Source organism: Brevundimonas sp. (assembly GCF_050729455.1).
Classification (GTDB): Bacteria; Pseudomonadota; Alphaproteobacteria; order Caulobacterales; family Caulobacteraceae; genus Brevundimonas.
In genome coordinates this window covers 1-50,922 of record NZ_JBOHLI010000017.1, presented here as the reverse complement: position 1 = coordinate 50,922, position 50,922 = coordinate 1, and the positions used below count along the sequence as shown (strand labels likewise).

At 66.4% G+C, this 50,922-nt stretch carries 49 protein-coding genes, 1 tRNA gene and 1 pseudogene; 16 read left to right on the top strand and 35 right to left on the bottom strand.

Annotated elements, in window-relative coordinates; all coding sequences use genetic code 11:
- From ACREEF_RS06470 to ACREEF_RS06450, 5 genes are all read right to left on the bottom strand, one after another.
- Positions 1-403: type IV secretion system protein (locus ACREEF_RS06470; RefSeq protein WP_431564777.1), on the bottom strand; the 403-nt coding region annotated here is incomplete at its 3' end.
- Between the two features lie 11 nt (positions 404-414).
- A complete protein-coding gene (locus tag ACREEF_RS06465; RefSeq protein ID WP_431564776.1) occupies positions 415-1,152 on the bottom strand; it encodes a conjugal transfer protein TrbJ in 738 nt (245 codons plus the stop codon).
- Positions 1,103-3,526, bottom strand: a complete 2,424-nt coding sequence (gene trbE / locus ACREEF_RS06460) for a conjugal transfer protein TrbE (protein ID WP_431564775.1) — start codon at positions 3,524-3,526, stop codon at positions 1,103-1,105. Before trbE ends, ACREEF_RS06465 begins: the two co-directional genes overlap by 50 nt.
- A gap of 7 nt (positions 3,527-3,533) precedes the next feature.
- Entirely contained in the window at positions 3,534-3,812 is a 279-nt protein-coding gene (locus ACREEF_RS06455; RefSeq protein WP_431564774.1) for a VirB3 family type IV secretion system protein, read from the bottom strand.
- The gene (locus tag ACREEF_RS06450; protein ID WP_431564773.1) at positions 3,812-4,132 is read right to left on the bottom strand and encodes a TrbC/VirB2 family protein; all 321 of its coding nucleotides are present in this window, start codon (positions 4,130-4,132) and stop codon (positions 3,812-3,814) included. The genes ACREEF_RS06455 and ACREEF_RS06450 overlap by 1 nt, the downstream gene beginning before the upstream one ends.
- 703 nt (positions 4,133-4,835) lie before the next feature.
- On the opposite strand from ACREEF_RS06450, the gene ACREEF_RS06445 reads away from it, so the two are divergent.
- Positions 4,836-6,377: a Fic family protein gene (locus ACREEF_RS06445; protein WP_431564772.1), complete on the top strand. Its 1,542-nt coding sequence runs from the start codon at positions 4,836-4,838 to the stop codon at positions 6,375-6,377.
- A gap of 235 nt (positions 6,378-6,612) precedes the next feature.
- On the opposite strand, the gene trbB is transcribed toward ACREEF_RS06445, so the two are convergent.
- Genes trbB through ACREEF_RS06430 form a run of 3 tightly spaced genes read right to left on the bottom strand, consistent with a single transcriptional unit; the run spans position 6,613 to position 8,968 of the window.
- Positions 6,613-7,569 (bottom strand): P-type conjugative transfer ATPase TrbB, encoded by a 957-nt coding sequence (gene trbB, locus ACREEF_RS06440; protein ID WP_431564771.1) that lies wholly within the window; start codon positions 7,567-7,569, stop codon positions 6,613-6,615.
- On the bottom strand, positions 7,570-7,986 hold the full coding sequence (locus ACREEF_RS06435; protein WP_431564770.1) for a hypothetical protein: 417 nt from the start codon (positions 7,984-7,986) through the stop codon (positions 7,570-7,572).
- A 22-nt stretch (positions 7,987-8,008) separates the two neighbouring features.
- Positions 8,009-8,968 carry a type IV secretory system conjugative DNA transfer family protein gene (locus tag ACREEF_RS06430; RefSeq protein ID WP_431564769.1) on the bottom strand — a complete coding sequence of 320 codons (960 nt, stop codon included), beginning with the start codon at positions 8,966-8,968 and terminating at the stop codon, positions 8,009-8,011.
- Positions 8,969-9,351: 383 nt separating this feature from the next.
- Between ACREEF_RS06430 and ACREEF_RS06425 the strand changes: the two genes are divergently transcribed.
- Positions 9,352-9,939 carry a protoglobin domain-containing protein gene (locus tag ACREEF_RS06425; protein ID WP_431564768.1) on the top strand — a complete coding sequence of 196 codons (588 nt, stop codon included), beginning with the start codon at positions 9,352-9,354 and terminating at the stop codon, positions 9,937-9,939.
- Positions 9,940-10,228: 289 nt separating this feature from the next.
- Here the strand turns inward: ACREEF_RS06425 and ACREEF_RS06420 are convergent, their stop codons facing one another.
- From ACREEF_RS06420 to ACREEF_RS06390, 7 genes are all read right to left on the bottom strand, one after another.
- A complete protein-coding gene (locus ACREEF_RS06420; protein ID WP_431564767.1) occupies positions 10,229-11,209 on the bottom strand; it encodes a threonine dehydratase in 981 nt (326 codons plus the stop codon).
- A complete protein-coding gene (gene ilvE / locus ACREEF_RS06415; RefSeq protein WP_431564766.1) occupies positions 11,202-12,131 on the bottom strand; it encodes a branched-chain-amino-acid transaminase in 930 nt (309 codons plus the stop codon). Before ilvE ends, ACREEF_RS06420 begins: the two co-directional genes overlap by 8 nt.
- Entirely contained in the window at positions 12,125-12,361 is a 237-nt protein-coding gene (locus tag ACREEF_RS06410) for an ACT domain-containing protein (RefSeq protein WP_431564765.1), read from the bottom strand. Before ACREEF_RS06410 ends, ilvE begins: the two co-directional genes overlap by 7 nt.
- A complete protein-coding gene (gene ilvG / locus ACREEF_RS06405; protein WP_431564764.1) occupies positions 12,342-14,033 on the bottom strand; it encodes an acetolactate synthase 2 catalytic subunit in 1,692 nt (563 codons plus the stop codon). The genes ACREEF_RS06410 and ilvG overlap by 20 nt, the downstream gene beginning before the upstream one ends.
- Positions 14,030-15,061: a ketol-acid reductoisomerase gene (ilvC, locus tag ACREEF_RS06400; RefSeq protein WP_431564763.1), complete on the bottom strand. Its 1,032-nt coding sequence runs from the start codon at positions 15,059-15,061 to the stop codon at positions 14,030-14,032. Before ilvC ends, ilvG begins: the two co-directional genes overlap by 4 nt.
- Before the next feature lie 67 nt (positions 15,062-15,128).
- Positions 15,129-16,877 carry a dihydroxy-acid dehydratase gene (locus ACREEF_RS06395; protein ID WP_431564762.1) on the bottom strand — a complete coding sequence of 583 codons (1,749 nt, stop codon included), beginning with the start codon at positions 16,875-16,877 and terminating at the stop codon, positions 15,129-15,131.
- Positions 16,878-16,991: 114 nt separating this feature from the next.
- Positions 16,992-17,132 carry a hypothetical protein gene (locus ACREEF_RS06390; protein WP_431564761.1) on the bottom strand — a complete coding sequence of 47 codons (141 nt, stop codon included), beginning with the start codon at positions 17,130-17,132 and terminating at the stop codon, positions 16,992-16,994.
- Positions 17,133-17,624: 492 nt separating this feature from the next.
- Here ACREEF_RS06390 and ACREEF_RS06385 point away from each other — a divergent pair, with 492 nt between their 5' ends.
- Positions 17,625-17,837, top strand: a complete 213-nt coding sequence (locus tag ACREEF_RS06385) for a hypothetical protein (protein ID WP_431564778.1) — start codon at positions 17,625-17,627, stop codon at positions 17,835-17,837.
- A gap of 118 nt (positions 17,838-17,955) precedes the next feature.
- Here ACREEF_RS06385 and ACREEF_RS06380 read toward each other — a convergent pair.
- Positions 17,956-18,219: pseudogene (locus tag ACREEF_RS06380) on the bottom strand (Arm DNA-binding domain-containing protein); the annotation flags it as partial.
- A gap of 634 nt (positions 18,220-18,853) precedes the next feature.
- Between ACREEF_RS06380 and petA the strand changes: the two are divergent.
- The gene (petA, locus tag ACREEF_RS06375) at positions 18,854-19,390 is read left to right on the top strand and encodes a ubiquinol-cytochrome c reductase iron-sulfur subunit (protein WP_431564760.1); all 537 of its coding nucleotides are present in this window, start codon (positions 18,854-18,856) and stop codon (positions 19,388-19,390) included.
- 109 nt (positions 19,391-19,499) lie between these two features.
- Here petA and ACREEF_RS06370 read toward each other — a convergent pair whose 3' ends face one another.
- The gene (locus tag ACREEF_RS06370) at positions 19,500-20,123 is read right to left on the bottom strand and encodes a hypothetical protein (protein ID WP_431564759.1); all 624 of its coding nucleotides are present in this window, start codon (positions 20,121-20,123) and stop codon (positions 19,500-19,502) included.
- Positions 20,124-20,190: 67 nt separating this feature from the next.
- Positions 20,191-22,545, bottom strand: coding sequence for a heavy metal translocating P-type ATPase (locus ACREEF_RS06365; RefSeq protein WP_431564758.1), 2,355 nt, complete (start codon positions 22,543-22,545; stop codon positions 20,191-20,193).
- 379 nt (positions 22,546-22,924) lie between these two features.
- On the opposite strand from ACREEF_RS06365, the gene cueR reads away from it, so the two are divergent.
- Positions 22,925-23,326, top strand: a complete 402-nt coding sequence (gene cueR, locus ACREEF_RS06360) for a Cu(I)-responsive transcriptional regulator (RefSeq protein WP_431564757.1) — start codon at positions 22,925-22,927, stop codon at positions 23,324-23,326.
- A 360-nt stretch (positions 23,327-23,686) separates the two neighbouring features.
- Here the strand turns inward: cueR and ACREEF_RS06355 are convergent, their stop codons facing one another.
- A complete protein-coding gene (locus ACREEF_RS06355) occupies positions 23,687-23,968 on the bottom strand; it encodes a DUF7662 domain-containing protein (protein ID WP_431564756.1) in 282 nt (93 codons plus the stop codon).
- Positions 23,969-24,451: 483 nt separating this feature from the next.
- Between ACREEF_RS06355 and ACREEF_RS06350 the strand changes: the two genes are divergently transcribed.
- The 5 genes from ACREEF_RS06350 to ACREEF_RS06330 all read left to right on the top strand — a co-directional run bounded on the left by ACREEF_RS06350 (position 24,452) and on the right by ACREEF_RS06330 (position 27,270).
- Positions 24,452-24,619 carry a hypothetical protein gene (locus tag ACREEF_RS06350; RefSeq protein WP_431564755.1) on the top strand — a complete coding sequence of 56 codons (168 nt, stop codon included), beginning with the start codon at positions 24,452-24,454 and terminating at the stop codon, positions 24,617-24,619.
- Between the two features lie 220 nt (positions 24,620-24,839).
- Positions 24,840-26,066 (top strand): IucA/IucC family C-terminal-domain containing protein, encoded by a 1,227-nt coding sequence (locus ACREEF_RS06345; RefSeq protein ID WP_431564754.1) that lies wholly within the window; start codon positions 24,840-24,842, stop codon positions 26,064-26,066.
- Positions 26,067-26,441: 375 nt separating this feature from the next.
- Positions 26,442-26,831, top strand: coding sequence for a DUF2975 domain-containing protein (locus tag ACREEF_RS06340; RefSeq protein ID WP_431564753.1), 390 nt, complete (start codon positions 26,442-26,444; stop codon positions 26,829-26,831).
- A complete protein-coding gene (locus ACREEF_RS06335; protein WP_431564752.1) occupies positions 26,831-27,064 on the top strand; it encodes a helix-turn-helix domain-containing protein in 234 nt (77 codons plus the stop codon). The genes ACREEF_RS06340 and ACREEF_RS06335 overlap by 1 nt, the downstream gene beginning before the upstream one ends.
- 62 nt (positions 27,065-27,126) lie before the next feature.
- On the top strand, positions 27,127-27,270 hold the full coding sequence (locus ACREEF_RS06330) for a hypothetical protein (protein WP_431564751.1): 144 nt from the start codon (positions 27,127-27,129) through the stop codon (positions 27,268-27,270).
- 89 nt (positions 27,271-27,359) lie between these two features.
- On the opposite strand, the gene ACREEF_RS06325 is transcribed toward ACREEF_RS06330, so the two are convergent.
- Positions 27,360-29,168: a response regulator gene (locus tag ACREEF_RS06325; RefSeq protein WP_431564750.1), complete on the bottom strand. Its 1,809-nt coding sequence runs from the start codon at positions 29,166-29,168 to the stop codon at positions 27,360-27,362.
- A 51-nt stretch (positions 29,169-29,219) separates the two neighbouring features.
- The gene (locus ACREEF_RS06320) at positions 29,220-29,771 is read right to left on the bottom strand and encodes a heme NO-binding domain-containing protein (protein WP_431564749.1); all 552 of its coding nucleotides are present in this window, start codon (positions 29,769-29,771) and stop codon (positions 29,220-29,222) included.
- Positions 29,772-30,260: 489 nt separating this feature from the next.
- Between ACREEF_RS06320 and ACREEF_RS06315 the strand changes: the two genes are divergently transcribed.
- The gene (locus tag ACREEF_RS06315; protein ID WP_431564748.1) at positions 30,261-32,318 is read left to right on the top strand and encodes a TonB-dependent receptor; all 2,058 of its coding nucleotides are present in this window, start codon (positions 30,261-30,263) and stop codon (positions 32,316-32,318) included.
- A gap of 356 nt (positions 32,319-32,674) precedes the next feature.
- On the opposite strand, the gene ACREEF_RS06310 is transcribed toward ACREEF_RS06315, so the two are convergent.
- The 5 genes from ACREEF_RS06310 to clpX form a co-directional block, all read right to left on the bottom strand.
- Positions 32,675-34,234 (bottom strand): tyrosine-type recombinase/integrase, encoded by a 1,560-nt coding sequence (locus ACREEF_RS06310; RefSeq protein WP_431564747.1) that lies wholly within the window; start codon positions 34,232-34,234, stop codon positions 32,675-32,677.
- A 308-nt stretch (positions 34,235-34,542) separates the two neighbouring features.
- Positions 34,543-34,619, bottom strand: a tRNA-Val gene (locus ACREEF_RS06305).
- Positions 34,620-34,659: 40 nt separating this feature from the next.
- Positions 34,660-34,938: an HU family DNA-binding protein gene (locus ACREEF_RS06300; RefSeq protein ID WP_431564746.1), complete on the bottom strand. Its 279-nt coding sequence runs from the start codon at positions 34,936-34,938 to the stop codon at positions 34,660-34,662.
- Positions 34,939-35,073: 135 nt separating this feature from the next.
- Entirely contained in the window at positions 35,074-37,473 is a 2,400-nt protein-coding gene (lon, locus tag ACREEF_RS06295) for an endopeptidase La (protein WP_431564745.1), read from the bottom strand.
- A gap of 364 nt (positions 37,474-37,837) precedes the next feature.
- Positions 37,838-39,106, bottom strand: a complete 1,269-nt coding sequence (gene clpX, locus ACREEF_RS06290) for an ATP-dependent Clp protease ATP-binding subunit ClpX (protein ID WP_431564744.1) — start codon at positions 39,104-39,106, stop codon at positions 37,838-37,840.
- Positions 39,107-39,299: 193 nt separating this feature from the next.
- Between clpX and ACREEF_RS06285 the strand changes: the two genes are divergently transcribed.
- Positions 39,300-39,947, top strand: coding sequence for an HAD-IB family hydrolase (locus tag ACREEF_RS06285; RefSeq protein ID WP_431564743.1), 648 nt, complete (start codon positions 39,300-39,302; stop codon positions 39,945-39,947).
- Between the two features lie 16 nt (positions 39,948-39,963).
- Here ACREEF_RS06285 and ACREEF_RS06280 read toward each other — a convergent pair whose 3' ends face one another.
- From ACREEF_RS06280 to tig, 4 genes are all read right to left on the bottom strand, one after another.
- Positions 39,964-40,284: a hypothetical protein gene (locus tag ACREEF_RS06280; protein WP_431564742.1), complete on the bottom strand. Its 321-nt coding sequence runs from the start codon at positions 40,282-40,284 to the stop codon at positions 39,964-39,966.
- Between the two features lie 91 nt (positions 40,285-40,375).
- Positions 40,376-41,017: an ATP-dependent Clp protease proteolytic subunit gene (locus tag ACREEF_RS06275; RefSeq protein WP_003165321.1), complete on the bottom strand. Its 642-nt coding sequence runs from the start codon at positions 41,015-41,017 to the stop codon at positions 40,376-40,378.
- Between the two features lie 153 nt (positions 41,018-41,170).
- Positions 41,171-42,106, bottom strand: a complete 936-nt coding sequence (locus ACREEF_RS06270) for a hypothetical protein (RefSeq protein WP_431564741.1) — start codon at positions 42,104-42,106, stop codon at positions 41,171-41,173.
- A 123-nt stretch (positions 42,107-42,229) separates the two neighbouring features.
- On the bottom strand, positions 42,230-43,573 hold the full coding sequence (gene tig / locus ACREEF_RS06265) for a trigger factor (protein ID WP_431564740.1): 1,344 nt from the start codon (positions 43,571-43,573) through the stop codon (positions 42,230-42,232).
- 169 nt (positions 43,574-43,742) lie between these two features.
- On the opposite strand from tig, the gene ACREEF_RS06260 reads away from it, so the two are divergent.
- Entirely contained in the window at positions 43,743-44,444 is a 702-nt protein-coding gene (locus ACREEF_RS06260; RefSeq protein WP_431564739.1) for an MBL fold metallo-hydrolase, read from the top strand.
- A 1-nt stretch (position 44,445) separates the two neighbouring features.
- Here the strand turns inward: ACREEF_RS06260 and ACREEF_RS06255 are convergent, their stop codons facing one another.
- The gene (locus tag ACREEF_RS06255; protein WP_431564738.1) at positions 44,446-44,724 is read right to left on the bottom strand and encodes a hypothetical protein; all 279 of its coding nucleotides are present in this window, start codon (positions 44,722-44,724) and stop codon (positions 44,446-44,448) included.
- A gap of 226 nt (positions 44,725-44,950) precedes the next feature.
- Between ACREEF_RS06255 and ACREEF_RS06250 the strand changes: the two genes are divergently transcribed.
- Positions 44,951-45,181 carry a general stress protein gene (locus tag ACREEF_RS06250; RefSeq protein ID WP_431564737.1) on the top strand — a complete coding sequence of 77 codons (231 nt, stop codon included), beginning with the start codon at positions 44,951-44,953 and terminating at the stop codon, positions 45,179-45,181.
- A 67-nt stretch (positions 45,182-45,248) separates the two neighbouring features.
- Here the strand turns inward: ACREEF_RS06250 and egtB are convergent, their stop codons facing one another.
- Positions 45,249-47,396 carry an ergothioneine biosynthesis protein EgtB gene (egtB, locus tag ACREEF_RS06245; protein WP_431564736.1) on the bottom strand — a complete coding sequence of 716 codons (2,148 nt, stop codon included), beginning with the start codon at positions 47,394-47,396 and terminating at the stop codon, positions 45,249-45,251.
- A 171-nt stretch (positions 47,397-47,567) separates the two neighbouring features.
- On the opposite strand from egtB, the gene ACREEF_RS06240 reads away from it, so the two are divergent.
- Both ACREEF_RS06240 and ACREEF_RS06235 read left to right on the top strand, forming a co-directional pair.
- Complete coding sequence (locus ACREEF_RS06240; RefSeq protein WP_431564735.1) at positions 47,568-48,173, top strand: sigma-70 family RNA polymerase sigma factor; 606 nt, start codon at positions 47,568-47,570, stop codon at positions 48,171-48,173.
- 58 nt (positions 48,174-48,231) lie between these two features.
- Positions 48,232-48,465 (top strand): hypothetical protein, encoded by a 234-nt coding sequence (locus ACREEF_RS06235; RefSeq protein ID WP_431564734.1) that lies wholly within the window; start codon positions 48,232-48,234, stop codon positions 48,463-48,465.
- A 66-nt stretch (positions 48,466-48,531) separates the two neighbouring features.
- On the opposite strand, the gene ACREEF_RS06230 is transcribed toward ACREEF_RS06235, so the two are convergent.
- The 3 genes from ACREEF_RS06230 to ACREEF_RS06220 all read right to left on the bottom strand — a co-directional run bounded on the left by ACREEF_RS06230 (position 48,532) and on the right by ACREEF_RS06220 (position 50,902).
- A complete protein-coding gene (locus ACREEF_RS06230) occupies positions 48,532-49,737 on the bottom strand; it encodes an acyl-CoA dehydrogenase family protein (protein WP_431564733.1) in 1,206 nt (401 codons plus the stop codon).
- Positions 49,738-49,813: 76 nt separating this feature from the next.
- Positions 49,814-50,119: an SCP2 sterol-binding domain-containing protein gene (locus ACREEF_RS06225; RefSeq protein ID WP_431564732.1), complete on the bottom strand. Its 306-nt coding sequence runs from the start codon at positions 50,117-50,119 to the stop codon at positions 49,814-49,816.
- 105 nt (positions 50,120-50,224) lie between these two features.
- Entirely contained in the window at positions 50,225-50,902 is a 678-nt protein-coding gene (locus tag ACREEF_RS06220) for a TorF family putative porin (RefSeq protein ID WP_431564731.1), read from the bottom strand.
- Positions 50,903-50,922: the final 20 nt, after the last annotated feature.

Sequence of the window (50,922 nt, the reverse complement as noted above, 5' to 3'; positions counted from 1 at the left end):
GGTTCTCCACCGGCGCCGGGGTGTCTCCCAGGGCCTTCACGATCCGCCAGCCCTCCGCGAGGACGGCGCCAGGATTGAGGAAGTCGGCGCGGCTTAGTTCGCCGCCGCCCGCCGTCAGCCCCAGTTCCAGGAAACCGGCGTAGACGGTCTCCGAAAGGGCCTGCCAGTCGTTGATCAGCCAGGCGAAGGTCCCGATCAGCAGGACCTTGCCGAAGCCGGAGGCCAGGACTTCCCGGTTGGATGACAGGGCCCACTGAATTCCGGTCAGTGCGACGACCAGGGCGATCATCAGCCCGAAGACGCCATTGACCGGGCCCTGCAGGGCGCTGAAACCCGCCGAGACGGTATTGGAGAAGACCGCCATCAGTTCATTGGGGGTCTCCACGCCGACCGAGATCGCCATCGTCCTGCTCCTCAGTTCCGCGCGTTCGGCAGAGGATCGAAGGCCGGCGGGTTGGGGACCGCCGTCGGCCGCGCCCACATCCGGCGGCGCGCCTCGGTGCCCGCAGCCCGTTCGGCCGACTCCCGCGCCGCGCCCTCGGACAGGAGCCGGGCCTGAGCCAGCATGAGCACGCGCAGAGCAGCAAGATCTTCGGCCAGGACGGCCAGCATCTGGTTGGACGACTGGACCGCGGCCGTCTGGCCTTCGGCGGACTGACTGGCCGCGAGCGCCCCGGAGAGGCGCTGGCCGCGCCCCTGTCCCAGTCGCTCCAGCTCCGCGGCGGTCCGGGCCAGGTCCTCGGCCGTGCGTCGCGCATTGGCGGTCCGGCCTCGTCCCTGTTCAAGCAGACGCAGGGGGTCCGTTCCTGACAGCTCCTCGGGATAAAGGTCCTCGAACTGCCGCTCCAGTTCGCCGACCGAGGTCGCCAGCCCCCGCGCCGCCCGGGCGAGTTCGGCCATGTCCTGAAGCGCCTGGCTGTTCTGCGCCAGATGGCTGTAGGGCGAGGCCGCCAGGCTTCGCGCCTCGTTGGCGAGGCTCTCCAGCTGGCGCGCCGCCTGCAGCGCGTTCTCCATATGATTGCGCGGATCGAACACGACCTGCTGGGCTTGAGCCTCTCCGGCGATCGTCAGAGCCGCGACCACCACGACGACGGCCGCGGACCTATTCGGCCGCGAACGACGCGGCGAAGGCGTCGAAAACGGAATCCACATGTCGCACTCCCTTGGCTTTGAGGAATTCACGGGCGAATCCGGCGTCGCCGGATCGCGTCAGCACGGCGTCGATGAGGGCCTGGTCCTCGGGCGAACCCGCCCCGCACAGGGCCAGGGCCACGCCCGACAGACGAAGGTCGAACAGGCGCCGCCCCTGAGGCTGGCGCCAATAGTAGGCTCGCTTGGGCGCTGCGAAGGCGATCAGCTCCAGTTGTCGCCGGTTCAGGCCGAAGCCGCGGTAGAGATCCGCCGACAATGGCTCCAGGGCGCGAGGATTGGGCAGGAAGATCTGGGTCGGACAGGACTCGATCAGGGCAGCCGCAATCGGCGAGGCCGCCACGTCGTCCAGGCTCTGGGTCGCGAAGACGACGGCGACCCGCTTCTTGCGCAGGGTCTTCAGCCATTCGCGGATCTTGGCCGCGAACGCCGTTTCACCGAGGAAGAGCCAGGCCTCGTCCAGCACCAGCAGGGTCGGTCGACCGTCGAAGCTCCGCTCGAGATGATGGAACAGGGCTGAAAGCACCGGCGCCACCGCCGAGGGCGTCGCCATCAGGGTCTCCAGTTCGAAGGTCTCGAACCGGCTCGGCTCCAGGCTCTCGCCGGCGCCGTCGAGAAGCGCGCCGTGCGGTCCCTTGAGGGTCAGGGCCTCCAGGCCCGCCGCCACGGCCTTGTTCTGGACCAGGGCGCAGAAGACGGTCAGCGTCCTCTGCTCCACGGGCGCCTCGCCGAGCGCCGCCAGGGCCGCCCAGATCTCCTCGCGAACAGCCGGCGTCGGCTCCAGTCCGGCCTGGCGCACGGTTTCGGCGATCCACTCCGCGGCCCAGGCGCGCTCGTCGTCTGCGTCGATGCCTGCCAGGGGCTGGAGCGAGAAAGCCGCGCCCGACTCCATCGCCCGCCAGCGGCCGCCGGCCGCAAGCGTCGCCGCCCGCGCCGAGCGCCCCTTGTCGAAGAAGACCACCCGCGCCCCCGGATAGCGGAACCACTGCAACGCCAGAAAGGCCAGGAGCGCGCTCTTGCCCGCCCCCGTGGGCCCCACCACCATGGCGTGGCCGACGTCGCCGACGTGGAGCACCAGGCGAAAGGGCGTGGAGCCCGTCGTCCGGGCCACAGCCAGAGGCGGCCCGCCCAGACAGGCGTCTCCGGCCGGTCCGGCCCAGACCGCCGAGACCGGCAGGAGGTCGGCCAGATTGAGGGTCGAGACCAGGGGCCGGCGCACGTCGGCATAGGGCTCGCCCGGCAGGGAGCCGAGCCAGGCCTCCACGGCGTTGAGGTCCTCGATCCGCGCCGTCAGCCCCTGGGCGTTGAGCGCCGCCTCAATCGCCCGGGCCTTGGCCCCGGCCCCCTCCTCGGTCGAATCCAGAACCGTGACCGTCAGGGTCAGATAGCCGAAGGCGCAGGCCTCGGCCCCGAGCATCTCCAGCGCGCCGTCGCATTCCTCCGCCTTGGAAGCCGCGTCGGTGTCGATCAGGGGCTGCTCTTCGCGGGTGATCGCCTCCCTCAGCAGGACCCCTACCCCTTTTCGCTTGGAGAACCAGCGCTTGCGCAGCTTGACGATCTCGCGCTCGGCCTCGGCCTTGTCGAGACCGATCCAGCGGGCGGTCCAACGATAGGAGAAGGGCAAGACCCCAAGACCATCCAGCAGGCCGGGCCGGGTCGCCGACGGCAGGCCGCGCACGGACACCGTCCTCAGCCATTGGTCGCCCAGCCGGGGCGCGGTCCCGCCCGTCAGGCCGACGTCGGCCAGAAAGGCGTCGAGAAAGACCGGCGTCTCCGGCGGCCGCACCTCATGAGGCCTGGGAGAGACGCAGGCGTGCAGCCAGGTCAGGAGGGCTCCATCCTCCAACGGCGCGATCTCCGGCAAGGCGTCGGCCAACAGGTCGAACGTCGCATCGGCCTCTCGACGAAAGGTCGCCAGGGTCTGGCGCCAGTCCTGTCCGGCCTTGGCCAGGCCGTCGAACAGCCACCGTTCCAGCCGCCGCGTCTCGTCGGCCGGCGGCAGCCAGGTCAGGGCCAGCCTATAATCCGTCTCATAGGCCGCTTCGGCGGCCTCGAAACGATCGCGCCGCTCGGCGTCGACCAGCCAGGCCGCCTCCGCCTCGAAGTCGCTTTCCGGATAGGCCGCCGCCGGACGCCGCAGCGCTTCCACATGCAGGCACCAGCCCGTCCCGAGACGCTTCAGGGCGTTGTTCAGCCGCGCCCGGAACGCCATCAGCTCCTCTTCCGTCGAGGATTCCAGGTCCGGCCCCCTGAAGGAGAAGGCGGTGGTGAATGAGCCGTCCTTGTTCAGAACCACGCCCGGCGAAACCAGGGCGGCCCAGGGCAGATGATCCGCCAGGCTGGCGGGACGGCGACGATGTTCATCGAGGAAGCGCATGACGGCCTCACGCGTCCAGATGGCCTGGCAGGGCCAGATGGCGACGCAGGACGTCGAAGAAGCGCCTGTCCGCCCGCGCCGCCCACAGACCGACGGCGTGGGCGACGGCCCACCACAGGAGGCCGAGCCACCAGATGCGCAGGGCCAGACCCAGGACCATGGCCGTCGTGCCCATGAGCACGGCGTAGTCGCGCGGCATGCCCGCCATCAGAACAGGCTCGACCAGAGCCTGGGCGATCGGCAGGTCCCAGCCTTCAGGCTGCAGCTTGTCAGGCGAACGGGCCATCAACCGACCTCCGCCCCGCCGGCGAAGCCGAAGAAGTCCAGAAAGAAGGTCGAGGCCGCAAAAGCGATCGTCAGGCCAAACAGGATGCCCAGCGCCCGGCGCATCGAAGACCCGCTTTCGCTCATGGCGACGCCGGCCCCGAACAGGACCACGGCGATCACGGCCGCGGCCTGGACGACCGGCCCCGTGATCGACTGGACCACCTGCTGGATCGGCCCTTCCCACGGCATGCCGGAACCCCCGGCAAGGGCCGGCCCGGCCGCCATCAGGCAGCATGTCGTCACTGCGCCGAACAGGCGGCGCCCCGATGTCCTACTCATGATCCGCATCCCTTGATCAGCGCATTTCAGCGCGCCGCGACTCATTGCAAGCAGATCAATTCCGCAGCCGTCAACAAAAATTATTCATTTATTTCAGCGACTTATCGTGAACTTCTGATCGACTTTCTCGCAACTTGGGGCGGCGTCGGCGCGAGTTTCAAGCCGCCGCCCCGGGGGCGGTCTTCCAGGTCCGGGGAACCCCGAAGAAAGCAACGCTCAATCAATATCTTGTCGGGCGCTCGCGCGAAGCAGCCGGTTGCGCCTGGCGCCTCTCGACGGCGGCAAGCCGCAGCGACAGACCATGACGGCGCGTGTTCGCCAGAATTCAGCCTCAATCCATGGGCGGCCCGCGGGGTCTCGAACTCACGTCAGGCGGCCCGATGCGCCCTCATATTCACGGTCAGACTCTTTCGCGTTCCGACTTCGGCCCCCATTTCGGCCGCGAAAACGCCAACCCGGCGGAAGGACAACCGATCCCGATGGACTGTCCGGACGGCCTGACCGGCCCCTGGCGTGCTACAACCCGCTCCGCGGTCGCGACGGACATCCTTCACGGCGCCTCGGCGATCGATTCCCTTTGATGGAAGGGCAGGTCCGATATTCACACCTCAAGCCACGGTGGAATCATTTTTCATACTATCGCGACATATTTCATGTAGCATGTCCGGACAGAACGACATTTCACGTCGCGGAGACCGTTTTCATGACGGAGACGCTGCCACACGCCTATCCAGGCCCCAGGACCCTGTTTCGCGAATCCCGCCTTCCGGAACAGGCCGTCCCGGCCGGTTACAGCGCCCTGATTGAAACATGGAATCTGGACGCGCCTCCGCCCCGCATTCTCTGCGCCATAGGCGAGCGCCACCGCACCTATATCGCCGACGGCTGGCGGATCATGACGCCTCGCCACGCGCCTGCGCCGACGCTCCTGGGGCATCTGACCTTCGCCCTCAAATACGAGGGGCTGGACCTCGCTGTCCTCAAGCGCCTGTTCCTGGCCGTCGGGGGCGAACCCTTCGAATCCATCCTGCGCGCCCAACCGACCAGCAGTTACGCCCGGCGGATCTGGTTCCTCTACGAATGGCTGACCGGAGAACGGCTCGAGCTGCCTGACGCCGAAGCGGGACGCTATGCCTCCGTCCTGGACCCCGCCCTGCAATGGGAAGCGGCCGGCCCCACCATCCCTCGCTACCGGCTGCGCAATAATCTCCCAGGGACGCCCGCCTTCTGCCCGCTGGTCTTCCGGACCCCGGCGCTCGAACGCGCGATCGGCCTGGACCTCCCGCGACGCGCTCGCGAGGTCGTGGCCCAGGTCCCAAAGGACGTCCTGGCCCGGACCGCCGCCTTTCTGCTCCTCAAGGACTCCCGGTCCAGCTACGCCATCGAGGGCGAACGTCCGCCGCAGGATCGTATCCAGCGCTGGGGCCGCGCCATCGGCGAAGCGGGGCGCCGCCCCATCGACCGGGACGAACTGCTGCGCCTCCAGCGGATCGTGATCGGCGACGAACGTTTTGTCCGGCTGGGCTTCCGCAACGAGGACGGCTTCGTCGGCGACCATGATCGCGACACCCGCATGCCCCTGCCCGACCATGTCGACGCCCGCCATCAGGACCTTCCCAGCCTGATCGATGGCATGATCGCCTTCGCCGGCGGCCCGGCGGCAAGCCTCGACCCGGTCCTGTCCGCAGCGGTCCTGGCGTTCGGTTTCGTCTATATCCATCCGTTTGAAGACGGAAACGGACGCCTGCACCGCTACCTCATCCACCATGTGCTGGCGGAGCGCGGCTTCAACCCGGCCGGAATCACCTTTCCCATCTCGGCCGCCATCCAGGATCGCATCGACGACTATCGCAGAACGCTCGAGAGCTATTCGACGCGACTGCTGCCGTGCGTGCGCTGGCGGCCGACGGAAGGGTTCAACGTCGAGGTCCTGAACGACACCGCAGACTTCTACCGATACTTCGACGCCACGCCGCACGCCGAGTTTCTCTACGATTGCGTTGAGCAGACCATCGAACGGGACCTGCCCCAGGAAGCGGACTATCTGCGCCGCTACGACCAGTTCCGGGATCAGCTCCAGGCCCTGATCGACATGCCCGAGTCGACGGTCGACCTCCTCTTTCGGTTCCTGCAACAGAATGAGGGGCGATTGTCGGCCCGGGCCCGGGCCCGTGAGTTTGCGGCCTTCACCGATGACGAGGCTGAACGGGCGGCCGCGATCTACGCCGAAGCCTTCGGGCCGTAACCGAAATTGCGGTGCGGCCCCCCAGAAACAGCGAAAGCCCGGCGTTGCCTCTTTCGAGGTGCGCGTCGGGCTTTCATTGGGGGCTCGGCTTCGCCCATTTCTGGCCGATGGTCCTAGCCTCAATCGTCCGGTTTTCACCCGATGATCAGATTATCAACCCGACGGCCTTCTCGAAGTTCCTTCCCGATCGGATGAAATCGATCAATCCGCGACTGAGGCGCCTCCACCTTCGATCTCAGCCCAGGGACCGGATCTGATATCCGCCGTCCACAAACCCGTTCACCGCGATCACGGCCTCCACCCGACGGCCTGACGGCGTCCGGCGAATGTGGACGATGCAGTCAATCGCCTCGCCGATCATGCGCTGGGGAACCTGGCTCGCCACCTCGCCTATCAGATCTTCGACGCGGCTCAGCGCTTCGATCGCCGAGTTGGCGTGAACCGTGGACAGACCGCCCGGATGTCCCGTGTTCCAGCTCTTCAGGGTTTCAAGCGCGGCGGCGCCGTCGCGCATTTCGCCGATGACGATCCGGTCCGGCCTCATGCGCAGGGCGTCGCGGACAAGGTCGGCCACGCCGATGGCGACCGGCTGTCGGCGGGTCACGACCGATACGACGTCCCAGGCCGAACACTGCAGTTCGGGCGTATCCTCGATGAGAAAGACCCGGTCTTGCGCGAAGGCCGGTTCGGCCAGGACGGCGTTGGCCAGGGTCGTCTTCCCCGATCCGGTCCCTCCAGAAATCAATATGTTGCGCCGTTCACATACGGCTGAACGCAAGGAACCTGCCTGGCCCGCCGTCATCACGCCGTCGCGCACATAGTCGTTCAACCCCCAAACCACGACGGGGCGCTTGCGTATGGAAAAGGCGGGCCCGGATGCGACGGGCGGCATCACCGCCTGGAACCGCTCTCCCGTCCCGGGCAGGACGCCGGACAGCCTCGGGTTTTCCCGTGTCACCGCCTCGCCGACATAGTCGGCGATCAGCCTGATCGCTCGCTCCCGCGCTTCCGACGACAAGATCTCGCCAGTGTCCCAGCGCCCCTCGCCGATCCTGTCCAGAACCAGTCGTCCGTCAGGATTGGCCAGGATCTCAACCACCGCGGGCTCCCCTAGGCCTGCAAGGACCGTCGCGCCCAGGGCGTGGCGCAACGCCTCCAGCTTGCGTTCGGCGATGATCGGATGGGGCGACACTTAGTTGGCCGCAGCGAACGATGGCGGCTCGCCGGCCACGGCGGCATGCCTGTCGTCCCGTCTGCCTGAGACGATCCGTGCGGCCGTCGCGTCCAGCAGGCGTTCGATGCGCCTGTCCACGGCGGCCTGCACCGTTGGGTCCTCGTCCGCCACGATGTCCGGCAGGCGCAGGAAGAAGGCCTTGGCCACCTCGATCAGGAGTTCCTGGACGATCTGCATGTCCCGGCCAGTGGATCGCATGTGATCGCGCAACGACCGCTCCAGGTTCAGCAAACGGTCCTCGGGATCGGCCTTCGGGCTCTTGATAAGTCCCCGAACAATGGCCTGACCTGCGGCCTGGCTCAGGGCGATCCGCCCCGCCCTGGCCTCCCGATTGAGGCTCGACACCACCTTGGGGTCGTTGATGTAGACCTGCACGCGCGTCGCCAGCGTTTCCCTTCTAGCCATCGCTCCCTCCTTGCAGTTGATCCAGCACCGCCTGCTGCGCCGCCATCTCCTGGGCCACCCGCCCATAGATGTCGGCCGCGCGCGCCGCGGCCTTCCTGTCATCCATGGCGCCGGCGACCTCCTTGAACAGAGGCAGGCTGGCCATGGCGTCTCGGCCCAGACTGCGACGCCCGAACCAGGGGTGGGGCGGGCGTTCTGGAGCATCGACACGCGCCGCCTGGTCCGGCGGCGCTTCGCCCGCACGACTGCGGAAGGGCTCGCGCCGGTCATAAAGAAGCTTCTCGGTCCGGAGCGGCCGCCGTCCTGACACGAAGACGAGCTGCCGGTCGTCCGGAAGGGCGCGGATTTCGCCCGGCTCCAGCAGGGGCCGCTCCACCTCCGCGCGGGAGACCGAACCGCGCCCCGCGCCCAATCCCGACGGCGCGCTGCGGCTCGTCCGGGTCTCCATGACGGAACCGGTCAGCTTGGACACCTTGTCCTGGGTCAGGGGGTCCAGCGCAGAAAAGGCCGTGTAGACATGACAGTTGTCGAGGATGGTGTTGTGGGGCCCGTCGGCTCGCAACTCCTCGCGAATGAGGATGTTGCGCCGGTCCAGATAGAGGGCGCGAAACTGCTCCCTCGGCGCATGCGCCAGGGCGACGCGCAGATAAGACGTCAGGGCCGTCCAGGATGACAGGACCGGCCGTCGGCAAGCCTCGGCGCGCGCCATGGCGACCCCCAGCTTCTGGACGCGGCTCAATACCGCGATCCCGGTTTCTGAGAGCCCTTCTCGGCGCAAGGCCGCCTCATCGGCGGCGGCGACCCCGGCCAGCCCACCGAAGGCGTCGACCAGGCGGGCGACCATCGCCCGGCCGGCGGGCGAGGACAGGCTTCGCCCCAACACCGCGACCAGCAGGTCGATATCGGCGTCGGTCGTCCGGTTCGGGGCCAAGGACGGGCGGAGGGCGGACACGGTTGTCGACACTTGGGGCTCCTGGGCTGCTCGCTCCGGATCGGAGCGCCCCTGCCCGCCCTTCCTTTCTCCCTTCGCCGGGACGCCCGGCTTAGGGGAGGCAGCCTGATCGCCGTCTCTGCGAGCCCCGACTGCCATGGCCGGCCAATTACGGTCTGGACGGAATGCTCAAGGAAGCCGGGCGAGGCGCCGATGCGCGTTACGCGGCAGCCGTCCTGGCGATCACGACCCTTCTGGCCGCCTGGCCGGATCAGGGCGTCTGACGCGCCCAGCGCGCCGAGCGCTTCGGCGACGCGAGATGGACCGGCCTGGACGGCGCGATCGGCGTCGTGGAACTCAAGCCAGCGGCGCAGGTTGAGAGCCTGAGCACAAAGGAGCGACCGATGTCCGCCATTCCGGGCTATCGCCTGAACGATCCGAGTCTTCCCGCTTCGCCCTTGACCGAGCGCGAGTTCGAAGACCTGAAAGCTGTCCTGCTCTTCGGCGGGGATGACGTGGCGGCCCTGCGGCAGGCCCATGACATCGTGTCCGACCAGGTCGAGGCCATTCTCGACGTCTGGTACGGCTTCGTCGGTTCAACCCCGCATTTGCTGGCCTACTTCTCCGATGCGCAGAGCGGCGAGCCCATCGGCGACTATCTCGCCGCGGTGCGCAAACGGTTCGGTCAGTGGATACTGGACACATGCCGCGCCGAGTACGACGCAGCCTGGCTCGCCTGGCAGGACGAGATCGGACGACGCCATCATCGCAGCGGCAAGAACAGGACCGATGGCGTGAACGCCGCCGCCCATATCCCGATGCGATACTTGCTCGCCCTTGTCATGCCGATCTCGGCGACCATGCGTCCGTTTCTGGCGAAGCAGGGCGCTGACGCCGCAGACGTTGACAGGATGCATGCCGCCTGGACCAAGGCCGTGCTGCTGCAAGCCATCCTCTGGTCGCGCCCCTATGCGAAGGAAGGCGATTTCTAGCCTCCAACGCCCGCGTCTAACCTCTGCATGGCGACGCTTCAGCGGGGCCTTGGACGACGATCTGAACTGCGGAGCCTTCCTTCGAGCCCTGGCGGAGGTCGGGCAAACTACCCGCTGCGCGAAGCGAGGGCACGTGGGCCGCGCTCGGTCACGAGCGCAGGCCCATAGGCGTCACATCTCATCGCCCACGACTTCGTTTCTGCATGATCTCGGTTGCGAGCCGCAGCAAGCACAGAACGACGCCGGACGATCGCGACGCTGGAAGCGGTTCTCGCCGAGGCGACTGAGCTCAGAACCGGCGGCGCGGGCGGCGCGGCGCGCGTGGCCGCACGTCGGCCAGCAGTTGCGCCAGCACGACCGCGTCAATATTGCCGCCGGAGATCACCGCGCACTTGCGTTTGCCGGCCACGCGTCGGCCAGCGGCTAACGCCAGCGCGCCCGCGCCTTCAGCGATCACGTGTTCTTCCAGCGCCAGACGCACCAGTGTCTCGCGCAGTTCGGCCTCGCGCACGATGACGACGTCGTCGAGCAAGCCGCCCAGAATGCGCCGGGTCAGGCGACCCGGCTCCTTGACCTTGACCCCGTCCGCCAGGGTGGCTTCGGCGTCGCGCAGGCTGTGGTCGCCGCGCAACGCCCGCGCCATCGCATCGACGCCCTCGACTTGCGCGCCGACGATGCGCACGCCCTGCGTCTTGAGCGCGAGCGCGACGCCGGAGGCGAGGCCGCCGCCGCCGATGGGCACCAGCACCACGTCCGGCGCCAGTTCGCCGAGCTCCAGTCCGACGGTGCCCTGGCCGGCGATCACGTCGGGATCGTCGAAGGCCGACAGCAGGCGGTAGTCGTGCTGGGCCGCAAGTTCGACGGCGAAGGCCTTGGCCTCGTCGTAGCTGTCGCCGTGCAGGCGCACCGCGGCGCCCCAGTGGGCGACGCCGGCGACCTTGGTCTGCGGCGCCGTTCGCGGCATCACCGTGATGACCGGCAAGCACAAGCGGTGACCGGCCCACGCCAACCCCTGCGCGTGATTGCCGGCGGAGGCGGCGATCACCGGCCGGGTATCGCCCCGTTCACGCGCGGCGAGCAGGGCGTTCATCGCGCCACGCACCTTGTACGAGCCGGTGCGCTGCAGGTTCTCAAGCTTCAGCCAACAGCCGAAGCGCTCGGCGTAGTGCAGCGGCGTCGCCGCCAGATACGGACGCAAGCGCGCCTGCGCCGCCAACACATCGGCGGCGCCGACCTCGGCGCATGCGACATCGGTTTCAGTGTCAAACATGGGTCAGCCATGCGCCGTGACGCCCCTCCTCGCCGCGAACCACGCGCTGGTACAAATCTGCGATTTCGCGTCCCGTGCTGGCGGCGCCGTAGATGCGCTGATTGATCGCGGCGATCGGCGTGACCTCCGCAGCGGTGCCGACGATGAACACCTCGTCGGCGTCGAGTAGTTCGTCCAACGTCACCGTGCGTGACCCGGCGCCGGTCAGTTCGATTACCGTGGCGCGGGTGATTCCGGGCAGTGCGTCGCGGTGGGCGACGGCGGTGATCCGGCCGTCGCGGACCATGAACACATTGGCGCCGGTGCACTCGACCACATCGCCGTCGGCGTCGGTGAACAGGGCCTCGTCGAAGCCGTTCCGCCGCGACTCGCGCTTGGCCAGGATCGAGTTGACGTACGCGCCGCACAGCTTGAGCGGCGGCAGCGAACTGGCCGGGTTGCGGCGCCAGCTCGACACGCCCAGGCGCACCGCGTCCTGTCCGAGGTGCACGTTGGTGGGGAAGGTCGCCACCATCAGGTGCTGGGTCTGCGAACCGACGTCCAGGCCGATGGAGCCGACGCCGCACCAGGCAAGCGGCCGGATATAGGCGTCGCGGAGGCCGTTGCGACGCAGGACCGCCAAGGTCGCCTCCGTGGCGCGCGCGACGTCGAACTCGATGCCGAGCAGTTCGGCGCCCTGGCGCATGCGTTCCAGGTGCTCCGGCAGACGGAACACCGCGGCGCCGTCAGCCGTCGCGTAGCTGCGGATGCCTTCGAATACGCCGCTTCCATAATGCATCGCGTGCGTGGTCAGCGCGACGCGCGGTGAATCGGCGTCGACGAACGCGCCGTCGAACCACAACTGCGGCTTACCGGGGACCGCCGTCGTCGTCGGGGTCGTTTCCTCGGAAGGGAGAGCGCCAGCGGCGTCTTTGGTCAGCATGGCGACACCTCCACGGCCAGGCAGTCGTACAGTTTCGTCAGTTGCGTTTGCAGGACCGCGGCGGGGCGATCGCCTTCCACCGCCATGCGCAGACGCCAGCGGTCGCCATAGGCGTGCGTATCTCCGTCGATGCTGAGCGGGCGAAACCCCCGGCGTTCGGCGGCGCCGAGCACGCGGGTCAGGGCGCCTTCGGCGCGGCGCAGGGTGAGGTCAAGTCGGTAGCGTGTCATGGGTGTCCTCGTTGTCGTGGTGGTTGGGGTCGAGCAACATTTGCGCGTTGTTGCGGTTGGGTGGGACCAGCGGCCAAACGTTCGCCGCGGTATCGATCGCGACGTGCAAAAGCGCCGGACCGGGAGTGGCCAGCAGTTCCTGCAGCGCGTCCTCGGCCGCGCCCGCCCGGTCGAGGTAGAAACTCTTCACGCCAAACGCCGCGGCGAGGGCGACGAAGTCGGGGTTGTCAGACAGGTCCGTCTCCGAGTAGCGCTCGTCGAAGAAGAGTTCCTGCCACTGCCGCACCATGCCGAGCCGCTGGTTGTCGAGCAGCACGATCTTCACCGGCAGTTGGTAGCGGCCCAGCGTGGCCAGCTCCTGCACGTTCATCAGGAACGAGCCGTCGCCGCTGACGCAGATCACCTGCGCGCTCGGGAAGGCCAGTTGGGCGCCCAGCGCGGCCGGCAGGCCGAAGCCCATCGCGCCGAGCGCGCCACTGGTGAGGTGCTTGCGCGGGTCGTTGAAGCGCCAGTGCTGCGCCACCCACATCTGGTGCTGGCCGACGTCGCAGGCGACGACGGCCTCTGGCGCCAGTTCCGACAGGCGCCGAAGCAGCGCCGGGGCGTATACGTCGTCGCCCGGCGCGTCGTAGCACGCAGCCAGACGCTGCTTGCGGTCCAGGCAGGTCGCCCGCCACGCCAGGCATTCAGGCCTCGCGGCGGCCAGCGCGTCGAGACTCGGCCGGAGGTCGCCGCGCAGGCCGACATCGGCCGTGCGCAGCTTGCCGATTTCGGCGGCGTCCAGATCGAGATGAACGACCTTGGCGTCGGGCGCGAACTCGCCGAGCTTGCCTGTGACGCGGTCGTCGAAACGCGCGCCGACCGCCACCAGCAGATCGGCTTCCTGCACCGCCAGATTGGCGGCGCGGGCGCCGTGCATGCCGAGCATGCCCAGATTGAGCGGATGCTCGGCCGGAAGCGCGCCGAGGCCACGCAGGGTCAAGACCGTCGGCGCCTGGATCGCTTCGACGAAGTTGCGGAACTCCGCCACCGCATCGCCGAGCGCGACGCCGCCGCCGCCGTAGACGACCGGCTTGCGCGACTGCGACAGCAGCTCCAGGGCGGCGGCGAGTTCCCGCGAACCCGCGACGACGGGCGCATCGACCGGCGCAGGCGCGTGCGGCGGCAGGTGAGCGGCGTCGGCGGCTTGCACATCCTTCGGCAGGTCGATCAGCACCGGTCCCGGCCGGCCAGAGCGCGCGAGGCGGAACGCCTCCCCCACCGCCTCAGGCAGCTGGTCGATGCTGCGGACCAGGAAGCTGTGCTTCACCACAGGCAGGGTCATGCCGAAGACATCGACCTCCTGGAACGCATCAGTGCCCATCAGCGGCGTGGGCACCTGTCCGGTGATGACCACCATCGGCACCGAATCCAGCATGGCGTCGGCGATGCCCGTGACCAGGTTGGTCGCGCCCGGACCGGAGGTCGCCACGCACACGCCCACCTTGCCGCAAGCGCGGGCGTAGCCGTTGGCGGCGAACGCCGCGCCCTGCTCATGGCGGACCAGCACGTGCCTCAGACCGGAGCCGTACAGCGCGTCGTAGAAGGGCATGATCGCGCCGCCGGGATAGCCGAAGAGCATGTCGACACCCTCGGCGGCCAGGGCGCGCACGAGCCAGTGTACTCCGTTCATGTCGGGGCCTGTTCGAGTTGCTCGGCGGTAGCGGCCGAAGAAGATTCGCCCTGGGCGTCGGTCTGCGGCGCGGCCGCCAGCCACGGCATCGCCGCGCGCAGCTTCCTGCCAGTGGCCTCGATCGGGTGTTCGAGGTCGGCCTGTTTGAGCGCTCGATAATTGGCGTTGCCGGCCTCGTACTCGGCGATCCACTGACGTGCGAACGTGCCGTCCTGGATTTCGGCCAGCACCCTCCTCATCTGCGCACGCGCGTGGTCGTCAACCACGTAGGCGCCACGGGTGAGCGAGCCGTACTGAGCGGTCTCGCTGATGAACTCGTGCATGCGTGTGATGCCGCCCTCGTAGAACAGGTCGACGATCAGCTTCAGTTCATGCAGGCACTCGTAGTAGGCGACCTCCGGCTGGTAGCCGGCCTCGACCAGCGTCTCCCAGCCGACCTGAACCAGCTTGGTCGCCCCGCCGCAAAGCACCGCCTGCTCGCCGAACAGATCGGTTTCGGTCTCTTCCCTGAAAGTGGTGCGGATCGCGTTCTGGCGCGCGCCGCCGATGCCGGCGCAATAGGTCAGCGCGAGCTGCTCGGCATGGCCGCTCCTGTCCTGATGCACGGCGTACACCGACGGCACGCCGCGGCCGATCTCGTATTCGCAGCGCACCAACGCGCCTGGGCCCTTCGGCGCGACCAGCACCACGTCGAGGTCGGCGCGCGGGTTGATCTGGCCGTAGTGCACGTTGAAGCCGTGAGCGAACAACAGGCACGCGCCTTGAGTCAGGTTGGGTTCGATCACCTCGCGGTAGAGCTGAGGCTGCACCATGTCGGGCGTCAGCACAGCGACCAGTTCGGCGTCGGCGACGGCTTCGGCCGGTGTGTTGACGGCGAAACCATCGGCCCGGGCCTTGAGTTCGGTCGGGCCGCCGGGACGTAGGCCGACGGTGACGTCGAAGCCGGAGTCGCGCAGGTTGAGGGCCTGGGCGCGGCCTTGGCTGCCGTAACCGACGATGGCGACGCGGGGGTGTGAAGTAAGGGTCATGGGAGTGTCCTGAAGTTGGTTGGGCAAGAGGATGGGAACTGCGGAATCAGCGGGCTGGCCCGCCGCTTCAGCGGGGAGCGAACGCACCTGCTGTGTCTGGAGCCGCCGCGACGGTCCCGCCTTCGAGCGGACCAGGCGCCGTGACCGCGCCGCGCGAAGCCGAACTCACGGTACGCGCGTACTTGGCCAGAACGCCCGTGGTGACGCGCGGCGCCACGCGGGCGGGTTCACGCGCAGCCAGATCGGCGGCGACATCGATGCGGCGTGCGGCGACGTCGATACGCACGCGGTCGCCGTCGCGCAGACGCGCGATAGGGCCGCCATGCACGGCTTCCGGCGACACGTGGCCGACCATGAAGCCATGCGTGGCGCCGCTGAAACGCCCGTCGGTGATCAGCGCGACCTCGTCGCCGAGGCCCTGGCCGACCAGAGCGGCGGTGACGGCGAGCATCTCGCGCATGCCGGGGCCGCCGGCCGGGCCTTCGAAGCGGATCACGACCACGTCGCCGGCGGCGACCTGGCGAGTCTGCACGGCGGCGAAGGCGGCTTCTTCGGAATCGAACACGCGCGCCGGGCCTTCGAAGAGCGTGCGCCCGTGCCCGGCGAGCTTGACGATGCAGCCTTCGGGGGCGAGATCGCCGTACAGGATCGAGTACCCGCCAGTCGGCTTGATCGGATCGGCGACCGGACGGACCAGGTCCTGGGCCGACGTCGGTCCTGTGGAGCCAACTGCCGCGAAAGACGCGCGGGCCGCATCGAGCTCGGCGAAGAACGAATTGCCGGTGACCGTCGCTACGTCCTCGATCAACCCGGCGATCCGCAGTTCGTGCGCCACCAGGGCGACACCGCCGGACGCGAACAGCTCCGCCGCAGTGTAGCGGCCGCCAGGCTTGAGGTCGGCGATGACCGGCGTGCTCGCGGCGGCCTCGAACTCCTCAAGGCCGAAGTCGACGCCGGCTTCGTGGGCGATGGCCAGCAAGTGCAGCGCTGCATTGGTCGAGCCGGCGGTGGCGGACACCGCACGCGCGGCGTTGCGCAGCGCCGCGGGCGAGAGGATCGCACGGGGCGTCGGCCCACCGTCGCGCAGCAGCCGCATCACCAGTTCACCGCAGGCGTGCGCCGCCGCCGGCTTGTCGGGGTGCACCGCCGGTATGTCGTTTAGCTGCAGCGGCGACAGGCCGAGGAAGGTCAGCACCATCGCCATTGTGTTGGCAGTGAACTGGCCGCCGCAGGCGCCGGCGCCGGGACAGGCGCGCGTCTCCACATGGTGCAGTTCGGCGTCGTCGATGCGACCGGCGGCATGCGCGCCGACCGCCTCGAACACGTCCTGAACAGTGACCGCTTTCGTCTCCCCGTCCCTGGTGCGGCACTGGCCTGGCAGGATCGTGCCGCCGTAGAGGATCACAGTAGGTAGATCGAGGCGCGCGGCCGCCATCGCCGCGGCGGGGATGGTCTTGTCGCACCCCACCAGTAGCACCATAGCGTCGAGGCAGTGACCGCTGACGGCGAGTTCGATCGAGTCGGCGATGGTCTCGCGCGAGGCCAGCGAGGCTCGCATGCCGTCACTGCCCATGGCAATGCCGTCGGTGACGGCGATGGTGTTGAACTCGATCGGCGTGCCGCCGCCGGCCTGCACCCCGGCGCGCACATGCTGGGCGAGGTCGCGCAGGGTCAGGTTGCAGGGCGACACGTCGCTCCACGTGTGCACTACGGCGACCAGCGGCTTGGCGATTGCGGCGTCGTCCAGCCCCGTGGCGCGCAGCATGGCGCGAGCGGGGGCGCGGGCGGGACCGGCTTTGATGGCGTTGCTTCTCACGGATTGGATTTCCCTTGGATGGAAGGTCCAGGCCGCAAAAACGAAAAACCCCGCGTCCTTTCGGGCGCGGGGTTCAGGTTCTTGCTTCCTGGGTATGGTGTGGTTGTCTGTTACCTACACGTACCCGAACCCCGCGCTGTGAAGCACGGTAATAATCTGGACGAGCACGACGGCGGCGAACGCGAGACCGCGCACGACCGTCACGCGCGAAAGCGCGTTGACGAGGATCTGCAGATGACTGTCGCGTGGCGTCATGGGCGGCGCAAAAACACGACCGCGATGGTCGTGTCAACCGCTTCTTGCGCGATCGCGCGAGAAGACGCCCAGGCTCGATGTCCACGCTGGGAGGGCGCGATCAACAGCAGTGCATCGCACCCGAATTCAGCCAACCGGCCGAGATTGTCACCGAGTATGATCGCGACAGCGGCTCCTCCTTCAGCGAAAAGTCGACCGTGGCCTACAGCAACCGCGAACGATCCGGTTCGTCGTCCTCCTCCATCTCGGGCCAGTCCTCGCAGGGACGCTGCCCTGGCACCACGGGCCGCGCGGCCGTTTCGGTTCTGCCCGAAGACCTGGTCAACTATGACATCGGGACCTCCAGCGTCGTGCCGCTGATGGCCGGCTTCCATCCCGATCCGACCCCGCTGTTCACCGATTTGCAATCCAGTGGCAAGCCGAGCCAATTCTTCGAGTATGCGCAGAGCCAATCTGCGCCCTTCTTCATGTCGGCCCCCCTGGAGATCAATCATGGCGGCCGCCACCGACATCCTCGAAGCCACGTCCGACCAGACACGCGTGAAGGTCGTCGCCACGGCTCTTGCCCAGTTCCAAGCCGCCAACCCGGATTGCAACGCTGAAGCCATGCAATCCGAACTGCTGATATTCCTTCGCGAGGCGATGGAGGCCGCCGGCGTCCTTGATGAACACGAAGAACTCGCGATCGACGCCCGCTTGGGGTGACGGCGACCTCCATGGAGACCCACGGCGGCAGCCGCCCAGTAAGCCTCGGCCAATTCGTCCAGGGTCTCGCCCGTCCGCATTCGATCCCGAACCAGAGCCCTCTCCCCACAGGATCAGCCCCTTCCAGGACGGACATTCGGGAATTCGCGGCGATCCTCGCCTTGGCCAAGGTCAGGCCGGGATAGGCGCCGAGCACAAGACGTCGACGGACGCCGCCAGCCGTCACATACCGATACTCGAACTGTTTAGAGCCGCTGGGGAAAACACGAACGGCCAATCCGCGGCTCCCGCTGACCGTCCGCTCATAGGCGGTCGCCCCCGGCTCCAGGCCCGAGATCCGCCGATCCGTCGTGAGGTTTCCCGCCGCCACGTCGCGCTCCATGCGCTCATCATTCGCAAATCAACGGCTACGCCATGATAGCATTTGACACGCGCTTCCAGTAGCGCCCGGCCGCCAGACCTGCTGGCGGCGGCCCAGCCGATCCAGCCCTTGCCGGACGCCCCAGTCGAAATGAAACCAGGTGGAACGTCCTGAAACGGCAGTGCAGCCGTTCTGTGCGCCCCGGCGACACAGGCACGATTTCGCTATCGCAATCTCGGCCCAAAGCCAATTCTACCCGACTTGCGCGCCACAATGAGCCGCTGCAACACTGCTTTCGGACGATGAGCCCCCCGAGTCCTCGGGCGACACATCTCAGGCGCCCGACGTAGCCACGCCATAAAAAGACTGAAGAACACACCTCCGCCAGATCCAGCTTGCAGTCGACGCACATGGCGCCCATTGCCGCTACAGACCTCAAACCCCGGTCGGCCGGCAATCATGTCCGCACGCTCCCGAGCATTTGATTCCTTCCTCCCATTTTGCCCGATCACCTGCAGCTAGGAAGAAACGGCGGTGAGCCGCCGCCCCCCTCTGATCCAGGCCCCGAATAGCTGCGCCCAAGACACTCAGCCCCCGGATGGAACGCTCGTTGCTGCTCGACGGTTAAAATAGAACGAAACGAGTCCAGAGAGAGATGCTCACAGAAGACATCGAGACGTCGACGCCCGCAGTCGATCGCCGCGACTTCATTCACATCGCTGCGGGCGCATTCGCAGTCGGCGCAGCGGGCATGGCGCTCTGGCCGTTGATCGATTCCATGAACCCGGCGGCCGACACCTTGGCCCTCTCCTCGGTCGAGGTCGACTACGGCAAGGTCCAGCTCGGCCAACAGATCGTGGTCAAATGGCGCGGAAAGCCGGTCTTCATCCGCCACCGCACCCCCAAGGAAATCGTCGAGGCGGTCGCCGACGACAACGCCGCCCTGCGCGACCCCGCGGCGGACGCCAGTCGTCACAAGCCCGGCAAGCCGGAATGGCTGATCCTGGTCGGCGTCTGCACCCATCTGGGGTGTATTCCGACGTTCGGGACGGGGGACTATGGCGGCTGGTTCTGCCCTTGCCACGGCTCCCACTATGACACCGCCGGACGCATCCGGAAGGGTCCGGCGCCCCAGAACCTCCACCTGTTGGAATATACCTTCCTGAACGAAACGCGGGTCAAGCTCGGCTAGAAACGACGCTCCCCGCCACAGAGTTCGAACGGCAGGCTCAGGCGAAGGGCGGCCGGCGGCGCAAGCGTCCCCGGCGCGCCTTCGATGGCGGCGCCATGACCTGTCCAGGCTAGGGCGCGCGACGCAGCAGCCCTTCATGCGAACGCCAGAGGGCGTAGCCGAGGACTGACCCGAAGAAGAAGACGTGGCCGACGAACTGCATCATCGGATTGGCTTCGGTGAACCAGGGGAAGGCCACTGGTGCGATCAGATAGAAGTTGATCAGCCAGAGGGCCAGGCCATAGACGCTCGCCAGACCGATGATCGCCAGGCCAGACCGCAGGCCGCCCGCCAGCGTCGCGAAGACCGCGCCATAGATCATCGACAACATCATGTGCACGGCGACGCCCGCCAGGGCCGCCATCGCCAGCGGATAGCCCGGATCGAGGGCTTCCGATCCCATGGCGATCGCGCCGATCATCCGCAACGGCATGGCGAACGCCGGCCCGCCCATCATGACGGCGCTGGCCGCCATTTCGAACGCGGCGAAGGCGAGACCCGCGATGACGCCCGCCATCGCGCCATGACGGATGGCCCATGGCAATTCGGACCGCGTGACCGGGATGTGAGAACGGGCAAGGGCAATCATGATCGCCTCCGCTAATCTGTGCGCTACAGACTCAACGCCAGCGGGGGAGCGATGGTTCTGAATTTTCTTCGGACGGGTGCGAAACGGCCGATGGCGGCGCGCCACGCCACGCTCCCTCAACTCTCAGCACGGCATCAGAAGCGCCGCCATCAAGGCATTTCATATCCTGTGCCTAGAGCTTGACCGCCCTGAGGCGCAGCGCGTTGCCGATCACGCTGACCGACGATAGCGCCATGGCCAGCGCCGCCAGCGCCGGCGACAGCATCAGGCCGAAGACCGGGTAAAGGACGCCCGCCGCCACGGGGATGCCCAGCGAATTGTAGCCGAACGCGAACACCAGGTTCTGGCGGATATTGCCCATCACCGCCTTCGACAGATGTCGAGCCCGCACGATGCCCTGAAGGTCGCCCCCCAGGAGGGTGACCCCGGCGCTCTCGATCGCCACGTCCGAACCGGCCCCCATGGCGACGCCGACATCGGCGGCGGCCAGGGCCGGGGCGTCATTGACCCCATCGCCGGCCATCGCAACGACGCGCCCTTCAGCCCGAAGCTGCTCCACGACGGAGGCCTTGTCCTGCGGCAGCACCTCGGCCCGGACGTCGTCGATTCCCAACCGCCGCGCGACAGCTTCGGCGGTCGTGCGGTTGTCGCCTGTCATCATCACCAGTCGGAGGCCGGCGGCCTTCAGGTCACGGATCGCTTCGACAGTCGTGGCCTTCACCGGGTCGGCGATGCCGAGAACCCCGGCGGCGGCGCCGTCGACCGCGACAAAGATGGCCGTGGCGCCGTCCTCTCTCAGCGCTTCGGCCTCGACCTCGAGGGTTGCGACATCGACGCCGACCTCCTTGAGATAGCGAGCATTGCCCAGGACCAGGCGCCGATGATCGACGACGCCGGTCACGCCACGCCCCACCGGACTGTCGAAGTCACGGGCTTCGGAAAGGGTCAGATTGCGATCCGCCGCCGCGCGCACGATCGCGTCGGCCAGGGGATGTTCGCTGCCCCGCTCCAGGCTGGCTGACAGGCTAAGAAGTTCGCCCTCGTCGAAACCGTCCGCCGGACGGATCGCTGTGACCGACGGCCGCCCTTCAGTCAGGGTGCCGGTCTTGTCGAGCACCAGAGTGTCCACCTTCTCGAACCGCTCCAGCGCTTCAGCGTTCTTGATGAGGACGCCGGCGCGCGCCCCACGCCCCACCCCCACCATGATCGAGATCGGCGTGGCCAGACCCAGCGCGCAGGGACAGGCGATGATAAGAACCGACACTGCCGCGACCAGGGCGTAGGACAGGCGCGGGTCAGGCCCGATCACTCCCCAGACAAGGGCGGCGACCACGGCGATCCCGATCACCGCCGGCACGAACCAGCCCGACACCCGGTCCGCCAGGCGCTGGATGGGCGCCCGGCTGCGTTGGGCCTGGGCCACCATCTGGACGATCTGGGCCAGAAGGGTGTCGGCGCCGACCGTGTCCGCCCGCATGAGGAAGGAGCCGGTCTTGTTCAACGAACCGGCGATAACCTTGGCGCCGACCTCCTTGGTCACCGGCATCGATTCACCGGTCACGAGGGATTCGTCGAGGGCCACGCGTCCTTCGAGGATCTCGCCGTCGACCGGGATCTTTTCGCCGGGCCGAACCCGCAGGCGGTCCCCGACGGCCACGAGATCGAGCGTTACATCCTCGTCGGCCCCGTCCTCGCGAACCCGGCGGGCCGTCCTGGGCGTCAGGTCGAGCAAGGCCCGGATCGCGCCCGAGGTCTGTTCGCGCGCTCGCAGCTCCAGAACCTGACCCACCAACACGAGAACCGTGATCACCGCCGCCGCTTCGAAATAGACCGGCGCGCTGCCGTCCATGCGCCGCATCGCTGCGGGAAACAGGCCCGGCGCCAGCACCGCGACGACACTGTAGATCCACGCCGCCCCGACCCCGATGGCGATCAGGGTGAACATGTTGAGGCTGCGATTTCGGATCGACTTCCAGCCGCTCACGAAGAACGGCCAGCCGGCCCACAACACCACGGGCGTCGCCAGGACGATCTGAATCCAGTTCGACGTCTGACCGGAAATCCGATCGGCCAGTCCCGTGAGATGGCCGCCCATCTCCAGCGCGACGACCGGCAAGGTCAGGGCGGCGCCGATCTCGAGCCGGCGGGTAAAGTCGATCAGCTCCAGATTGGGCTGAGCCTCGGCGCTGACCATCTCCGGCTCCAGCGCCATGCCGCAGATCGGGCAGGCGCCCGGCCCCTCCTGGCGCACCTCGGGGTGCATCGGGCAGGTGTAGATCGTCCCAGCGGCCGCGGGTGTCGTCTGAGGTCTTTCGCCTAGATACCGGTCCGGGTCAGCGACGAACTTGGTCCGACAGCCTGCCGAGCAGAAGACGTAATCCTGTCCGTCGTGCTCGGCGCGATGCCCGGCGGTCGCGGGATCGACGGCCATGCCGCAGACGGGGTCGCCCCCTTCCCCGCCAATGGCGGCGTCCTGCGAGGAGCCGCCGCGAGCCTGACTCCGGTGAGAGGCGTGGGGCTTGGACATGGCGTCACTCCGTGTCGGCGCCTGTTCGGCCTAGACCCTTGCAGGATATGGCTCAAGGCGCACTGGAAGAGTATGCTGAATATTCTGTCAGGACCGATGGTGCAGTCGGAAACAAGCCCAAGCTGCTGAATGGTCGGACCGGCGCTGAAAGTCAGGTTCGCGGCTGACGTGGATGGTGATGGATGATCTCTACTCTATCGAAATACCGGCCAAGATTCAGGCGGCGCGCGCCGCCTTGCAGCAGGTCGAAGACTGAAGTCCTGAAGGATCGCCTCGACCACTGCGTCATGGGCGCGATGACAGCAGACGCCCCCGAACCCGAAACCGGAACATCCTCAGGCCTTCAGACCGTGAAACACCGCGCCACGGGAGTTCCAGCGTGAATATCGGCCAAGCCTCCCACGCCACGGGCGTCTCCGCCAAGATGATCCGCTATTACGAATCCACGGGGCTGATCCGTCCGGCGGAGCGCACCGGCGGCAACTATCGCGCCTTCGGCGATCGCGACATCAACGAACTCCGGTTCATCCGCCGCGCCCGCACGCTCGGCTTTTCGGTCGAGGAGATCGTCATACTGCTCTCCCTGTGGCGCGACCGGACGCGGCCCAGCCGGGAGATCAAGGCCGTCGCCGAGCAACGCGTCGCCGACCTATATGCCCGCATCGCCGAAATGCAGGCCATGGCCGACACCCTGGAGACCCTGGCGCGTTGTTGCGCAGGCGACGATCGGCCTGATTGCCCAATCCTCGCGGACCTGGCCGCGGCGCGCCCTGGAAGCTGACGGCGTCAGACGCCGCTCGCACCGGCCGCCTCCGAGCCTCAAGCCTCTCGCCCATCAGGCCTTGCTCGCCCGCTACAGGGGTGATCGGCCCGTCGCCATGCGCGACAGCGACGTCCACAGCCAGATCGCAAGCGGCGCGCGCCGGACTGGACGTCGCAGCCCTGCCCTTCTTCATGGTCCGTGACGACAAACTCGTTCAGGTCGACGCCGGCGCGGGCGATCTGGCTAGACATCCACGCCGGCGTGCAAAAGGCGCCGACCGTCCAGGCGACCGCGGCCTGGATCGCCGAAACCTTCGCCGCCTCGGCCTTTCGCCCTCCGGCGGATTTCAACTGCGACGCTATCGACTGATCGGTCCGATCAGCCCGACTGCGCGCTGTTCCCTGCCGCTGCAGCGACGGCCGCACGGACGAAGCGGACACGTTCGGCGCGCAGCTCCGGCAGGGGCGAGAATCCCGACTGGGCAAAGGCGCGTTGCTGCGGCTGGGCCGAGGCGGCGTCCTCGGCGCGCCACCACAGGAGATTGTTTGAGGCCTTCGGGAGGAAACCGCCCACGATCCGTTCGATGTCGCGAAAGCTCAGTTCGACTTCGGTGCTCTTCTGGCGACGCAGATATCGAACAAGAGGCTCATATTTCGCCATGTGTCGGCCCGTTCCCATCTCTCGCGGCGCAGGGTAAGTCGCCTGCCAAAGACAAGCGAGCCCCAATAGCGACGGTCGCCCCCGGAGAGAAGGTCCGGCTTTGAGGTTCCGACGCCTGCCTGATTTGTCGGCGGCCCGACTGTTCCGCCGCAAAGGGGGGCAGTGGACGGAGAAAGCCGGGCCGCCGCCCCGACCGAAGCAGGGGACCCAACTCAACTCGCCGATCCGCTGCGAGGTTCCTCTTTCCTCTCACGTCGTTCGCCGGAGAAACCCCTCCCGACCCGCCAGGACCAGAAAGACTCTGATGGCTGTGCCGGCGCTGGCCGCGCAGCCGCGGCGCCCCGCGACCAGGGTGCAGATCGGATGCAGCCTATGGGGCGGCCTCAGGGTCGACGCCGGATCTCCCAGTCAAGCGTCCAGCGTCGAGGCCCCGCCCGCTTCAACTCCGACACTACGGCGGGCACCCACGCCGATCGACCGGGCGTGTCTTACCACGGCTACGGTAAGGGCTCGTCTCAGCGTGAAGAAGGCGTCCTGACGGCCGCCTTCACCGGCAGCCACGGCTGGTTCTGGCGGAACCGCACGGGGGAACCGGTCACCATCACCCTCAAGACCGAGGGCGCCTATACCGAAGTGAAGCGCGTGGTCTGATCCCCGCCCCGCCCCTTCGTCGTCGCCTGAAAAGGCGGCGACGAACCCGGGCCGGGCGCTCACCGGGTGACCGGTCCGGCGGGCCGTTTTCGACCAGGCCCCCACAGGCAGGCCGCCTTGCAGGAACGCATCCTGCCCTCGCTCGTTGACGGTCCGCGCCGGGTGCGGACTGGACATTGCCCGGACCCAGGCCGACGAGGACCGCGCGGGATTCCTACCGTTGAAACTCGACGCAATCAGGCAAGGATACGAGGCATTCCTCTATATGGAGCGGTATGTCGATGAAGGGGCGAAGACCTACAGCCCCTATTCGGCGCGGAATGAGGTGGCGCCCAGGTACCAGCCCCGAAGCGGCTATCCATCCTTTGAACTGGTCACCGTATGGGCGCCGCACGCCCGCGTGTCAGTCTTCGAAGCCGATCCCTCAAAGCGTCTCCGGGACTATTACTTGAGACCCAACGGGGTGCTCTTCGCCGTCCATCCGGACATATGGAACGCCTCGGGGATCGAGCACCTCGACGAGTTGCAAGGCTATCCTCGCGGCGAACCCATCCGGGTCGCTCCCACCGCCTCCACCAGGACGCTATTGGCGTTCGAGAATGCGACGGACTTTCCGCCTCATTTCATCAAGGTCCATCTTCCGCGCCGTATCTCACGCTTCAACCGGCGGCTCAGACGCAAGAACATCGAAAACAGCGTCGCCCTCGCACGGGACGTCGCTCATGTCCGGATGGACAGGTTCGCCTATCTCCCGGACGTGCTCGGCCTGGCTTTCGGCGAAGGCGAAGACGCATGGGGATTGCTGGTGAGGGAGGCCATTCCCCGGCCGCACCAGGGACGCCACCATCTGATTCCCTGCTTCGCTCTCTACGGAGGCGACCTCAATCATCCTAATGATCCCCCTCTGGTGGTCCAGATGATCGAGCGCCTGGGCGCCGAACCAGAATCCTTCGTGCTCAATGAAATCATGATCCCGCTGGTCCAGTGCTGGACCAGGCTCGCCCGCGAGCGGGGCATCCTGATGGAGTCCCACGGGCAGAACACCCTCCTGGAGATTGATGAGGATTTCCGTCCCCGACGGATCGTCCATCGTGATTTCGACGTCTGGGTCGATCTGGACGTGCGACGGCGTCATGGCCTCGATGCGCCCTTTATCGGCGCGGGAATCGGCGCCAGCACCGGCCGTCCCGCCGACCAGCGCTACAGCCTCGTCTACGACCGCTTCATCGGTCACGAGTTCTTCGACTACCTGCTGGACGCGCTCATGCGCTTCTACCCTATCGACAAGGAGACGATCAAAATCCGCGTCCGTGAGGCCTTCCACCAGGCCTTCCCCGAATCCGGCCAGTTCTTTCCTCCCGCGACAATGTTCTACTTCTCGAACGAACCGCAGATCGGGCGTGAATTCACTCTCGTCGATATGAAACAGACGCCCGAATGGCGATAGCCCTGGACGGCCTGCGCACGATCGTCAGATAGGTGCAATTACCTAGGTCCGTCGAGATCCCTCCGACCGCGAAGCCTGTCCGCAGGCCGCCGCTTGAGCGCATAGAGGCCGCTGCGGTCGTCGACAGGATGCGCCTTGAGATCGGCCGCCCCAAGACCTTCTCGGCCACAGCGTGGCGTTTGCGCATCGGCGAACCTTGCGGCTGCAGCCGCTCTTCGCGGCGACCGCTCCTCATTAGTATCCTGGCAAGCGCACGCCTCTAAATGGAGGTTCACATGCGTCCGCCTGCCCGCCTCAAGTTCGACCGGCGTCGCCTGGGCCCTACAGCGTCTCTGCTACGGCATGGCGGCGGCGGTCGGCGGGGTTCTAGGCCTGATGTATCTGGTCGCGCCTTTCGCCGCCTGGCCCGCCGACGCCGATCCGCATCATCTGCGGCTCGTGGCCGCCGACCTGGTCGCGATCGTCCCTTTCGCCTTCTATCTGGCGGCCCTGGTCATTCTGGGCCGAGCAGCCGGCCCATCGTCCGAAGGGCAGCCGCTTCCTTCCGGGTTGGCGGTCGGCCTCCGCCGCATGGGCGCCTGCCTCGCTACAGGCGGCCTCATCAGCGTCTTCGTCGTCAGCAACGCCAGCCGGTGGCTTGGCGGCTATTTCCATTTCGATCCAGCGGGGCTGACCCTCGTCGTCGCCGACGCCGGCCTGCTGCTGGTCTCCACCCTTATCGAGCATGCGGTGGATGTTCAGACAGAACTGGACGCAATGGCCTGATGCCGGTCCGCGTCAAGCTGAACGCCGTGATCACAGCTAGAGGCGTGAAGGCGCGTGACCTCTCGACCCAGATTGGAATCAGCGAAACTCAGCTGTCGCTCTTTCGGTCCGGCAAGGTGAAGGGCGTGCGCTTCTCCACCCTGACCCGCCTGTGCGCTGCTCTAAACTGCACACCGGGCGACCTGCTCGACTACGACTACGAACCTGCCGACATCGACAGCGTGGACGCCTGACCGGGAACTTACCTTCGCTTCGGCCACCGTCGGTGATTGTCGCCAATCACGACAGGGTGGGCGTGAGCGACGCCATTCGCGTCAGGCCGCATCCCTTCGTTGAGGTGCTCATGATCCGGTTCCAGTTCATCGTGATGGCGCAACAGGTTCAACGGGTCATGGGCGGGCCAGACGATCAGGGCCAACAACGCGCCGAGACCGCATAGCGCGGCGAGAACGACAAAGGCCGCCTGGGGATCGGCCTCTGCCGAGAGCAGTCCCGCGGCCAGCCCCCCGTTCTTGACCGTATCCGCCTTTAGCTGACCGCCCTGTCGAGGGGCTCGATCCGCTCAGCCGCAGAGGCAAGCGCAGCGAATAATTCACTCACGTCGATGGGTTTTTTCAACACGCCGTCGGCTCCAGCCGCGCGATAGCGGCTGATGTCCGCATCGAAGACGTTCGCCGTCAGCATGAAGTTCGGGGTGGCTTCCGCTGAGCCGCCGAGCGCCTGAATGGCGCGGACGGCGGCGACGCCGTCCATGCGCGGCATATTGGCGTCCATCAGAATGATGTCGAAAGCGCCCTCCTGCATGGCCTCGACGGCCGCCAGCCCGTCCTCGACCAGGCTCAGGTCGACGCCGAGCGGGTCGAGGAGGACACGCAGGACCTGCTGATTGGCGGCGTTGTCCTCGGCCGCCAGGATGCGCAGCGGTCGAGCGGCGGGCTCGTACGGGGCATCCGCCGAGATCGCGCCCGCCGCCTGGGCGGCGTCGGCGGGGAATTCGAACCAGAAACGGCAGCGGCCGTCATCGGCTTGGTCGTGCCCGATCGTCCCGTCGAGGCTGGCCACGTTGCCGGCGCAGATGGCGAGGCCCAGCCCCGTGCCGCCGACCTGGCGGCCGGATTCCGACTGCTCGAAGGCCTGGAAGATCCGGGCGCGGTCGGCTGGAGCGACGCCCGGCCCCTGGTCAATGACCTCGACGCGAACCTGATAGCGGCCCTTTCGTTGCTGGGCGCCGACCACGAGGAGGGCCTGGCTGTCGGCGGGCGAGAATTTCAGGGCGTTGGACAGGAGGTTGATCATCGTCTGCTCGACCTTGCCCTTGTCCGAAACCAGGGTGCAGTCGTCGGGTAGGGCGCTGAGATCGACGACCAGATGGACCCCCATCTCCCTGGCGCGCGGGCTCCAGACGCGCGCGATGGCGTCGATCGCACTGCGCAATTCGAAGGCCTCGAGCTGGGCCGACCTCTTGCCGGCCTCGATCTGTGCCAGATCCAGGACGGCGTTGAGCAGCCGCAGCAGCATCCCGCCGGATTCCAGAACCCCGTCCACCAGGGGCTTCTGCTGGGGCGAAAGCGGTGTCCGCGCCAGACCCTCGGCCAGGCCGAGGACGGCGTTCAGGGGCGTGCGGACCTCGTGGCTGGTCACCGCCAGGAAGGCGGACTTGGCCCGGCTGGCCGCTTCGGCGGCGATACGCTGGGCCTCGGCTTCCTTGACCGCGCGCACCAGCTTGGCGTTGCGAGCCTTGATCTCCGCTTCAGCGCGGCTGCGCTCGATCACCCGCCCCAGTTGGGCGCCGATCTGAGCCATGGTCCGCAATATCGAATCGTCGGGCTCTACGACCTTGTAGGAGAAGAACTCCAGGACGGCGGCGACCTCCTCGCCGACCAAGACCGGGAAGGCGAAAGCGGCCCGCAGCCCGCACCGCCTGGCGGCCTCGGCCCGCAGGAAATTATCATCGACCGTGACGTCGGTGACCCAGATGGCGGTCTTGTCCGCCATGACCCGTCCAGGCAGACCTACGCCGGCTGCAAAGGCGCTGCGTTCCGAAATCTCGCCGAACTCGGCGGCGACGGTTCCATCCAGCGCCCACCAGATCTTCTCTGACGCCATGACGGCGCGGCGGCCCCGCTTGCGCATATAGACATGGCCGACCGGCCAGCCGGTGAAACCGCAGACCTGTTCAAGAGTGATCTTCAAGGCCGCCGCGGGATCCTGGCCCAGGTTGCAGGCCCCCGCGATGGTCTCCAGCAGACGCAGCCGCTCGGCATGGACGAACAGCTCGCGCGTGCTCCCCTCGACGATGGCCTCGGCGGCCCGGCGGGCCGCGCGCTCACGCTGCAAGCGCCGCTCCAGGCGGCTTAGGTAGTCACGTTCGTCGTCCAACCTATGACCTCAGGACACAGCCAGTTGCGGCCACCGGATATGGAAGACGCAGGCTGCATCCCCCCTGTCGATGCACTGGGCGTGCTGAAAATCGATAGCCTCGCCGTAGTGGACGCCGGTGCCTTCTACGAACCCTTGCCCGAGGGCGCAGAGCCGGCGGGTCGAGCGATAGTCCATGCTCAGGCTGCCGTCCGCCTTCTCCTGGAAATGGAAATAGGGGCATTCCGCGCCGACGTAGAGCTTGCGGACCTCGACGTGGATGATGTCGTTGACGCTCAGGATGAAGGAGCGGGCCGACGCATGCCCCTCGAAGAAGCCCGGATAGTGTTTGGCCAGGAGCGGCATGGCCTGCTGGCCGAACCAGCGCAGCACCTCAGATTGGGACAGCCCAAGCTTGTCCGATGCGGCCCCGACCAGGGCGGCCATCTCATCGTCGGAATAGCTTCCGGCCGAGGTATAGACGCCATCGACCCCTGCAGCGTCGATCAGATCATCCCAGACATCCTCGCCATGGTGCTGGGTGACCACGTCCTGCAAAAGATTGAAAACAATACCCTTCATACCCTACCCCAACTGAAGCCCATCCAGGTGCCTAGGGCGAGCCTTTTGTCATTGAGTTAACAGCGGCGGCTTCAGGCCGCGCGCCGTCCTTGGCGGCGGCTCTTCCCCCGCCATTTCCAACCTTACCGCACGCCTATATGTTTGTGGGTTTGGACGCTGAGACGCCCAGAATCTCGCCATAGATCGGCCGGTCACAGCGCCAGCCGCAACCATGATCGCCTCCATTTGTGCGCTCAGACTCAACTCCGGCGAGGAAGCGGTGGTTCTGAATTTTCTTCGGATGGTGTGAAGCGGCCGATGGCGGCGCGCCACGCTCCCTCGACTCTCGTCGGGGCAGAAGCGTCGCCATCAAGGCCTTCAGAATCCTGAGACGAGGCCAGGAAAACGTCATCGACAACCGTCGAACGGACGCCACAAATCCGCCTTGCGAATGAAAGTGTGTCGCATTATGAACGGCCGATCTTACGGAAACTCAAAGACGATTGCCCCATGCGTGTCCTGACTTCGACTGCCATCCTGTTGACGTTCCCCGCAGTCGCGATCGCACAGGAACCGGCGACAAATCTCGAACCGATCATCGTGACTGGCCAGTCGCGAGGCTATGTCGCGGTCAATTCGGTGACCGCGACCAAGACCGACACGCCCCTGCTGGATGTCCCCCAGAGCATCAATGTGGTGACCCGCGAGCAACTCGACGATCAGGCGCTGCGCAGCGTCGGCGATGTCCTGCGCTATGTACCCGGGACCAGTGTCGGCCAAGGCGAGGGCAATCGCGACCAAATCACCCTGCGCGGCCAGAACACCACGGCCGACTTCTTCCTCGACGGCGTGCGTGACGACACCCAGTACTTCCGGGGCCTGTACAATCTGGAGCGGATCGAGGTGCTGAAGGGCCCCTATGCGCTGATCTTCGGGCGCGGCGGCGGCGGCGGCATCGTCAACCGGGTGCAGAAGACGCCCAGCACCAGCGGCGTCTTCAGGGGCGGGCGGGTGAGCGCCAACAGCTTCGGCGCCTGGGACGTCTCAGCGGACGTGAACGCCCCGCTCAGCGACCGCGCGGCCTTCCGGATCAACGCCGTCTACGAAAGCCTCGACAACCACCGGGACTTCTTCGAAGGCGAGCGATACGCGCTGAACCCCTATGTCGCCGTGGACCTCGGCGCCGGCTGGCGGGCCGGCCTTTCATATGAGTATGTCAACGACGACCGCGTCGTCGACCGTGGAGTTCCTTCCCTCGCCGGAGCCCCCCTCAAGGGATATCGTGACCAGTTCTTCGGCATTCCAGGCGTGAACCGTACGACACTGGAGGCCAACATCGCCAAGCTGCGCCTGGATGGCGCATTGTCAGACAACGTCGAGGTTTCGACCACGATCCTGTATGGCGACTACGACAAGGTCTACACCAACGTCTTCGCCAACGGGCCCGCCACAGCACAGAACGGCACGGTCCCGCTATCCGCCTACACCGACCCTACCAACCGCCAGAACCTGCTGGTCCAGAGCAATCTGGTCTGGGACATCGCCGCCGGCGGCATGACCCACAAGGTGTTGTTCGGCCTCGAGTACGGCGATCAGGACTCGGCCAACCAGCGCCGCAACGGCGTCCTGTCCAATTCGACCTTCAATCTGGCCAATCCGGTGTTTCCAACGGTCGCGTTCTCGGCGCTCAGCCGTGACACGGTCTCAAACGTCGAGTCCGTCTCGGCCTATGTGCAAGACCAGATCAGCCTCAGCGAGCAGTTCGAAATCGTCGCCGGTCTGCGTTACGACCGCTTCGACATCACCGGAACCGACCTTCAACCCAATCCCGACCGCCCCTTCGCCCGCACCGACGACAAGGTCTCGCCGCGACTGGGCCTGATCTACAAGCCGAAGCCGACTGTTTCGATCTACGGCAGCTACAGCCAGTCTTTCCTGCCGCGATCGGGAGACCAGTTCCTGACCTTGTCGCCGACGCAGCAGAACCTCGAGCCCGAGGAATTCACCAACCACGAGATCGGCGCCAAGTGGGACGTCCGTCCCGACCTCAACGTTACGGCAGCCGTGTTCCGTTTGGACCGCACCAATGCGACCACGCCCGACCCGCTGAACCCGACGGTCACCATCAATGTCGGGAAGACGCGGACAGAGGGCGTGGAGCTGGCCGTCACCGGGCGGCTGCGGCCGAACTGGCAGGTCAGCGGCGGCTATTCCTGGCAGGATGCGCGACTGCAGGGCAATGACTCCGTCCGGCTGGCCCAGACGCCGAGGCAGCAGTTTAGCCTGTGGAACCGCTACGATGTCAGCCGCCGCCTGGGCTTCGGTCTGGGCGTGATCCATCAGGCCAGCCAGTTCGCGGCGATCCGCACCTCGCCGACCACGACGCGGCTGCCGGCCTTCACCTGCATCGACGCCGCCGTGTTCTACGAGGTCAGCGATACGATCCAGCTGCAGCTGAACGTCGAGAACCTGTTCGATACGACCTATTTCCCGGACGCGCACAACAACGCCAACATCTCGACGGGAGCGCCGCTGAACGCGCGCCTGACCCTGAGCGCGCGGTTCTAGTCGGGACGGTTCAATCAGCTGACGACGGCGCGCTATGGCCAGCAGGGTCGACAGGGTCGACAGGGTATCCGACACGGCGCCCTGCCTCCACTGGCTTCCGATCCAGACGGCTAATCTGATGGCTCTGCACGACCCGTGCGCCGCTCGAACGATGCGCCGTCACAACGATCTCGCCCACGGCGTGGGTTGACGCCGACGTCCGGCGCGATCTGGGCGACAGCCCATGTCGGGCCTGACAGTTCGCCTGACCACCGCCGTCGGCGAGGGTCAGAGCGGCGCCCGTGGGGTCTCCGTCATTGATCTCCGCAAGGAAGGCGTCGCCCCGGCTTGGAAGACGCCGTCGCCTCGCCCTGGGTTCAACGGAAGCCTGTCACCCAGGCCTCCACGCCTTCCCGCGAGCCTGAGATCGCGAGATCCATCCCGCCCCGCGCCAGGATGTCCAGATGGCTGCCGACTGTTCCTGAGCGACGCGAGAGATCCATGCAGAGCCCGAGGACAGCCGCGTGAAGGTCCCCCGCCGCACATAGCGCCATGGCGCGTGACTTGGCCGCTTCGACATAGGCCGCCCGCGCCTCCGGCGCGTCGGCCTCTCGAGCCCCCTCACCCGCATTGTTCTGAGCACCAGATATCTCCAACACAGCGTCCCCGCACAGGTGGGCCGCCCAGACCTCAAGCGCCTTCCGCTTTTCCGGGACATAGGTATGCCGGTCATACACGCCCGTGACTGCCGCTCCTTCCTTGGGCGTATGCCCGAGGATCAGGCCCACGATGAAACGCGTGACGCCGTAGCGCCCAGTGAGGGTCGTCGCGCCGGACCTCCTGACGTCATGCGGCGATCCCGGCGGCAGCGCCTTCCGCTCGCAGGTTCTGGCGATCGCTCGGGTGATGGCATGAGGGTCCAGGTGCTGTTCAGGCGAACGCGGCGATGGGAAAAGAAACGGGCTGTCCGGATCCAGTGCCCAGGCCTTTTCGACCACTTCCAGGCACCGCGCGCCCAGAGGCACGACATGAGGATGCCGCGCCTTGGTCCGCTCGGAGGGGATAATCCAGAGGCCCGCTCCCCGATCCACCTCCGCCTTGCGCGCCCCGGCGATCTCGTTGCGCCGCGTGAGAGTCAGCATCAGAAACTGGATCGCCAATCCCATGGCCGGTTCCAACCGGGCTTGCCCGCCCGAATCTCCAGGCTTCTGCGGCAGGGTCGCGTCGATCGCGACATCCCGGATCGCCTTGAGCCCGGCGTCGTCGAACATTCGCTCTCGCGATGTCAGCGCCAGCGGCCGCGAGAGCCCCGCCACCGGATTGACCTCAATCCGCTCCTCCTGAACCGCGAACCCCATCACCGCATGCAGGATGCCGCCCACGGTCGCGATCGTCGCGGGCGCGTAGCGGCCGACGACCACCAGCTCCCGCATGAAGGCCTTCACCTCGGCCCGCCTGATGTCGGCGAACGGCCGGTCGCCCAGCGGCTCCCGGACATGCAGCTTCCAGGTATTCCTCTCCCTTTGAATCGAAATCGGTCGCTTGGGACGACGTCTTCCTCCATGCAGACCCACGGCCGCAGCCGCCCAATAGGCCTCCGCGAGCTCATTCAGGGTCTCGCCCGTCCGCAACCGGTCCCGCACCTGCGCCCGTTCCGCGACCGGGTCAGCGCCTTCCAGGACCTTCATTCTGGAGGCGTTCGCCGCGATCCTCGCCTTGGCGAGGGTCAGGCCGGGGTAGGCGCCGAGGACCAGACGTCGACGAACCCCGCCGGCGGTCACATACCGATACTCGAACTGCCGCGATCCGCTGGGAAAGACCCGAACCGCCAGGCCGCGGCTCCCGCTGATTGTGCGCTCATATGCCTTCGTGGCCGGCTTCAATGCGGAAATCTGCCGATCCGTCGTGAGCTCTCCCACCGCCACCCCGACCTCCAAAACTCGATCATTCGCAAATCAACGACATACGAATTCTAGCACGCCGGGCGTTGGCCTGCCGGCGCGCCACATTCAGGTGAGCCCGAGCCCCTGCCTGGCGCTCCGAATGAAACGACATGAAAAGCCATGAAACAGCGTTCTGCGGCTATCTGCCGCGTAACTCCAGGAGACGGCCAGCCTGCTCGTCAGAAAGGGCTTGTTTCGTCAATTCTGCCCCACCGGCGCCCCACCAGCACCAAGAGACCTCAAAAACACTCCGAATACGGAGCACTTCGCAACTACAAGTATCTGATTTTGTTGGATAAATTTGGTGGGCGGCGACGGGTTCGAACCGCCGACCCTCTCGGTGTAAACGAGATGCTCTGACCAGCTGAGCTAGCCGCCCGTGACGTTGCGCGTCAGACGCGCTTCTTGCCTGTCTCCGCTCAGCCGTTCAAGGCGCTTTTCAATCCTTCCCCAACCCGGAAGCGCGCGGTGCGCGAGGCGGGGCGGGCGATGGCCTCGCCGGTCTGCGGGTTGCGGGCCGTGCCGGCCTTGCGGTCCACGGCCACGAAACTGCCGAAGCCGACCAGGCGCACGTCACGGCCCCGCGTCAGCGAGGCGGTCACATTGTCGGTGAAGGCTTCCAGCGCCAGCCTGGCCTGGTCGCGGCTGATCCCGGCCGCCTCGGCCATGACGCCGATCAACTCTGTCTTGGTCACCATGATGCTCCCCAGCATTTTCCCGGGGCGCACTTAAGAGCTTCTGACGCGCTTCGTCAAAGACCCGCGCCTTTCAAACGACAACGCGGCCCAGGTCACCCCGGGCCGCGCGTTTGATGGTCGGACTCGCTGTCGACCCTAGTGGCTGACGGCGCTTCCGTCCTGGGCCGGCGGAGCCTGCGGGGCGGGCATGAGCGGCTCGGCCGCCTCGTCCCACTCCACAGGCGTCAGCGTGCCGGTCAGCGCCCACTTCAGCGCCTCGTCGGCGGTCGAGATGGGGATGATCTCCAGCGCCGACTTCACGTTCTCCGGCACGTCCTCCAGATCCTTCTCGTTCTCCTGAGGGATCAGCACCGTCTTCACGCCCGAGCGCAGGGCGGCCAGCAGCTTCTCCTTCAGGCCGCCGATGGCGGTGACCCGGCCGCGCAGGGTGATTTCGCCGGTCATGGCGATATCCTTGCGGATCGGGATGCCGGTCAGGACCGAGACCATGGCCACAGTCATGGCGGCGCCGGCCGAGGGGCCGTCCTTGGGCGTCGCGCCGTCCGGCACGTGCACGTGGATGTCGGTCTTCTCGAACACCGGCGGCTTGACGCCGAAGCTGAGGGCGCGGCTGCGGACATAAGAGGCGGCGGCGGAGATCGACTCCTTCATCACCTCCTTCAGGTTGCCGGTCACGGTCATGCGGCCGCGGCCAGGCATCTTGATCGCCTCGATGGTCAGGATGTCGCCGCCGAACTCGGTCCAGGCCAAACCGGTGACGATGCCGACCTGATCCTCCGCGTCCGTCTCGCCATAGCGGAACTTACGCACGCCAGCGTATTCAGCCAGCTTGGCCGCGTCGACGGTGACGGTGACGGCCCTGGTCTTGGCCATTTCGCGTACGGCCTTGCGGGCCAGTCCGCCCAGGGCGCGTTCCAGCGAACGCACGCCGGCTTCGCGGGTGTAGTAGCGGATCAGGTCGCGGATCGTCTCTTCCGGGACGATCAGCTCGCCTTCCTTCAGCCCATGGTCCTTGAGCTGCTTCGGCAGGACGTGGCGCTTGGCGATCTCGACCTTTTCGTCCTCGGTGTAGCCGCTGACCCGGATGATCTCCATCCGGTCCATCAGGGGCTGAGGCATGTTCAGGCTGTTGGCCGTGGTCACGAACATGACCTGCGACAGGTCGTAGTCGACCTCCAGATAGTGGTCGCCGAAGGTCGAGTTCTGGGCCGGGTCCAGCACTTCCAGCAGGGCCGAGGACGGGTCGCCGCGCCAGTCGGCGCCCAGCTTGTCGATCTCGTCCAGCAGGACGAAGGCGTTGGTGGTCTTCGCCTTCTTCATCGACTGGATGATCTTGCCGGGCATGGAGCCGATATAGGTCCGGCGGTGGCCGCGGATCTCGGCCTCGTCGCGCACGCCGCCCAGCGACATACGAACGTATTCACGCCCCGTCGCCTTGGCGATGGACTGGGCCAGCGAGGTCTTGCCGACGCCGGGAGGGCCGACCAGGCACAGGATCGGGCCTTTCAGGCTGCCGGTGCGCGCCTGGACGGCCAGATACTCGATGATCCGTTCCTTGACCTTCTCGAGGCCGTAGTGATCCTCTTCGAGGATGTCTTCGGCCTTTTGCAGGTCGATGGGCTTGGTCTTGGCCTTGCCCCACGGGATCGACAGAAGCCAGTCGAGGTAGTTGCGCACCACGGTCGATTCCGCTGACATCGGCGACATATTGCGCAGCTTCTTAAGTTCCGCGTCGGCCTTGGCGCGCGCCTCCTTGGACAGGCGCGTCTTGCGAATGCGCTTTTCCAGCTCCAGCAGTTCGTCGCGCGTGTCGTCGGTTTCGCCCAGCTCGCGCTGAATCGCCTTCATCTGCTCGTTCAGATAGTACTCGCGCTGGGTCTTTTCCATCTGGCGCTTCACGCGCGAGCGGATCTTCTTCTCGACCTGCAGGACGCTGATCTCGCCCTCCATCAGGCCATAGACCTTCTCAAGGCGCGCCGGCACGGCGATGGTTTCCAGCAGGCCCTGCTTGTCGGCGATCTTCACCGACAGATGGGCGGCTACGCTGTCCGCCAGCTTGGACGGGTCGCTGATCTGGGGGATGGAGCTGAGGGCCTCGGGCGGCACCTTCTTGTTCAGCTTCACATAGTTTTCGAACTGCTCGATCACCGCGCGCAGCAGGGCTTCGCTCTGCGAGGCGTCGCCTTCCTCGTCGGCGATCTCGACGGCCTCGGCCTCGTAATAGTCTTCGCGGCCGGTGAAGCGGATCAGGCGCGCGCGGCCCTTGCCCTCGACCAACACCTTGACCGTGCCGTCGGGCAGTTTCAGCAGTTGCAGGACAGTGGCCAAGACGCCGGTCTGATAGATGGCGTCAGGCGCCGGGTCGTCGTCGACCGAGTTTTTCTGAGTGGCGAGCAGGATCTGCTTGTCGCCCTTCATGATCTCGTCCAGCGCCCGCACGGACTTCTCGCGTCCCACGAACAGCGGCACGACCATGTGCGGAAAGACGACGATGTCTCTCAGCGGCAGGACGGGGAGGATTTTGCTCTCGGTCATGATGCTTACTTTCCAGGGCCTTCGGAGATCTCCGGCCCGCCGCCTTGAAACGTCTCGACGCGAATGCCGAGCCCCTTCAAAACGACCCGCCGATTCCGGCGGCTTTCGTATGAGTATGTGGTTTCCGCGACGCCCGGTTCAAGCGTGACGGTCGGATGGCCCACAGAAGCGTGGTTCAACGGCCACGGTGGACGACCTGTTCGGCTCTGACCAGCCCCGAGGACGGATCATGCCTCGCAGGCGCGTGGTGAAGCGATCCCGTCCCGGACGGTCTGTGGCGCCGAGGGCGCACATAGGGGCCGCCAGAACGGAAAAGGGGGCGGGCCGTCGCCGGCGCCGCCCCCTTCCGACTGTGCGTCGCCGATCAGGCCGCGCCGTCGGCCTTCTTCTTGGAGCTTTCCGAGTAGATCAGCAGCGGCTGGGCGCGGCCCTCGATCACCTCGGCGTTGACCACGACTTCCTCGACGCCTTCATAGGTCGGCAGCTCGAACATGGTCTCCAGCAGGATGCCTTCCAGGATGGAACGCAGGCCGCGGGCGCCGGTCTTGCGGGTGATCGCCTTCTTGGCCACCGCCGACAGGGCGTCCTCGGTGAAGGTCAGCGTCACGTTCTCCATCTCGAACAGGCGCTTGTACTGCTTGACCAGGGCGTTCTTGGGCTCGGTCAGGATGGTGACCAGCGCCGCTTCGTCCAGATCTTCCAGTGTCGCCAGAACCGGCAGACGGCCGATGAACTCGGGGATCAGGCCGAAGCGCATCAGATCGTCCGGCTCGACGCCCTTGAGGATGTCGCCGGTGCGGCGTTCGTCGATTTCCTTGACCTTGGCGCCGAAGCCGATCGAGGCCCCTGCCCCACGGGCCGAGATCACCTTCTCCAGGCCGGCGAAGGCGCCGCCGACGATGAACAGGATGTTGGCGGTGTCGACCTGCAGGAATTCCTGCTGCGGATGCTTGCGGCCACCTTGCGGAGGCACGGAGGCGACGGTGCCTTCCATGATCTTCAGCAGGGCCTGCTGCACGCCTTCGCCCGACACGTCGCGGGTGATCGACGGATTGTCCGACTTGCGGCTGATCTTGTCGATTTCATCGATATAGACGATGCCACGCTGGGCCCGCTCGACGTTGTAGTCCGACGCCTGAAGCAGCTTCAGGATGATGTTCTCGACATCCTCGCCCACATAACCGGCTTCGGTCAGGGTTGTGGCGTCGGCCATGGTGAACGGCACGTCGATGATGCGCGCCAGCGTCTGGGCCAGCAGCGTCTTGCCCGAGCCGGTCGGCCCGATCAGCATGATGTTCGACTTGGCCAGTTCGACGTCGTTGTTCTTCGTCGCGTGGTTCAGGCGCTTGTAGTGGTTGTGAACGGCGACGCTCAGCACCTTCTTGGCGTGGCTCTGGCCGATCACATAGTCGTCCAGGACGTCGCGGATCTCCTTCGGAGTCGGAACGCCGTCCTTGGTCGTCTTGAAGGCGATCTTGTGCTCTTCGCGGATGATATCCATGCACAGCTCGACGCATTCATCACAGATGAACACCGTCGGTCCGGCGATGAGCTTGCGCACTTCGTGCTGGCTCTTTCCGCAGAACGAGCAGTAGAGCGTGCTTTTGGCGTCTGTGCCGGCGGCTTTGGTCATAGACCCTTCTCACTCCCGCGATCCGGCCCGACATGGGACGAAAGGCGCTTACCTCGTGGTCGATCCGTGAATCTATGCACGAAGGTCTTCAAAAAAAGACAATCACCCATCACACGTTCCGCCACAACCCTGTTGCGACACGACAATGCGCGAACAGGGACGGACAGGACAGTTTCTATGGGGATCACGGCTAATGTCTGACATGGGCGCCGCACAAACGTTTCGCCAGTCCCCCGCCGGGGAGCGTCCGATCGTCGCCTTCGACTTCGACGGCACCCTGACGATTCGCGACAGCTTCACCGCCTTCCTGCGCTGGCGGGCCGGCGCGGGCGGATGGGCGTTGGGTCTGGTGAAGATGGCGCCGGCGCTGGTTAGCTATATCGGCGACCGCGACCGGGGCCGGATCAAGGCCGCCTCGGTGCGCGAATTCCTGCTGGGCGTGGAGCGCCAGGCGCTGGAGACCGAGGCCGAACGTTACGCCGCCGAAGTCTGGGACCGCTTCATGCGCCCTGACGCCCTCGCCTGCTGGAACGCCTGGGGCGACAAGGGCGCGCACCGCATCATCGTCACCGCCTCGCCGGAAACGACCGTGGCCCCTTTCGCCCGCCGCCTCGGCGCCGAGGGGCTGCTGGGCACCCGGCTGGCGTTTGACGCGCAAGACCGCGTCACCGGCGCCTTCGCGGGCGCGAACTGCCGCGGCGAGGAGAAGGTGCGCCGCCTGCGCGCCGCCTATGGCGACGACATGACGCTGGCCGCCGCCTATGGCGACACCTCGGGCGACACCGAGATGATCGCCATCGCCACTGAAAAGGGCTTCCGCGTCTTCACCGGTCGCCCCTGAAGCTCAGGCGTCAGCCTCAGTGGCCGTCGGCGTCCACATCGAAGACCATGGGCTTGCCACGCGAGGTCGGGTTCCAGCCGGCCTCCATCGCCGAGGACACGGCGTTGCGCACGGCGTCGACATTGACCCTCTGCTTCTCAACGTCCGGGCGGCCATTGGGGCGTAGCGGCGGCGGGAACTGGATGATGGCTTCGCGCTTGAAGTCGACCAGGCACAGGGTGACAGCCATCCCCTCCCACTGCCCGCCCGACTTGGGCTGGGGTTGGCGGCGGATCTCCCACTCGTAGATGTCGCCGTCGACTTCGACGGTGCCTTTGGAATCGCGCGTGTACTGCATGGACGCCTGATAGCACGCGCCTCAGAACGATTCGAGGCGGAGCCCGTCGCCGGACCCCGCCTCGCGGATCGTCTCAGACCTGAATTTCGGCTCAGGGAGCCTTCACGCCGTCGTCGTCGGCCTGGGTGCGCTTGTCGTAGACGTGGTCGACGATGCCCCAGGCCTTGGCTTCCTCGGCGGTCATGAAGTGGTCGCGGTCCAGGGTGCGCTCGACTTCCTCATAGGTCCGGCCGGTGTGCTGGACATAGATCTCGTTCAGGCGGCGCTTGGTGGCGATGATGTCCTCGGCGTGGCGCTCGATGTCCGAGGCCGTGCCGCGGAAACCGCCCGACGGTTGGTGCACCATGACCCGCGCGTTCGGCAGGGCGATGCGCTGACCGGCTTCACCGGCGGTCAGGATCAGCGAGCCGGCCGAGGCGGCCATGCCCATGACCACGGTCGAGACCGGCGACTTGATGTATTGCATGGTGTCGTAGATCGCGAGCGCCGAGGTCACCTGACCGCCGGGGCTGTTGATGTACATGCTGATTTCCTTCTTCGGGTTCTCCGATTCCAGGAACAGCAGCTGGGCGCAGATCAGCGAAGCCATGCCGTCCTCGAACGGACCGGTCAGGAAGATGATCCGCTCGCGCAGCAGGCGCGAAAAGATGTCGAACGACCGTTCGCCGCGGCTGGATTGCTCCACCACCATCGGCACCAGGTTGTTGGAGATGTAGTCGATCGGATCGCGCATTCAGGAGCTCTCTCGGATTAGGCTGACGGCGACTCAGTCGCTGTCCACATATCGCGTCCGTGGTGCCCCGATGCAAGATAGGCCGCCGCCTGTGGCGGGGGGCCGCAGTAGCATTCCGATCTCCCTATCTCGCGCCGACGGCTCCGCCCGCCCTCATTTCGTCGGCCCGACCACAGCTACGTCGTCGCCTTCGCGCTCGGCCCGCCTCAGGTCCCGCACGATGGCCGAGGCGTGAGTGTAGGGATCGACCCGCTCCCAGTGCGCCCCGTAGAGCGACGAGAGATAGGCCCGGTCCCAGCCCGAAAGCCCCGCCGCCCTACCATGCCCGTCGAACAGGTTGAGCACGGTGTCAAAGCGTCCGGTGTCTCCCTCGGGATCCACCTGCGCCAGGGCCACCATCGCCAGATAGTCGCCAAGCAAGGGCAGCGAGGTCCCCTCCACCTTGGTCATATCGACGATGATCATGACCTTGCTCAACTGATCGCTGATGGGTCGACCATTGTTTACCCGGCCCTCGCCGGGGACATAGATCGGGCCCTCGTCACCGGGCATTCGGATTGCGCGCCGTCCCGTGGCGCCGATAACCGGCATACTGATGTGCCACCAGCGAACGGGTCCGTCCGAGACCTGAAACGCGTCCAAGGCCTCCTTGCCGCGATCGAGCTTCCGGCTCCAGCCCACGCGAAACGCCCCAGGTTCCCTGGACACCAGCGCCGTCGCCAGGCCCGGCGCGTCGTCGGTGAAGATGATCACGACATTGGGCGAACAGCCAGGCGCACCTATCCTGACATCGTAGGCGTTCGCCACGGTCGCGATATGGTCGATCAACGGGCGCGCCACGGATTCCGACAGGTTGACCACCCCGATACAGACCGCACCTCGCCACCGCGCCAGCCCCCGGTTCGGCGGCGGCGCCGCGAGTTCCTCCACGAACGCCCCGGCTTCGTCACGCAGACGGCGGCTGGTGACAACGACGTCTTCCAATCGCACCGCCTCTTCCGGTGTCGCCTGTGTCGCGGCCGGCGGCGCGACCTGTCCGGGTGTGGCCGAGATCACTGCGGACATCATCATCACGGGCCAGTTCAGCACGGCGATCTCCCACGGCGCATTTAGGAAAACACCGATACATTATCTTGCCTGAGGCCGGAACGCAAAAAGGGGCGGCCCGTGCAGGCCGCCCCTCTTCTGGAGTCATCCGTTGAAGCTGAAGGCTTAACCTTCGTCTTCTTCCTTCAGCAGCTCTTCTTTCGAGATCGGCGTGTCGGTGACCTCGGCGACGCCGACGATCAGGTCGACGACCTTCTCTTCATAGATCGGCGCGCGCAGCTGGGCGGCGGCGTTCGGGTTCTGGCGATAGAAGTCCAGAACCATCTTCTCCTGGCCCGGATAGTTGCGGGCTTCGGCCATGATGGCGCCCGACAGTTCCTGGTCCGTCACGCCGACGTTGTTGGCGCGGCCGATTTCGGCCAGCACCAGACCCAGGCGCACGCGGCGCTCGGCGATCTTCTTGTACTCGGCCTTCAGTTCGTCTTCCGACTTCTTGGCGTCCTCTTCCGGCAGACGGCCGGCGTCCTTGTCAGCCGACACCTGGGCCCAGATGCCTTCGAACTCGGCTTCCACCATCTTCGGCGGCAGGGCGAAGTCGTGGGCTTCGTCCAGTTGGTCCAGCAGGGCGCGTTTCAGCTTGAAGCGGGCGGCGCCGGCGTACTGCTGATCCAGGTTGGCCTTCAGCAGCTCTTTCAGCTTGTCCAGCGACTCCAGGCCGATGCGAGTGGCGAACTCGTCGTCGATCTTGGCTTCGGCCTCGGCCTTGATGGCCTTGACCTTGATGTCGAAGGTCGCGGCTTTGCCGGCCAGGTTCTTGGCCTGGTATTCTTCGGGGAAGGTGACCTCGATGGTCTTCTCTTCGCCGACCTTGGCGCCCTTCAGCTGCTCTTCGAAGCCCGGGATGAAGCGGTTGGAGCCGATCACCAGGTCGGCGTCTTCGGCCGAGCCGCCTTCGAACACTTCACCGTCCAGCTTGCCGACGAAGTCGATGGTCAGCTGGTCGCCTTCGGCGGCCTTGACCGACTTGCCGGTCTTGTCCTCGTAGGACTTGGCCTGCGAAGCCAGTTCCTTCAGGGCTTCGTCCAGATCGGCGTCCGAAGCGGTGTAGGTCGGGCGGTCCAGCTTCAGGGTCTTGGGATCGACCGGGGTGAAGTCGGGCATGACTTCCAGGGCCATTTCATAGGCCAGGTCTTCCTGACCGGCGATGACCTTGTCCATGTCCGAGATCAGCTTCATCTCGGCGGGGGCGGCCGGACGGATCTTGGCTTCGTCCAAGGCTTTCTGGCTGGTTTCGTTCAGCGAGGCGTTGATGATTTCGCCCATGAAGTCACGGCCGAAGGTCTTCTTGACGTGCGCGGCCGGCACCTTGCCCGGACGGAAGCCCTTGAGCTTCATCTGCGGCGCGACTTCCTTGATGCGCGCTTCGAGCTTTTCGTTCAGCTCGGCGACGGGGATGGTCACCGCGATCACGCGGCTGAGGCCTTCGTTCGACTTTTCGACGACTTGCATGGTCGGGATTCTGACGCTCTGTGGCGACGCCGGACGGCGCGCGGTGGATAAAGCAATAGGGCCGCCCTTTTGGAGCGGCACCTCGAAGCCCGCTCTTATGTCGAGAAGGGGCCGAAAGGTCAACGCGCGCGGGTTCCTTTGCCGTTCAGCCGTCGCTATCTGAAAGGTCATGAGCCAGTCCCCTGCCCCCATCGGCGTCTTCATCACGCCCGTCACGCCGCTGCAGCAGAACTGCACCACCGTCTGGTGCACGAAGACGAACAGGGCCGCCGTGATTGATCCGGGCGGCTCGGCCGACGCGATTCTCGGCGAGATCGCGCGGCGCGGCTTGACGCTGCACGCCATCTGGATCACCCACGGCCACCTCGATCACGCGGGCGGCGCCGCCGAGATGCAGGAAAAAACCGGCGTCGACATCATCGGCCCCCAGGCCGAGGACCAGTTCTGGATCGACCTGATTCCCACCCAGGGCCAGAAATACGGCTTGCCCGACGTGCGCACCTTCACCCCCACGCGTTTTCTCAACGACGGCGACGTCCTGACGCTGGGCGAGACGACCTGGGAGGTCGTGCATTGCCCCGGCCACACCCCGGGTCACGTCGTCTTCTTCAACCGCGAGGCCCGCTTCGCCCAGGTCGGCGACGTCCTGTTCCAGGGCTCGATCGGCCGCACAGACTTTCCGCGCAGCGACCACGGCGCTCTGCTGCACGCCATTACGCAAAAGCTGTGGCCCCTGGGCGACGACGTGACCTTCGTGCCAGGACACGGCCCCCACTCGACCTTCGGCGCCGAGCGCCGGACCAATCCCTATGTTTCGGATCAGGCCATGTCGCGCGCGCCCATCGCCCGCCCGGCGACCGGCCCTTCCTGATCTAGCGCGCGGCCAGCAGGCCGATGATCACACCGATCCCCAAGGCGTAGAGGCTGGCCCGGATCGGCTCGTCGCGGATTGCGTCGCGCGCCTTCTTGACGCGTCGGTCAGCCCAGGCGCGCGCCTCCATCGCATCTTCACGCACCGCCAGATGCAGCGGCCGGTGCGACGCGCCGTGGACCAGGATGGCGTCGGCCTCGTCCTCCAGTCTCAGAGCTTCAGCCGAAGCCCCGTTGACGATGTCCTCGGGCGACGGCGTCGGCGCATAGGGATCTGGCATGGATCGGCTCCTTGTTCAGGGTCGGTCGATCAACCCGCCGGCCGCAGCCGGGTTCCTGTCCTCGCTCGTCTGATGGGCAGGCAATTCGTCGCCACCGGCGCCGGGCTGCGGCGATGCGGCGACTGACGGATCGCTCGCTGAACGAGGAAATGCTCCTTCCCCGGAACCTAGACCTTCCGACCGGGTTCAAACTGCCAAGCGCCGCCGTCTTAGAAAGGAACAGCCGATGGCCGAAGGTCAGCCCACCCGCGGCTCCGGTGTTTCCAAGCGAGGCTTCGCCTCGATGGACCCGGAACGCCAGCGCGAGATCGCCCGCAAGGGCGGGGCCAGCGTCCCCAGCGAGAAGCGCAGCTTCTCCCAGGACCGCAGCCTCGCAGCCCAGGCCGGCCGCAAGGGCGGCGAGGCTTCGCACGGTTCTCGCAACAAGACCGATACCGGCGACGCCCCCAAGGGCTGACCCCGAGACGGTCCTGCGTTCAGGCGGCGCAGTCCCGTAGGCGCGCCGCCTTTTTCCTGCGCCTGTCTCAGGTCGCTAGCAAGGCCAGGGCGACGGCCGGGTCCGGCCCGACCTCGAACGCCTCCAGCCGCCATCCGGCCGCCTCGGCCAGCGCCCTGACCGAGGCCTCGTCGTATTTGCGCGAGCTTTCAGTGTGAACCGTCTCGCCTTCGTTGAAGCGGAAGGCCAACTTGCCAAGATGCACCGTCATCGGCCGCGTCGCCTTCAGATGCATCTCCATCCGTGAATGTTCGGCGTTCCACAGGGCCAGGTGCTCATAGGCGCCGGGATCGAAATCCATGCCCAGTTCGCGATTGGCGCGGATCAGCAGGTTGCGGTTGAAAGCCGCCGTCACGCCCTGGGCGTCGTCATAGGCCGCGATCAGTATGTCGGGCGCCTTCACCAGATCGACGCCGAGGATGAACAGGGCGTCCTCGCCCAGAACCGCGCGCGCCGAACGCAACAGAGCCGTCGCCGCCTCCGGCGTCAGATTGCCGATGGTGGAGCCGGGAAAGAAGCCGATCCGCCGCCCAGGCCCGGCCTCGACCGGCGGCGGCGCCAGATGCTCGAAATCTCCGACGACCGGCAGCACCTTCAGACCCGGGTAGTCGGCGCGGATTCGCTCGGCCGCTTCGTTCAGGGCCGTCGGGCTGATGTCGATGGGGGCGTAGGCGGCCAGATCGGGCGCGGCGTCCAGCACGATGCGGGTCTTCTCGCTGGCCCCCGAGCCCAGTTCAACCAACACCGCCCCTGCTCCGAATCGCGCAGCCCATTCCGGCGCGATCCGTCGGAGCAGCGCCGCCTCCTGCCGGGTCGGATAATATTCCGGCAGGCGGGTGATCGCCTCGAACAGACGTGATCCCTCGGCGTCATAGAACCATTTGGGCGGCAAGGCCTTGGAGCGGCGCGACAGGCCGTCGATCATGTCCTGATGAAAGGCGTCGTGCGCGCCCGCTTCCTCGATCTGCGCCCCGTCGGCCGCCAGCCTGACCCCGGCAAACATCCAACGCTGATGCGGATAGTAGAAGTTGCGATAGCTGGGCCGGGCATGACCTTCGAGCGTGGCGAACGCCCCGCCGCGCAGGACCATCTGATTGGCCATGAACTTGCCGTTGTACTCCGCTGCCGTCCCCTCAGTCGGACGGAACCCCGGATAGGGGGCGTAGGCGCTGGCCGTCCATTGCCAGACCTCGCCCGTCAGGTTCGAGAAGGCCGCCGGATCAGCCCGCGCCGCGTACTCCCATTCCGCCTCGGTCGGCAACCGCCGCCCCGACCACCGGGCGAAGGCGTCCGCCTCGTAGAAGCTGACGTGGCGCACCGGCGCGGCCGGATCGACGGGACGCCGCCCGCCCAGGGTCATGACGCTCCACCCCGCCGCCTCTTCTCGCCAGTAGAGCGGCGCGGCCCAGCCCTCCGCCTTCACCCGCGCCCAGCCGTCCGCCAGCCAGAACTCCACCCGGCGGTAGCCGCCGTCGTCGATGAATTCGATCCAGTCCTCATTCGTCACCAGATCAGCGGCCAGCGAAAATGACTCTAGCCAGACCTTGTACGCCGGCCGCTCATTGTCGAAGGCGAAGCCGTCGTCTCCGGCGCCGATCTCCGTCAGCCCCCCCTCGAACGACGCCCAGCCGCCCAGGCGGTCCTGCACCGGCCCCGCGCGCGGTTCCTCGCCATAAGCCGCCGGATCCAGTTTGGAACGCGACATCAGGTTCAGCACGTCCATCAGGAATAGCTCCTGATGCTGCTGCTCGTGGTTCAGGCCCAGTTCGAACAGATAGCGTTCCAGCCCGCCGTTCAGCCCCTCGGCCAGCCGCACCTCCATGCGGTGGTCGATCTCATCGCGGTAGGCCATGACCTCGGCCAGCGACGGCCGCGTCATCAGGCCCCGCTCGGCCCGGTCGACCCGCTCGCCCAGCGTCTCGTAGTAGGAGTTGAACAGCGGCGTCAGACGCGCATCGACGGCCATATAGCCGGGCCGCGCGGCCAGGATCATGGTCTCGAAGAACCAGCTGACATGGCCCAGATGCCACTTTCCGGGGCTGGCGTCGGGCATGGATTGGGCCGCCAGATCCTCGGCCGACAGGCCGGCGGCCAGTTGCGGCAACCGCGCCCGCAGCCGCCGATAGGCCTCGACGTCCTGCTCGATGATCGTGGAAACGCGAACAGGCTGATTCATCACGCAGATCTCTCTGAGGACCGCCACCGTCAGTTCTGTTCAATGCGGGCTGATGCGCGCCGGTTCCGCTTGATCAATCCCTCGCCCGGCGGAACGGTCGCGTCGAGCCGACGTTCCTGACACTCACGGCCCGTCCTCGGGCCGCCGCCGAGACTTCAGGACTCCCGTTGTATGGCTCATGTTCGCGTGCCTGACGGGCCGCAGGACAAAGGCCCGCGTGATCAAGGCTCCCGCCGCCCCGCCGGCATTATCGATCCTGTCGACTGGCGCGAGGCCATTGCGGACTTCCTGCCCTCCCTGCGCGCCTTCGCCTTTTCCCTGTCGCGGAACTCGGCCGACGCCGACGATCTGGTGCAGGAAACACTGACCAAGGCCTGGGCGCACCGGACGCGGTTCGAGCCGGGCAGCAACCTGCGCGCCTGGCTTTTCACCATCCTGCGCAACAGCTGGTACACGGGTGCCGCCAAGCGCCGCCGAGAAATACCCGACGAGGAAGGCCGCTACGCCGCCGGCCTGACCGCCGAGGCCAGCCAGGAATGGACCGCCGAGCTAACGTCGCTGCAAGCGGCCCTGAACGCCCTGCCGCCCGAGCACCGGGAGGCCATCGTCATGGTCGGCGCGGCGGGCCTTTCCTATCAGGAGGCCGCTGATATCGCGGGTTGCGCCGTCGGCACGATCAAGAGCCGCGTCAACCGCGCCCGCCACCGCCTGGCGCTGCTGCTCGACATGGAAGCCCCTGTCGAACCTATCCAAAATGTAATTGAGGATGACAGCTAGACAGAGGGAACACCCCCTCATTTGATCGGTTTCATGATCAGACCCGGGAGAGTCGATCATGATGAACCCACTTCACAACCAACCCCGCGACCAGATCGAAAAAGATTCGTCCGTGAAGGTTTCAGAACAGAAACCGACAAAGCAAACAGGATTGTTCGGCTGGATTCGCCGCCATTTCGGCAAGGAAGAGGTGCATCGGCATAGCCCCAACTTCTTCATCAGCGACGTGACGGAAGGCGGCATCGGTTCGCACCATCACCACCAAGTCTATCGCCCGGACAAGCGGCACTGAATAGCTAAGCCGTGCCAGAGCGGGGTAAGCGAAGGGGCCATGGCGAATCGCCAGGGCCCCCGTTTTTTAGCGGCGACCGCCATGTCTGGCGTATTCCAGCCGCGCGATGGTGCGGTTGTGCACTTCGTCCGGGCCATCGGCAATCCGCAAGGTCCGCACCGTGGCGTAGAGTTCTGCCAGCGGCGTGTCGCCGGATACGCCCGCTCCGCCGAAAGCCTGGATCGCGTCATCGATGACCTTCAGCGCCATGCGCGGCGCCGCGACCTTGATCTGGGCGATCTCGGACTTGGCGCCCTTGGCGCCGACCTCGTCCATCATCCAGGCGGCCTTCAACACCAGCAGACGGCACATCTCGATATTGGTACGCGCCTCGGCCACGCGTTGCTCCCACACCGAATGTTCCGCGATAGCCTTGCGGAAGGCGGTGCGGGTCAGCAGGCGCTCGACCATCAGTTCCAGCGCCTTTTCCGCCGCGCCTATCACCCGCATACAGTGGTGGATACGGCCCGGCCCCAGCCGACCCTGGGCGATCTCGAAGCCCCGCCCCTCGCCCGCAATCAGGTTCGAGGCCGGCACGCGCACGTTCTCCAGAACCACCTCGGCGTGACCGATCGGCGCCTCGTCATAGCCGAACACCGACAGCATCCGCTCGACGCGGAAGCCGGGCGTGTCGACCGGGACAATGATCTGGCTCTGCTGCTGGTGCGTCGCTGCGTCGGGGTCCGTCTTGCCCATGACGATGGTCATGGCGACGTTGGGGTGCGCCATGTTGGTCGACCACCACTTGCGGCCGTTGATCACATAGTAGTCGCCGTCGCGAACGATGCTGGTCTGGATATTGGTCGCGTCCGAGGAAGCCACCTCGGGCTCGGTCATCAGGAAGGCCGAGCGGATCTCGCCCGCCATCAAGGGCGCCAGCCAGCGCTCCTGCTGAGCGGCGTCGCCGTACATATGCAGGACTTCCATATTGCCGGTGTCGGGGGCGTTGCAGTTGAACACCTCGGCCGACCACAGGGCGCGGCCCATCAGTTCGGCGATGGGGGCGTATTCCAGGTTGCTCAGACCGGCGCCGTGATCGCCCGGCAGGAACATATTCCACAGCCCCTCGGCCCTGGCCCTGGCTTTCAGCTCTTCCATCACCGGCGGTTGACGCCTGGGGTCGGCGTGGACCTGGGCGCGGTATTCCGCCTCGCGCGGCAGAACCTGCTCGTCCAGGAAGCGGCGCACCCGCTCGCGCCAATGCAGGCCCCGCTCGCTGGGTTGGAAATTCATGCTCGTCCCTCCGACAGCAAAACGGCGCGGCCCCGAGGGAGCCGCGCCGTCATTGTTCTGATTGCTCAGAAACGCATCAGCGCTTCAACAGCGGCGCCAGCTTCTGGGCGATCATCATGTCGCCGGCGATCTTCAGCTTGCCCTGCATGAAGGCCATCATCGGATCCAGCTTGCCTTCCGACAGGGCGATGAAATCGTCCCACTTCATCGAAACGGTGGCGTCGGCGGGCTTGTCGTCATTCGACACCGAGTTCGGCACGGAAGCGCCGTCGATGAAGATCTTGCCGACATCGCCCAGGTCCAGCTTGACGGTCTTGCCCAGGCCCGAGTTGTCGCCGACGGCGCCGCGGATGTGTTCGGTGACGGAAGCCAGATCGGCCATGTGCGTCTCTCCCAAGAGAAGGTTGAGGCGCAGGCGTAGCCCGCCCGGACGACGGCGCCAAGATCACGCAAGGGAAGGCGTTGGACGCCTCCCCTTGAGTTGTCCTCAGAAACCGAGCCCCAGCGTAGCCACCAGACGGTCATCGCTCAGGTCGCCGTCCACCTCGGTGTCCCAATAGCGCAGGTCCAGCGAGATCTTTTCCGTGACGCCGAACTTCACGCCGACGTTCCAGGTCGCGTAGTCGTCACTCACGTCGAGGTATTGCTTGCCGTAGGCGCCGGTCAGATTGATGTTGTCCCGAAGCGCATAACCCAGGCTGCCCTCGACGTAGGTCGTCTGCTCATCGACGCCGAAGAAGTCCGGCGAATAATAGACCGCCGCGCCCGCCGTCACGGGTCCGAAGCCGCGAGAGACGGCTGCCTTGAGCTCCACATTGTCATAGTCGGCCCGATTGGGCGCGCCGATGTAGTGGTAGGCGATGACTCCGACGTTGAAGTCGAAACCGCCGCTCGACACGGCGACCCCGCCGTAGATGTCCAGTTCGCCGTCGGTGTCGTCGCCGAAATCGACCTGCGACGCCCAGGCCCCTGCATAGAAGACCCCGGCCGTCAGATCGACGCCGCCTTGCAGAGCCGGGCTGGTGTCAGTCTGGCTGAAGCCGCGGAACACATAATCGCTGGTGACGGCCGCGTTGAACGCGACCTCGGGCTGGACCTGGGCCTGAGCCGCGCCGGCGCCCATCGTCAGGGCCAGCAGTGAAACGCACGCGAAAGCAACTCTCATGACATATCCCCTCAAAGTCT

Excerpts from the sequence above, each read along its gene's own strand:
- ACREEF_RS06465 (WP_431564776.1), bottom strand. The coding sequence starts at position 1,152 with ATGTGGATTCCGTTTTCGACGCCTTCGCCGCGTCGTTCGCGGCCGAAT.
- trbE (WP_431564775.1), bottom strand. The coding sequence starts at position 3,526 with ATGCGCTTCCTCGATGAACATCGTCGCCGTCCCGCCAGCCTGGCGGAT.
- ACREEF_RS06455 (WP_431564774.1), bottom strand. The coding sequence starts at position 3,812 with ATGGCCCGTTCGCCTGACAAGCTGCAGCCTGAAGGCTGGGACCTGCCG.
- ACREEF_RS06450 (WP_431564773.1), bottom strand. The coding sequence starts at position 4,132 with ATGAGTAGGACATCGGGGCGCCGCCTGTTCGGCGCAGTGACGACATGC.
- ACREEF_RS06445 (WP_431564772.1), top strand. The coding sequence starts at position 4,836 with ATGACGGAGACGCTGCCACACGCCTATCCAGGCCCCAGGACCCTGTTT.
- ACREEF_RS06425 (WP_431564768.1), top strand. The coding sequence starts at position 9,352 with ATGTCCGCCATTCCGGGCTATCGCCTGAACGATCCGAGTCTTCCCGCT.
- ACREEF_RS06420 (WP_431564767.1), bottom strand. The coding sequence starts at position 11,209 with ATGTTTGACACTGAAACCGATGTCGCATGCGCCGAGGTCGGCGCCGCC.
- ilvE (WP_431564766.1), bottom strand. The coding sequence starts at position 12,131 with ATGCTGACCAAAGACGCCGCTGGCGCTCTCCCTTCCGAGGAAACGACC.
- ACREEF_RS06410 (WP_431564765.1), bottom strand. The coding sequence starts at position 12,361 with ATGACACGCTACCGACTTGACCTCACCCTGCGCCGCGCCGAAGGCGCC.
- ilvG (WP_431564764.1), bottom strand. The coding sequence starts at position 14,033 with ATGAACGGAGTACACTGGCTCGTGCGCGCCCTGGCCGCCGAGGGTGTC.
- ilvC (WP_431564763.1), bottom strand. The coding sequence starts at position 15,061 with ATGACCCTTACTTCACACCCCCGCGTCGCCATCGTCGGTTACGGCAGC.
- ACREEF_RS06390 (WP_431564761.1), bottom strand. The coding sequence starts at position 17,132 with ATGACGCCACGCGACAGTCATCTGCAGATCCTCGTCAACGCGCTTTCG.
- ACREEF_RS06385 (WP_431564778.1), top strand. The coding sequence starts at position 17,625 with ATGGCGGCCGCCACCGACATCCTCGAAGCCACGTCCGACCAGACACGC.
- petA (WP_431564760.1), top strand. The coding sequence starts at position 18,854 with ATGCTCACAGAAGACATCGAGACGTCGACGCCCGCAGTCGATCGCCGC.
- ACREEF_RS06365 (WP_431564758.1), bottom strand. The coding sequence starts at position 22,545 with ATGTCCAAGCCCCACGCCTCTCACCGGAGTCAGGCTCGCGGCGGCTCC.
- ACREEF_RS06355 (WP_431564756.1), bottom strand. The coding sequence starts at position 23,968 with ATGGCGAAATATGAGCCTCTTGTTCGATATCTGCGTCGCCAGAAGAGC.
- ACREEF_RS06340 (WP_431564753.1), top strand. The coding sequence starts at position 26,442 with ATGTATCTGGTCGCGCCTTTCGCCGCCTGGCCCGCCGACGCCGATCCG.
- ACREEF_RS06335 (WP_431564752.1), top strand. The coding sequence starts at position 26,831 with ATGCCGGTCCGCGTCAAGCTGAACGCCGTGATCACAGCTAGAGGCGTG.
- ACREEF_RS06320 (WP_431564749.1), bottom strand. The coding sequence starts at position 29,771 with ATGAAGGGTATTGTTTTCAATCTTTTGCAGGACGTGGTCACCCAGCAC.
- ACREEF_RS06315 (WP_431564748.1), top strand. The coding sequence starts at position 30,261 with ATGCGTGTCCTGACTTCGACTGCCATCCTGTTGACGTTCCCCGCAGTC.
- ACREEF_RS06300 (WP_431564746.1), bottom strand. The coding sequence starts at position 34,938 with ATGGTGACCAAGACAGAGTTGATCGGCGTCATGGCCGAGGCGGCCGGG.
- lon (WP_431564745.1), bottom strand. The coding sequence starts at position 37,473 with ATGACCGAGAGCAAAATCCTCCCCGTCCTGCCGCTGAGAGACATCGTC.
- clpX (WP_431564744.1), bottom strand. The coding sequence starts at position 39,106 with ATGACCAAAGCCGCCGGCACAGACGCCAAAAGCACGCTCTACTGCTCG.
- ACREEF_RS06285 (WP_431564743.1), top strand. The coding sequence starts at position 39,300 with ATGTCTGACATGGGCGCCGCACAAACGTTTCGCCAGTCCCCCGCCGGG.
- ACREEF_RS06280 (WP_431564742.1), bottom strand. The coding sequence starts at position 40,284 with ATGCAGTACACGCGCGATTCCAAAGGCACCGTCGAAGTCGACGGCGAC.
- ACREEF_RS06275 (WP_003165321.1), bottom strand. The coding sequence starts at position 41,017 with ATGCGCGATCCGATCGACTACATCTCCAACAACCTGGTGCCGATGGTG.
- tig (WP_431564740.1), bottom strand. The coding sequence starts at position 43,573 with ATGCAAGTCGTCGAAAAGTCGAACGAAGGCCTCAGCCGCGTGATCGCG.
- ACREEF_RS06260 (WP_431564739.1), top strand. The coding sequence starts at position 43,743 with ATGAGCCAGTCCCCTGCCCCCATCGGCGTCTTCATCACGCCCGTCACG.
- ACREEF_RS06255 (WP_431564738.1), bottom strand. The coding sequence starts at position 44,724 with ATGCCAGATCCCTATGCGCCGACGCCGTCGCCCGAGGACATCGTCAAC.
- ACREEF_RS06250 (WP_431564737.1), top strand. The coding sequence starts at position 44,951 with ATGGCCGAAGGTCAGCCCACCCGCGGCTCCGGTGTTTCCAAGCGAGGC.
- egtB (WP_431564736.1), bottom strand. The coding sequence starts at position 47,396 with ATGAATCAGCCTGTTCGCGTTTCCACGATCATCGAGCAGGACGTCGAG.
- ACREEF_RS06240 (WP_431564735.1), top strand. The coding sequence starts at position 47,568 with ATGGCTCATGTTCGCGTGCCTGACGGGCCGCAGGACAAAGGCCCGCGT.
- ACREEF_RS06235 (WP_431564734.1), top strand. The coding sequence starts at position 48,232 with ATGATGAACCCACTTCACAACCAACCCCGCGACCAGATCGAAAAAGAT.
- ACREEF_RS06230 (WP_431564733.1), bottom strand. The coding sequence starts at position 49,737 with ATGAATTTCCAACCCAGCGAGCGGGGCCTGCATTGGCGCGAGCGGGTG.
- ACREEF_RS06225 (WP_431564732.1), bottom strand. The coding sequence starts at position 50,119 with ATGGCCGATCTGGCTTCCGTCACCGAACACATCCGCGGCGCCGTCGGC.
- ACREEF_RS06220 (WP_431564731.1), bottom strand. The coding sequence starts at position 50,902 with ATGAGAGTTGCTTTCGCGTGCGTTTCACTGCTGGCCCTGACGATGGGC.